Annotated in this window: 48 protein-coding genes, 1 tRNA gene and 2 pseudogenes (2 of these 51 running past the window's edge); 28 read left to right on the plus strand and 23 right to left on the minus strand. The window is 63.4% G+C overall.

The window, feature by feature from the left end; translation table 11 throughout:
* Positions 1-1,431, plus strand: the 3' end of a protein-coding gene (locus tag F6X40_RS14970; RefSeq protein ID WP_187628360.1) for an indolepyruvate ferredoxin oxidoreductase family protein. 2,157 nt of this gene lie to the left of the window's left edge; the window shows 1,431 of its 3,588 coding nt (coding positions 2,158-3,588); its start codon lies beyond the left edge, outside the window; it ends in the stop codon at positions 1,429-1,431.
* 17 nt (positions 1,432-1,448) lie between these two features.
* Here the strand turns inward: F6X40_RS14970 and F6X40_RS14975 are convergent, their stop codons facing one another.
* Both F6X40_RS14975 and F6X40_RS14980 read right to left on the minus strand, forming a co-directional pair.
* The gene (locus tag F6X40_RS14975) at positions 1,449-2,165 is read right to left on the minus strand and encodes a copper homeostasis protein CutC (RefSeq protein WP_184068743.1); all 717 of its coding nucleotides are present in this window, start codon (positions 2,163-2,165) and stop codon (positions 1,449-1,451) included.
* A 35-nt stretch (positions 2,166-2,200) separates the two neighbouring features.
* Positions 2,201-3,487, minus strand: coding sequence for an EAL domain-containing protein (locus F6X40_RS14980; RefSeq protein WP_187628361.1), 1,287 nt, complete (start codon positions 3,485-3,487; stop codon positions 2,201-2,203).
* A gap of 313 nt (positions 3,488-3,800) precedes the next feature.
* Between F6X40_RS14980 and F6X40_RS14985 the strand changes: the two genes are divergently transcribed.
* The gene (locus F6X40_RS14985; protein WP_187628362.1) at positions 3,801-5,456 is read left to right on the plus strand and encodes a Na+/H+ antiporter; all 1,656 of its coding nucleotides are present in this window, start codon (positions 3,801-3,803) and stop codon (positions 5,454-5,456) included.
* A 62-nt stretch (positions 5,457-5,518) separates the two neighbouring features.
* Here F6X40_RS14985 and F6X40_RS14990 read toward each other — a convergent pair whose 3' ends face one another.
* Together F6X40_RS14990 and F6X40_RS14995 are read right to left on the minus strand one after the other, a co-directional pair.
* On the minus strand, positions 5,519-6,826 hold the full coding sequence (locus F6X40_RS14990; RefSeq protein ID WP_187628363.1) for a solute carrier family 23 protein: 1,308 nt from the start codon (positions 6,824-6,826) through the stop codon (positions 5,519-5,521).
* A 149-nt stretch (positions 6,827-6,975) separates the two neighbouring features.
* Positions 6,976-8,508, minus strand: a complete 1,533-nt coding sequence (locus F6X40_RS14995) for a diguanylate cyclase (protein WP_187628364.1) — start codon at positions 8,506-8,508, stop codon at positions 6,976-6,978.
* Between the two features lie 336 nt (positions 8,509-8,844).
* Here F6X40_RS14995 and antA point away from each other — a divergent pair, with 336 nt between their 5' ends.
* From antA to antC, 3 genes are read left to right on the plus strand one after another with little or no spacing between them, the layout of a single operon-like run.
* Complete coding sequence (antA, locus tag F6X40_RS15000) at positions 8,845-10,236, plus strand: anthranilate 1,2-dioxygenase large subunit (RefSeq protein ID WP_187628365.1); 1,392 nt, start codon at positions 8,845-8,847, stop codon at positions 10,234-10,236.
* Positions 10,233-10,721, plus strand: coding sequence for an anthranilate 1,2-dioxygenase small subunit (gene antB / locus F6X40_RS15005; protein WP_090802720.1), 489 nt, complete (start codon positions 10,233-10,235; stop codon positions 10,719-10,721). Before antA ends, antB begins: the two co-directional genes overlap by 4 nt.
* A gap of 15 nt (positions 10,722-10,736) precedes the next feature.
* A complete protein-coding gene (gene antC / locus F6X40_RS15010) occupies positions 10,737-11,765 on the plus strand; it encodes an anthranilate 1,2-dioxygenase electron transfer component AntC (RefSeq protein ID WP_187628366.1) in 1,029 nt (342 codons plus the stop codon).
* A 6-nt stretch (positions 11,766-11,771) separates the two neighbouring features.
* Here antC and F6X40_RS15015 read toward each other — a convergent pair whose 3' ends face one another.
* Positions 11,772-12,767, minus strand: coding sequence for an AraC family transcriptional regulator (locus F6X40_RS15015; protein WP_184062711.1), 996 nt, complete (start codon positions 12,765-12,767; stop codon positions 11,772-11,774).
* 320 nt (positions 12,768-13,087) lie between these two features.
* Between F6X40_RS15015 and F6X40_RS43510 the strand changes: the two are divergent.
* Positions 13,088-13,597, plus strand: a pseudogene (locus F6X40_RS43510) (methyl-accepting chemotaxis protein); the annotation flags it as partial.
* A gap of 509 nt (positions 13,598-14,106) precedes the next feature.
* On the opposite strand, the gene F6X40_RS15025 reads toward F6X40_RS43510, so the two are convergent.
* Complete coding sequence (locus F6X40_RS15025) at positions 14,107-14,646, minus strand: hypothetical protein (RefSeq protein ID WP_187628367.1); 540 nt, start codon at positions 14,644-14,646, stop codon at positions 14,107-14,109.
* A gap of 181 nt (positions 14,647-14,827) precedes the next feature.
* Entirely contained in the window at positions 14,828-16,672 is a 1,845-nt protein-coding gene (locus tag F6X40_RS15030) for an ATP-binding protein (RefSeq protein WP_262421457.1), read from the minus strand.
* 295 nt (positions 16,673-16,967) lie between these two features.
* Between F6X40_RS15030 and F6X40_RS15035 the strand changes: the two genes are divergently transcribed.
* The 3 genes from F6X40_RS15035 (at position 16,968) to F6X40_RS15045 (ending at position 21,241) form a co-directional block, all read left to right on the plus strand.
* A complete protein-coding gene (locus tag F6X40_RS15035; RefSeq protein ID WP_187628368.1) occupies positions 16,968-17,543 on the plus strand; it encodes a recombinase family protein in 576 nt (191 codons plus the stop codon).
* Positions 17,544-17,981: 438 nt separating this feature from the next.
* Positions 17,982-20,123 carry a DNA methylase gene (locus F6X40_RS15040; RefSeq protein WP_187628369.1) on the plus strand — a complete coding sequence of 714 codons (2,142 nt, stop codon included), beginning with the start codon at positions 17,982-17,984 and terminating at the stop codon, positions 20,121-20,123.
* On the plus strand, positions 20,120-21,241 hold the full coding sequence (locus tag F6X40_RS15045; protein ID WP_187628370.1) for a hypothetical protein: 1,122 nt from the start codon (positions 20,120-20,122) through the stop codon (positions 21,239-21,241). Before F6X40_RS15040 ends, F6X40_RS15045 begins: the two co-directional genes overlap by 4 nt.
* Before the next feature lie 320 nt (positions 21,242-21,561).
* Here the strand turns inward: F6X40_RS15045 and F6X40_RS15050 are convergent.
* From F6X40_RS15050 to F6X40_RS15070, 5 genes are all read right to left on the minus strand, one after another.
* Positions 21,562-21,637: transfer RNA gene (locus tag F6X40_RS15050), tRNA-Ala, on the minus strand.
* 62 nt (positions 21,638-21,699) lie between these two features.
* Positions 21,700-22,053, minus strand: coding sequence for a c-type cytochrome (locus F6X40_RS15055; protein ID WP_187628371.1), 354 nt, complete (start codon positions 22,051-22,053; stop codon positions 21,700-21,702).
* Positions 22,053-22,844, minus strand: coding sequence for a BON domain-containing protein (locus F6X40_RS15060; RefSeq protein ID WP_187628372.1), 792 nt, complete (start codon positions 22,842-22,844; stop codon positions 22,053-22,055). The genes F6X40_RS15055 and F6X40_RS15060 overlap by 1 nt, the downstream gene beginning before the upstream one ends.
* A 26-nt stretch (positions 22,845-22,870) precedes the next feature.
* Positions 22,871-23,458, minus strand: coding sequence for a phosphoheptose isomerase (locus F6X40_RS15065; RefSeq protein WP_062125567.1), 588 nt, complete (start codon positions 23,456-23,458; stop codon positions 22,871-22,873).
* A 142-nt stretch (positions 23,459-23,600) separates the two neighbouring features.
* Positions 23,601-24,023 carry a YraN family protein gene (locus F6X40_RS15070; protein ID WP_260336494.1) on the minus strand — a complete coding sequence of 141 codons (423 nt, stop codon included), beginning with the start codon at positions 24,021-24,023 and terminating at the stop codon, positions 23,601-23,603.
* A gap of 88 nt (positions 24,024-24,111) precedes the next feature.
* Here F6X40_RS15070 and rsmI point away from each other — a divergent pair, with 88 nt between their 5' ends.
* On the plus strand, positions 24,112-24,996 hold the full coding sequence (rsmI, locus tag F6X40_RS15075) for a 16S rRNA (cytidine(1402)-2'-O)-methyltransferase (RefSeq protein WP_184002798.1): 885 nt from the start codon (positions 24,112-24,114) through the stop codon (positions 24,994-24,996).
* A gap of 120 nt (positions 24,997-25,116) precedes the next feature.
* On the opposite strand, the gene F6X40_RS15080 is transcribed toward rsmI, so the two are convergent.
* On the minus strand, positions 25,117-25,722 hold the full coding sequence (locus F6X40_RS15080) for a septal ring lytic transglycosylase RlpA family protein (RefSeq protein WP_187628373.1): 606 nt from the start codon (positions 25,720-25,722) through the stop codon (positions 25,117-25,119).
* 649 nt (positions 25,723-26,371) lie between these two features.
* On the opposite strand from F6X40_RS15080, the gene F6X40_RS15085 reads away from it, so the two are divergent.
* The 3 genes from F6X40_RS15085 to F6X40_RS15095 all read left to right on the plus strand — a co-directional run bounded on the left by F6X40_RS15085 (position 26,372) and on the right by F6X40_RS15095 (position 28,194).
* Positions 26,372-27,016, plus strand: a complete 645-nt coding sequence (locus F6X40_RS15085) for an MBL fold metallo-hydrolase (protein ID WP_184068797.1) — start codon at positions 26,372-26,374, stop codon at positions 27,014-27,016.
* On the plus strand, positions 27,013-27,645 hold the full coding sequence (locus F6X40_RS15090; protein ID WP_090802665.1) for an exonuclease: 633 nt from the start codon (positions 27,013-27,015) through the stop codon (positions 27,643-27,645). The genes F6X40_RS15085 and F6X40_RS15090 overlap by 4 nt, the downstream gene beginning before the upstream one ends.
* Before the next feature lie 90 nt (positions 27,646-27,735).
* Entirely contained in the window at positions 27,736-28,194 is a 459-nt protein-coding gene (locus F6X40_RS15095) for an Lrp/AsnC family transcriptional regulator (RefSeq protein ID WP_012431468.1), read from the plus strand.
* Between the two features lie 63 nt (positions 28,195-28,257).
* On the opposite strand, the gene F6X40_RS15100 is transcribed toward F6X40_RS15095, so the two are convergent.
* The 3 genes from F6X40_RS15100 to F6X40_RS15110 form a co-directional block, all read right to left on the minus strand.
* Entirely contained in the window at positions 28,258-29,541 is a 1,284-nt protein-coding gene (locus F6X40_RS15100) for a cation diffusion facilitator family transporter (RefSeq protein WP_187628374.1), read from the minus strand.
* Between the two features lie 285 nt (positions 29,542-29,826).
* Positions 29,827-30,129, minus strand: a complete 303-nt coding sequence (locus F6X40_RS15105) for an H-NS family nucleoid-associated regulatory protein (protein WP_008921239.1) — start codon at positions 30,127-30,129, stop codon at positions 29,827-29,829.
* A gap of 402 nt (positions 30,130-30,531) precedes the next feature.
* Positions 30,532-31,194, minus strand: a complete 663-nt coding sequence (locus tag F6X40_RS15110) for a HugZ family protein (protein ID WP_187628375.1) — start codon at positions 31,192-31,194, stop codon at positions 30,532-30,534.
* Positions 31,195-31,444: 250 nt separating this feature from the next.
* Here F6X40_RS15110 and F6X40_RS15115 point away from each other — a divergent pair, with 250 nt between their 5' ends.
* The gene (locus tag F6X40_RS15115; protein WP_184068803.1) at positions 31,445-32,659 is read left to right on the plus strand and encodes an MFS transporter; all 1,215 of its coding nucleotides are present in this window, start codon (positions 31,445-31,447) and stop codon (positions 32,657-32,659) included.
* Between the two features lie 106 nt (positions 32,660-32,765).
* Here the strand turns inward: F6X40_RS15115 and F6X40_RS15120 are convergent, their stop codons facing one another.
* Complete coding sequence (locus F6X40_RS15120; protein ID WP_184026037.1) at positions 32,766-33,911, minus strand: branched-chain amino acid ABC transporter substrate-binding protein; 1,146 nt, start codon at positions 33,909-33,911, stop codon at positions 32,766-32,768.
* Between the two features lie 451 nt (positions 33,912-34,362).
* Entirely contained in the window at positions 34,363-35,466 is a 1,104-nt protein-coding gene (locus tag F6X40_RS15125) for an NAD(P)H-dependent flavin oxidoreductase (RefSeq protein ID WP_187628376.1), read from the minus strand.
* A gap of 321 nt (positions 35,467-35,787) precedes the next feature.
* On the opposite strand from F6X40_RS15125, the gene F6X40_RS15130 reads away from it, so the two are divergent.
* Positions 35,788-36,486, plus strand: coding sequence for a dienelactone hydrolase family protein (locus tag F6X40_RS15130; protein WP_187628377.1), 699 nt, complete (start codon positions 35,788-35,790; stop codon positions 36,484-36,486).
* A 242-nt stretch (positions 36,487-36,728) separates the two neighbouring features.
* Positions 36,729-38,285 (plus strand): amidase, encoded by a 1,557-nt coding sequence (locus F6X40_RS15135; RefSeq protein ID WP_222946080.1) that lies wholly within the window; start codon positions 36,729-36,731, stop codon positions 38,283-38,285.
* A gap of 108 nt (positions 38,286-38,393) precedes the next feature.
* Here F6X40_RS15135 and F6X40_RS15140 read toward each other — a convergent pair whose 3' ends face one another.
* The 3 genes from F6X40_RS15140 to F6X40_RS15150 form a co-directional block, all read right to left on the minus strand.
* Complete coding sequence (locus F6X40_RS15140; protein WP_184026020.1) at positions 38,394-38,705, minus strand: high-potential iron-sulfur protein; 312 nt, start codon at positions 38,703-38,705, stop codon at positions 38,394-38,396.
* A gap of 133 nt (positions 38,706-38,838) precedes the next feature.
* Positions 38,839-39,945 carry an NAD(P)/FAD-dependent oxidoreductase gene (locus F6X40_RS15145; RefSeq protein ID WP_187628378.1) on the minus strand — a complete coding sequence of 369 codons (1,107 nt, stop codon included), beginning with the start codon at positions 39,943-39,945 and terminating at the stop codon, positions 38,839-38,841.
* 355 nt (positions 39,946-40,300) lie between these two features.
* Entirely contained in the window at positions 40,301-41,278 is a 978-nt protein-coding gene (locus tag F6X40_RS15150) for an AAA family ATPase (RefSeq protein ID WP_187628379.1), read from the minus strand.
* A gap of 270 nt (positions 41,279-41,548) precedes the next feature.
* Here F6X40_RS15150 and F6X40_RS15155 point away from each other — a divergent pair, with 270 nt between their 5' ends.
* Both F6X40_RS15155 and F6X40_RS15160 read left to right on the plus strand, forming a co-directional pair.
* Positions 41,549-42,109: a hypothetical protein gene (locus F6X40_RS15155; protein ID WP_184068812.1), complete on the plus strand. Its 561-nt coding sequence runs from the start codon at positions 41,549-41,551 to the stop codon at positions 42,107-42,109.
* Between the two features lie 54 nt (positions 42,110-42,163).
* Entirely contained in the window at positions 42,164-42,961 is a 798-nt protein-coding gene (locus F6X40_RS15160) for an endonuclease/exonuclease/phosphatase family protein (protein ID WP_090802649.1), read from the plus strand.
* Positions 42,962-43,006: 45 nt separating this feature from the next.
* Here F6X40_RS15160 and F6X40_RS15165 read toward each other — a convergent pair whose 3' ends face one another.
* The gene (locus tag F6X40_RS15165; RefSeq protein ID WP_222946081.1) at positions 43,007-44,011 is read right to left on the minus strand and encodes an aldose 1-epimerase; all 1,005 of its coding nucleotides are present in this window, start codon (positions 44,009-44,011) and stop codon (positions 43,007-43,009) included.
* A 340-nt stretch (positions 44,012-44,351) separates the two neighbouring features.
* Between F6X40_RS15165 and F6X40_RS15170 the strand changes: the two genes are divergently transcribed.
* From F6X40_RS15170 to F6X40_RS15190, 5 genes are all read left to right on the plus strand, one after another.
* Positions 44,352-45,404, plus strand: a complete 1,053-nt coding sequence (locus F6X40_RS15170) for a LacI family DNA-binding transcriptional regulator (RefSeq protein ID WP_187628380.1) — start codon at positions 44,352-44,354, stop codon at positions 45,402-45,404.
* A 175-nt stretch (positions 45,405-45,579) separates the two neighbouring features.
* Positions 45,580-46,599 (plus strand): ABC transporter substrate-binding protein, encoded by a 1,020-nt coding sequence (locus F6X40_RS15175; RefSeq protein ID WP_187628381.1) that lies wholly within the window; start codon positions 45,580-45,582, stop codon positions 46,597-46,599.
* Positions 46,600-46,748: 149 nt separating this feature from the next.
* Positions 46,749-48,314 carry a sugar ABC transporter ATP-binding protein gene (locus F6X40_RS15180; RefSeq protein ID WP_187628382.1) on the plus strand — a complete coding sequence of 522 codons (1,566 nt, stop codon included), beginning with the start codon at positions 46,749-46,751 and terminating at the stop codon, positions 48,312-48,314.
* 64 nt (positions 48,315-48,378) lie between these two features.
* The gene (locus F6X40_RS15185) at positions 48,379-49,359 is read left to right on the plus strand and encodes an ABC transporter permease (RefSeq protein ID WP_187628409.1); all 981 of its coding nucleotides are present in this window, start codon (positions 48,379-48,381) and stop codon (positions 49,357-49,359) included.
* 63 nt (positions 49,360-49,422) lie between these two features.
* Positions 49,423-50,379 carry an ABC transporter permease gene (locus F6X40_RS15190; RefSeq protein ID WP_187628383.1) on the plus strand — a complete coding sequence of 319 codons (957 nt, stop codon included), beginning with the start codon at positions 49,423-49,425 and terminating at the stop codon, positions 50,377-50,379.
* Positions 50,380-50,575: 196 nt separating this feature from the next.
* Here the strand turns inward: F6X40_RS15190 and F6X40_RS15195 are convergent.
* Positions 50,576-51,046: pseudogene (locus F6X40_RS15195) on the minus strand (hypothetical protein); the annotation flags it as partial.
* A 548-nt stretch (positions 51,047-51,594) separates the two neighbouring features.
* Between F6X40_RS15195 and F6X40_RS15200 the strand changes: the two are divergent.
* From F6X40_RS15200 to F6X40_RS15220, 5 genes are all read left to right on the plus strand, one after another.
* Positions 51,595-52,365, plus strand: a complete 771-nt coding sequence (locus F6X40_RS15200) for a ferredoxin--NADP reductase (protein ID WP_018419136.1) — start codon at positions 51,595-51,597, stop codon at positions 52,363-52,365.
* A gap of 407 nt (positions 52,366-52,772) precedes the next feature.
* On the plus strand, positions 52,773-53,660 hold the full coding sequence (locus tag F6X40_RS15205; protein WP_187628384.1) for a sensor histidine kinase: 888 nt from the start codon (positions 52,773-52,775) through the stop codon (positions 53,658-53,660).
* Between the two features lie 10 nt (positions 53,661-53,670).
* Entirely contained in the window at positions 53,671-54,327 is a 657-nt protein-coding gene (rqpR, locus tag F6X40_RS15210; RefSeq protein ID WP_187628385.1) for a response regulator transcription factor RqpR, read from the plus strand.
* A 298-nt stretch (positions 54,328-54,625) separates the two neighbouring features.
* On the plus strand, positions 54,626-56,017 hold the full coding sequence (locus F6X40_RS15215) for an amino acid permease (protein WP_187628386.1): 1,392 nt from the start codon (positions 54,626-54,628) through the stop codon (positions 56,015-56,017).
* Positions 56,018-56,485: 468 nt separating this feature from the next.
* Positions 56,486-56,892: the 5' portion of a (2Fe-2S)-binding protein gene (locus tag F6X40_RS15220; RefSeq protein ID WP_187628387.1), read on the plus strand. 115 nt of this gene lie beyond the right edge of the window; only the first 407 of its 522 coding nucleotides appear in the window; it begins with the start codon at positions 56,486-56,488; its stop codon lies beyond the right edge, outside the window.

Here is a 56,892-nt window from a genome sequence, read left to right on the forward strand (position 1 = left end):
CCGATTCCCGCGACGCAACTCGATGCCGCGCCGTACGACATCCTCATCACGGGTGTCGGCGGTACCGGCGTCGTGACGGTCGGCGCCTTGATCAGCATGGCCGCGCACCTCGAAGGCAAGAGCGCGTCGGTGCTCGACTTCATGGGCTTCGCGCAGAAGGGCGGCGCGGTGCTGTCGTTCGTGCGCTTTGCCGCCCGCGACGAATGGCTGAACCAGGTCCGCATCGACACGCAGCAGGCCGACGTGCTGCTCGCCTGTGACATGGTGGTCGGCGCGAGTGCCGATGCACTGCAGACGGTGCGACATGGCCGCACGCGCATCGTCGTCAACACGCATGCGATTCCGAACGCGAGCTTCGTGCAGAACCCGGATGCGACGCTGCATGCCGACGCCCTGATCGACAAGATGCGTCACGCGGCCGGGGAAGAGCGTATGTCGACGTGCGACGCGCAAGCGCTCGCAACGCGTTTTCTCGGCGATACGATCGGCGCGAACATTCTGATGCTCGGTTTCGCGTGGCAGCTCGGTCTCGTGCCGGTGTCGTTCGCCGCGATGATGCGCGCGATCGAACTGAACAACGTCGCCGTGCAGATGAACCAGCTCGCGTTCTCGATCGGGCGCATGGCCGCGGCTGATCCCGCCGCGCTCGAATCGCTGTGGCAGTCGCGTCATGCATCGAAGCCGAGCGTGCGGGTCGATACGCTCGACGAGCTGATCGCCCATCGCGAAGCACGGCTGCTCGCGTATGGCGGCGCGGCTTATGTGAAGCGGTATCGCTCGCTCGTCGATGCGGCACGGCGCGCGGAAACCGCCGTCGATGCGGCGAGCGAGCGCGTGACGCGCGCGGTCGCGACCACGTTCTACCGGCTGCTGGCGGTGAAGGATGAATACGAAGTTGCGCGTCTGCATACGGATGCCGCGTTCCGCGATGCGCTCGAAGCGCAGTTCGAGGGCGTCGCCGGCAAGGACTTCACGATCCGCTTCAACCTCGCGCCGCCGACGCTCACGCGCACGCAGCCCGGCGCCGCGCCGACGAAGAAAACCTATGGTCAGTGGATGTGGCCCGTGCTCGGCCTGCTCGCGAAATGGCGCGGTCTGCGCGGCTCTGCGCTCGATCCGTTCGGCCGCACGCTCGAGCGCAAGATGGAGCGCGAGCTCGCGGGCGATTACGAAGCCACGCTGCAACGTGCGCTAGCGAAACTCGACGCGAGCCATGTCGACGACGTCGCGAAACTCGCTGAACTGCATGCGCGCGTGCGCGGGTATGGGCACGTGAAGCTGGCAAATCTGGCGGGGGTCAAGCGTGGTGAGCATGACCTCGCCGCGCGCCTCGGCATCGATGCGGCGACGGGTGTCGCGGTGAAGAAGTCGCTCGAGGAGATGAAGGGCGCCGGGCAGTTGCGCGGCATTCCGGTGGTGGTCGCGAAGTAAGTGGTTCGTTGCGCTGCTCACCGTTGCATTGCGTCGAGCAGCGCCCTCACCTGCATCACCTTCGCCGGATCGACTGGCGCGAGCCCGTTGCCGTTCACGCGCACGCCGGAGCCGAAATGCACGGCCTCGACGTGCGTTTTGCTCACGAACTCCGCGACCGCATCGACCGTCAAGCCGGCACCGGCGAGCACCGTGCAATGCGAGCCGGCAGCCTGCCGCAGCAATTCGCCGATCGTCGCTTGCGCCCGCAGCACCGACGGCTGTCCGCCCGACGTCAGCACATTCGTCACCGCCTCGAAACCGAGCAATACGTCGAGCGCTTCGCGCAGATCGCGCGCCTCGTCGAACGCGCGATGGAACGTGATCGCGAGTCCATCGGCAGCTTCGCACGCGCGCGCGAGACCTTCGCGGTCGATCGCCCGCTGCGCATCGAGCATGCCGATCACGATGCCGTTCGCGCCGGCCGCCTTGACGGCCCGGATGTCGCGCAGCATCACCGCGTAGTCGTCGGCATCGTAGACGAACGCGCGGCTATGCGGCCGCACGATCACGTTCACGGGGACACCGGCTGCCCGGACGCCGACCGCTGAAACCACCGCCTCGATCAACCCCACACTCGGCGTCAGTCCGCCCTCGCCCATCGCGGTCACGAGTTCGAGACGGTCGGCACCGGCCTGCGCGGCAGCGCGCGCATCGGCGACGGTCGTGGCAATCACTTCGAGCAGCACGGACATGAGCGCAACCTGGTGTCGTTGAAAACGACATCATGTCAGATGCGCGCGTCGCGTTCGTCTTCGACCCAGTCGATATCGCCGCACAGCACGCAGGTCTCGCTGCCGACGCGCGTTGCCACCGACAGCGTCACGCACGGCAACGCCTCGTTGATCGACAGATACGGCCGCGTCACGTGCACCCGCTCCGGCGCATTGATCGCGACGCTGAAGTACGGCCGACGCAACCAGTTCGCGCCCTGCGCGTCGGCGAGCGGCAGAAAGCGCGTTTCGTGCGCCGCGCGATCGGCGCGCAGCACGACGTTGCGGCCGGCCTGGCGCCCCTTCGCGTCGAGCAGAAAACAGCGCGCCACGTGATCGAGCGCGAGGAAATTCCAGCACACCTCGTCGAGCGGCTCACCGGCGGCGAGACGCTCCGCGGCGCGCTCGAACGCGCGCAGATACGGCGCGAGCCGACTCGCGCTGCGCCGCTCGCGTGCCTCGGCCTGCTCACGATAACGCTCGGTGACATCACCGATGCAAACCGCCGCGTGGATCGGATCGGCAACACCCGGATTCGGCCGGCCAAAGAAAAAGCCCTGCACGAAGTCGGCATTGCAGGCGAGCGCCATCTGCGCTTCGTGCTCGGTTTCGATGCCCTCGATCAGCACGAGCTTGCCCGCTTCATGCAGCATCGCCACGAGCCCCGGCAGGATCGTCGCCATGTCGGCGCGATGCGCGGCATGCGACAGCATGACGCGGTCGAGCTTCACGATGTCGGGATTCAGTTGCCAGATCCGCTCGATGTTCGAATGGCCGGCGCCGAAATCATCGAGCGCGATCAGGAAGCCGCGCTCGCGAAACTCGCGCACCGCGTCGGCGAGTCGATCGAGATCTTCGGCGCTCTGCTCGAGCACTTCGAGCACGACGCGCCGCGGCGACAGATCGAGCCGCCGCAGATTGGCGAGCAAAGCGGCCGCGAGATACGGGTCGGTCAGCACGCCCGGGTGCACGTTCAGAAACAACCATTCGCGCTCGGCGCCGAGCACCTTGAAGTTCTCCAGATGCAGCGTCTGCGCCAGCCGGTCGATCTGCAGCGCGTCGCCGAGGCGCGCGGCCTCGCCGAACACATCGAGCGGCGACACCGGGCGATCGAGCGCGTCGTGCGCGCGCAGCAAGCCCTCATAGCCGACCGCGCGCAGGTGCGACAGACTGAAAATCGGCTGGAACACGCTGGTAAGCGTCAGTTCGCCGTGCTGCACCGAATAGCGTTGAAGGCCCGAGCTCACCTCGACCTCGAAGCCGTGCGGCATGCTCGCCGCCCTTTCCTGTTGCGCAATCGTCATGCAATCCTCTCACGCGAGAGCCGGCCGGTCCGAACGCGACCGGCAACGAGTTCTCAAAATGTGCGTCATCGTTACCGGTTAAGCAAGGTCCATGCGCACGCTGGCGCACACTGCGCTGTAACTCGGCCGAAACATTGCACCGGCGACAGCGCTCGTGCGCCGCCCGCGGGCGTCGCGCGCACCGTTTCGGTGCACCGATTCGCAGGCCGCGTCGCGGCGAAGCTCGCGGCAACTGCGCGCGCCGCCGGGCTACACTCGACCCTGCGCATCGCGCCCTCTCTCGGGACACCCCCTTCATCCCCCGAAACACACGATGGAAATTGTCTTTACCGTCCTGATCCTGCTACTCGCCGTCGCCGCGTCCGGCATGCTGACCCGCGCGCTGCCGTTCAAGCTGCCGCTGCCGCTCGTGCAGATCGCGATCGGCGCGATGCTCGCGTGGCCGCGCCTTGAATTGCACGTCGCGTTCGATCCGGAAATCTTCATGCTGCTGTTCATTCCGCCGCTGCTGTTCGCGGACGGCTGGCGCATCCCGAAGCGCGAGTTCTTCATGGCGCGCCGCGCGATCCTGATGCTCGCGCTAGGCCTCGTGTTCATGACGGTGCTGGTGGTCGGTCACTTCGTGCACGTGCTGGTGCCGCAGATCTCGCTGCCGGTCGCATTCGCGCTCGCCGCCGTGTTGTCGCCGACCGACGCGGTCGCGCTGTCCGGCATCGCCGGCAAGGGCAAGATTCCGGTGCAACTGATGCATATCCTTGAAGGCGAGGCGCTGATGAACGACGCGTCAGGCCTCGTCGCGCTGAAGTTCGCGATCGCCGCCGCGCTGACCGGCGCGTTCTCGCTGCGTGAAGCGTCGGTGAGCTTCGTGATCATCGCGGTGGGCGGCCTCGCGGTCGGCGCGGCGGTGAGCGCGGTGTTCAGCTTCGTGTCCGCGCGCTTCCTGAATCTCACCGAAGAAGGCGATCCCGCGCCGGGCGTCGTGATGACCCTGCTGATCCCGTTCGCCGCCTATCTGACCGCCGAGCGCTTCGAGTTGTCGGGCGTTCTCGCCGCGGTCTCCGCCGGCATGATGATGAACTACGCGAGCATCACGGAAAAATGGCAGGTCGCCTCGCGCGTGCGGGCCTCGAGCACGTGGACGATGATCGAGTTCGTGTTCAACGGCATGGTGTTCATCATGCTCGGCCTGCAGTTTCCGCACATCCTCGGCCGCGCGCTGCTCGTCGCGCACGAAACCAACGACGCGCAGGTCGCGCTGCTGATCGGCTATATCGTTGCGGTGGCGCTCGCGCTGTACGCGATGCGCTTCGCGTGGGTGTGGCTGCTGCGCTGGTTCGCGAGCCGCGGCGCGACGAAGCACGGCGTCGCGAACGCAGTGCCCGGGTTGCGCATGGTGTCGGTGACGACGGTGGCCGGCGTGCGCGGCGCGGTGACGCTCGCGGGCGTGCTGTCGCTGCCGGAGGTGCTGCCGAACGGCACGCCGCTGCCGGGACGCGATCTCGCGATCTTCATCGCGTCGGGGGTGATCCTGCTGTCGCTGCTGGTGGCGGTGGCCGCGTTGCCGCTGCTGCTGCGCGGCTGGCGGCGCGGCAAGGACCCGCATGCCGCCGAGGAAGCACTCGCGCGTACGCTCGCCGCGCAGTCGGCGATTCGCGCGGTCGATCATCTGCACGACACGGAATGCGCGGACCTCGAGGAATCGGCTCAGGCGTATGCGACCGATGTAACCGCACGGGTGATGGACCTGTACCGCCGCCGCCTCGCGACGCTCGACGACGAACAGGCGCCACGCGAACTCGCGCGCCGCGCCGACGCGCTCGAATTCCGCATGAAGCTCGCGGCGATGCGCGCCGAGCGCAAGACGCTGCTCGACCTGCGCGACACCCAGCGCATCAACGACGAGACGCTGTACAAGCTGATGCGCGAGGTGGATCTGTCGGAGACGGCGCTGACCGCGCGCAAAAGGTAGGAATTGGCTGCCGCATCGGCATCGGCACCGGCGCTTGACATGCCAGTGCCGATAAAAGACGCTCAGGCCACCGGCCCTTGCGTCGGCTTTCTTCTCAGCAGCGCGTACAGGATGATCGCGCCGAACGTCGCGGTGCCGATGCCGCCGAGCCCGAAGCTGCCGAGCTTCAGCGAGAAGTCGCCGGCGCCGAGCACGAGCGTGACGGCCGCGACGATCAGATTGCGGTTGTCGGAGAAGTCGACCTTGTTGACGACCCAGATGCGCGCGCCCGTCACCGCGATCAACCCGAATACGACGATCGACACACCGCCCAGCACCGGTCCCGGAATCGTCTGGATCACCGCGCCGAACTTCGGCGAGAAGCCGAGCACGAGGGCGATCAACGCGGCGATCACGAACACCAGCGTCGAATAGATCTTCGTGACCGCCATCACGCCGATGTTCTCCGCGTACGTGGTCACGCCGGTACCGCCCGCGAAGCCGGACACGATCGTCGCGAGCGCATCGCCGAGAAACGCGCGGCCGATATAGCGGTCGAGGTTCTGGCCCGTCATCGCGCTGACGGCCTTGATGTGGCCGAGGTTTTCGGCGACGAGGATCACCGCGATCGGCGCGAGCAGCGTCATCGCGTGCGGGTCGAACACCGGCGACTTGAAGTGCGGCATGCCGAACCACGCGGCGTTCGCGACGATCGAGAAATCGATCGGCTTGCCCATGCCGAGGCCGTTCGTGACGATCGCGTAAATGACGTAGGCGAGCAGCAGGCCGACCAGGATCAGCAGACGCTGGAGCATGCCGCGCGTGAACACCGCGACCGCGCCGACGCACAGCACCGTGACGAGCGCCATCCACGACTCGAAATTGCTGCCGCTCACGCCATGCACGGCGATCGGCGCGAGGTTCAGACCGATCACGCAGACGATCGCGCCGGTCACGACCGGCGGCATCAGCGTTTCGATCCAGCCCGTGCCGACCGCCGCCACGATCAGGCCGATCACCCCGTACGCGACGCCACACGCGATGATGCCGCCCAACGCGACCGCAATATTCGGGTTCGCGCCGTGTCCGCCGTAGCCGGTCACCGCGATCACGAGGCCGATGAACGCAAAGCTCGAACCGAGATAGCTCGGCACGCGCCCGCCGACGAGCACGAAGAACAGCAGCGTGCCGATCCCCGACATGAAGATGGCCAGGTTCGGATCGAAGCCCATCAGCAGCGGCGCGAGCACGGTCGAGCCGAACATCGCGACGACGTGCTGGACGCCCATCGCGAACATCTGCGGCCACCCGAGCCGTTCGTCGATGCCGACGATGCCGCCCTCGGCGGCGGCAGGCTGGCGGCGCCAGCGGGGGAAATAGGATGCGGCCATCGCGGGGATTCTCCTCTGGGTCGGCGTGGTGTGTGCCGATCACACGCTTTGGCGTGGGTCCGGCAAAAGTTACGCGCGAGTTTACGGAGAGCAATAAGGGCTGGCAAGCGGGCCGACAAGTGGCTCGGGAAACGAGCCCTGGAAGCGGGTCAATTCGCGCGGCGCGGGTCGATGTCCGGCGTCACCGCGGCGCCGTCCCGCGAGGAGTGGACCGTCGGCGCGCCGTACAGCATCACCCGATTGCGGCCGGCATCCTTCGCGCGATACAGCGCTTCGTCGGCGGCGTCGACGAGCGCGCGGCTCGTCGCGAGCGCCGCGCCCTGCGCGGTCGCAGCGCCTGCGCTCACCGTCAGCACGTGATGCGTGCTGGCCACATGGCGGCATTGCAGCGCCTGCACCGCCGCGCGGATCTGCTCGGCGATCCGCTGCGCGCCCGTCGCGTCGGTGTCCGGCAGCAGCACCGCGAACTCCTCGCCGCCGAAGCGCGCGGCCGTATCGCCCGGACGTCGCGCGTTCTGCGCGATACAGCGCGCGACGCCGATCAGCGCTTCGTCGCCGGCCGAATGGCCGTAAAGGTCGTTGAAGCCCTTGAAGTTGTCGACATCGATCAGTAGCAGCGACAGCGGCCGGCCGGTGCGCTGCGCGCGTCGCCATTCGTCGTTCGCGTGCTGCTCGAAGGTGCGGCGGTTGTTCAGGCCGGTCAGCCCGTCCGTGCGCGCCAGTTCGCGCAACTCTTCCTCGGCCGCGCGGCGCAGACGCAACTGGCGTGAGAACAGGATCGCGAGCGCGATGATCGTCACGTCGAGCGCGCCGATCAGCATGCCGATGATCCACGCGCGCCGCCGCCACTCGACGTAGATGTCGCGCGTCGAGAGCGCGACGTCGAGGACCAGCGGAAAGCCGTCGATATGGCGAAACGCATACCAGCGCTCGACGCGATCGATAGCCGCCGTGCCGAAGAAGTCGCCGCTCGGCCCCTTGATGAAGCGCGAGAAGTTGGCCGTGCCGGTCAGGTTGATGCCGATCGTTTTCGAATCGTAAGGACGGCGCATCAACATCGTGCCGTCGCTGAGCATCAATGCCATCGAGCCGCTCGGCCCGAGCTTCATGCCGTCGAACAGGCGATGGAAATACGTGAGGCGCAGCGTGCCGACCACCACGCCGCCGAAGCTGCCGTCCGGCCTCGCGATGCGCCGGCTCAGCGCGATGCGCAGGTCATCGTCGGTGCCGCTCGGGCTGAACGGATGGCTGATGTACAGGCCGACATCGGGTGAAGCGCGCTGCGCCTTGAAGTAGTCGCGGTCCGCATGGTTACTTGCGCGCGGCGGCCACGCGCGTGAATCGAAGCGCACGTTGCCGTTCTCGTCGAGCACGAATACCGAGCCCATGTCCTTTGCGCTGATCGAGCCGTCGAACAGCACCATCTGGCGGATCTCCGGCGGCAGATCGAGCACGCCCGGCTGCTTCAGTCCGTCGATCGCCGCGCGCAGCGACAGGTCGTAGATCTCGAGATTGCGCGACACGTCGCGCTGGACCAGCAGGGATATGTTGGCGACGGAGTCCTGCGCGCGCCGCAACGCATCTTCGCGCATCTGTGCGAGCAGCGACACGGCGATCGCGAGGATCGCGCCAGCCAGCAAGACACTGATCGCAATCACGTTGTTCGGTCGGCGCGTCACCATGCGTTTTTGGTTCTGACATGCGCTGAACGTCGCGCGTGAAGAAGCGGCCGCGTCTCGGCAATCACCGTCAAAAACGCGACCTACGAAAACGTTAGCGTAGCAGACATGGCGTACAGGCAAACGTTTGTGTAGCCGGGTTTTTTGCCCGCATGCACCAGAACGGCACGCCAGAAGTTCCGTCCGGCGGGGGGTTTGCGCCCGATCGCCAGATTATCCAGGCGCCGTCCAATTATTCGGATAGCAAATGCGAATTGGCTGGATAGTTGGCCTCGCCACTTGAGTATTCAATCGAGCCTGTCACGTTCAAACGATTGAACACAAGGAGAGCGACACATCATGAGCGAGAAGCGCAGCGCCTCGGAATGGCGCGAATTCGTCAGCGGCTGTCTGGACTTCCGCCCCGCGGAAGGCGTGTACCGGATTGCCCGCGAAATGTTCACGGAGCCCGAGCTGTTCTCGCTCGAGATGGAGCACATCTTCGAGAAGGCCTGGATCTATGCGTGCCACGAAAGCGAGATCCCCAACAAGAACGATTTCCTGACGATGCGCGCGGGGCGCCAGCCGCTGATCATCTCGCGCGACGGCGCCGGCAACCTGAACGCGATGATCAATGCGTGCCAGCACCGCGGTGCGACGCTCACGCGTATGACCAAGGGCAACCAGTCGACCTTCACGTGCCCGTTCCATGCATGGTGCTACAAGAACGACGGCCGCCTCGTGAAGGTGAAGGCGCCGGGCGAATACTGCGACGACTTCGACAAGTCGGTGCGCGGCCTGAAGAAAGCGCGCATCGCGAGCTACAAGGGCTTCGTGTTCGTGAGCCTCGACGTCGACGGCATCGACACGCTCGAAGACTATCTCGGCGACGCGCGCATCTTCTTCGACATGATGGTCGCGCAGTCGCCGACCGGCGAGCTCGAAGTGCTGCCCGGCAAGTCGACCTACACGTTCGACGGCAACTGGAAGCTGCAGAACGAGAACGGTCTCGACGGCTATCACGTGAGCACCGTGCACTACAACTACGTGGCGACCGTGCAGCACCGCATCGAGGCGAATGCGAAGAAAGGGGATAACCCAGGCGGCACGCTCGACTACAGCAAGCTCGGCGCCGGCGACAGCGAAACCGACGACGGCTGGTTCGCGTTCAGGAATGGCCACAGCGTCCTGTTCAGCGACATGCCGAATCCGCAAGTGCGTCCCGGCTACGAGAGCGTGATGCCGCGGCTCGTCGAAGCCTATGGCCAGGACAAGGCCGAATGGATGATGCACCGGCTGCGCAATCTGAATGTCTACCCGAGTCTGTTCTTCATGGACCAGATCAGTTCGCAGCTGCGCATCGTGCGGCCGGTCGCGTGGAACAAGACCGAGGTCATCAGCCAGTGCATCGGCGTGAAGGGCGAGTCGGCGACGGATCGCGAGAACCGCATCCGTCAGTTCGAAGACTTCTTCAACGTGTCCGGCATGGGCACGCCCGACGATCTCGTCGAGTTCCGCGAGCAGCAGCGCGGCTTCCAGGCGCGCCTCGAACGCTGGAGCGACATCTCGCGCGGGCATCACAAGTGGGCTCGCGGCGCGACCGCGAACACCACGCTGCTCGGCATCGAGCCGAATCTGACCGGCACCGAGCTGACCCACGAAGGGCTTTACGTGAACCAGCACGGCACCTGGCGCGACACGATCCTCAAGGGTCTCGACAAATCCATCGAATCGCAGGGAGAGCAGGCATGAGCCAACTCCAACACTCCGTCGAGCAGTTTCTGTATCTGAAGGCCGATCTGTGCGACAAACAGCAATGGGACGAATATGTCGACCTGTTCGATCCGCAGAGCGTGTTCCATGTGCCGCAGTGGGATTCCGAGCACGTGTACACGACCGATCCGAAGCAGGGCATGTCGCTGATTTACTACTCGGACCGCGCCGGTCTCGAAGACCGCGTGTTCCGGCTGCGCACCGGCAAGTCGGCCGCGTCGACGCCGCTGCCGCGCACGATGCATCAGATCAGCAACGTGCGACTGAGCGAGCGCGAAGATTCGAGCGTCGAAGCGAACGTGAACTGGTCGACGCTGTACACGCGTCACGGCTCGACCGACTACTTCTACGGCCGCGCGGTGTACGACCTGCAAGCGTCGGGCGATAGCTGGAAGATCAAGCGCAAGCACGTGCTGCTGCTGAACGACCACATCAACGCGGTGCTGGATTTCTACCATCTGTGAGCCGGGAGCACGACGATGAAACATAAGGTCGCGTTGAGCTTTGCCGATGGCAAAACCGCGTTCTTCGATGTGAGCCCGAACGAGCTGCTGCTCGACGCGGCGCTGAAGAACGGCGTGAACATTCCGCTCGACTGCCGCGAAGGCGTGTGCGGCACCTGCCTGGGGCGCTGCGAATCGGGCGACTACACGCTCGATTACGTCGACGAGGAAACGCTCAGCGAAGAGGACCTCGCGCAGCGCAAGATCCTCTCGTGCCAGACGCGCGTGAAGTCGGATGCGTCGTTCTATTTCGACTTCGACTCGACGCTGTGCGAAGGCGCCGGCACGAGCACCGTGTGCGCGAGCGTGGTCGGCGTCGAGCTGGTCTCGGCGACGACCGCGATTCTGCGAGTCGATGCGAGCGCGCATGAGCGTCAGCTCGATTTTCTGCCGGGCCAGTATGCGCGCGTGAAGGTGCCCGGCACCGAAGAATGGCGTTCGTACTCGTTCGCGAATCATCCGAACGCGCGCAATGAGTTGCAATTCCTGATCCGTCTGCTGCCCGACGGCATGATGAGCAACTATCTGCGCGAACGTTGCAAAGCCGGTGATACGGTCGAGTTCGAGGCGCCGCTCGGCGCGTTCTATCTGCGCCAGGTCGAGCGTCCGCTCGTGATGGTGGCGGGCGGCACGGGACTCTCCGCGTTCCTCGGCATGCTCGACGACATTTCGGCGAAACGCAATGTCGCGCATCCGGTGCATCTGTACTACGGCGTCACGAATGCAGCCGATCTGTGCGAGACCGGGCGCATCAACGGCTACAAGGCGAGCATCGAAGGATTCGCGGTCGAGACCGTCGTGATGAATCCGGCGCCGGAATGGTCGGGCAAGACCGGGCTGATTCCCGAGCATTTCGACCGCTCGTTCCTCGAATCGAATGGCTTCGACATGTACGTGTGCGGACCGCCGCCGATGGTCGAAGCGATCAAGACCTGGCTCACCGAACAGGGTATTCAGGACTACCGGCTGTTTTACGAGAAGTTCGGCGAAAGCAGCGCGCGATAGGACGTTCTAACGCCGCGCCGCGCGCTTCAGCGTCTCGGACGGCGACTCGCCGAACAACGCCTTGTACTCGGTCGAGAAACGGCCGAGATGCGACATCCCCCAGCCCAACGCCACCGACGAGATATTGCGCACCGAGCGGTCGTCGAGAATATCGCGCCGCGCCGATTCGAGCCGGTAGCGTTTCAGATACGCGATCGGCGCGCAGCCAAAATATTGACGGAAGCCGTCGAACAGCTTGAAGCGCGACACACCCGACGCGCGCTCGATGTCTTCGAGCGTGATCGGCTCGCGCGCGTTGTCGTGAATGAACTGACGCGCGCGGGTCAGATAATGCGGCGGAGTCGGCGCGGTCGCGTTGGCCAACTGTTCCGAATAGTTATGCGGCTGCGACAGCAGCAGTCCCTTCAGCAACGTCAGTTCGAATTCGCTGGACATGTAAAGCTGCCCCAGCGATGGTCCCGAGCGCTCCATCTCGCCGGCCAGGAACTTGACCATGCGCCACCACGATGCCTGATCGCCGGCGGCTGCATCCATGTCGGGCTGGAACACGAGCGGCGCTTCGACGGGGCGTTGCAGCATCGTCTGCAGCACCTGTTGGAGCGCGGAGCGCGGAATCGCGACGTGCAGCTTGCGGCAATTGCCGGTGATCGCGAGATCCTGCGATTCCTGCGGACTGACGATCAGACCGCAATCCTGATCTGACAACCACCTCTTGCCGTGTGCTGCGAGCTCCTGCTGACCGACCATCGGCAGGCTCACGCTGTAGCAGTTCAGCGGACTGCTCTCGCTCACCGCGACCGTCACGTCGGTGCCGTATTCGACGTAGCCTATCGTCGTCGCCATCGAACGAAGTACGGTGCCGGACTGGTGGAAGCGCAAGCGCTCTGGATGACTGACCTGGAGGCCGTGGGGGCCGCAGATGGACGCCATCCAGTTGCGTGCGCCGTCTAGGTCGCTTAAGGCGGCGCGGAGATCGCGGTTGTTGGGGTCCGGTGTTGACATACGTGGAGACGAGCTATTGAGGTGCGTGCCCCCGAGGGCAGACAGTCCATCAAGGCGCAAACGGGGACATGATGGGTTTGGCTAAGCCTACCTCAACCGTGACCGCTCCGGGTGGATGAATAAAACATTGTCCTCCGGTAAAGCACCGCTGTGCTGGCATGGAGAATCGCTGCCAAATGGAAAAGAGACCGAAATTCAAACGAAAGGCGATGCAATCATCACGCATTTTAAATATGCGCAGAACCGTGCAAGCTTCTAATTTTTCGGTCATTGCGTTGTCTGTTGCGCAGAAGGGCAGCGCGGTGGCCGGCCGGCCCTAGGTCGTCAACACGACGCAGCGCATCAGCGACAGATCGACGAAGATCGCGGACATCACAGCGATCATCGAGGCGTTGCGTTTCAGACCAACATTCTCGCGCTGAACGCGGTCGTCGAAACGGCGTGCGCCCGCGAGCAGGGACGCCGCTTCGCGGTGGTCGCGAGCGAGGTGCGCAGCCTCGCGCAACGCTCGTCGAGCGCCGCCAGGAGATCAAGGACCCGATCGCGACGTCGGTCGACCGGATCCGCGACGGCTCGGCGCTCGCTGGCGAAGCGGGGAGGACGATGAACGAGGTCATGCACGCCGTCGCACGCGCGACCGTCATCATGGCGGAGATGGCGGCGGCATTGAGCAGGTCAATCTCGCGATCACGCAGATGGGCAACGTCACGCAACAGAATGCGGCGCTGGTCGAACAGGCGGCGGCATCGCGCGCGATGGAGAATCAGGGGCAGCAGTTGAGCGAAGGGTGGCGTTCTTTCAGGTGGCGGGCGGGGATGCGGGGGCGGTGAGTGTGGGTTCTGGTTTTGCTGCTTCGGCTAGGGCTACGGCTACGGCTACGGCGGTGCCGGCTTTGGTTCAGGTTGTGCGCAAGCCGACGCCGCGGCGTGAGGTGGCGACGCAAGTTCAGCGGACATCGCGCGCGACGGTTGCTGCTGCGCCGGTGGCTGAGGTGGCCGGTGCGACCGCCGCGTCGAGTGTGGCAAGCGCTGTGGTCGGCACTGCGGAAGGCGGGTGGGATAAGTTCTGATCGGAGCTTTTTGGCGGCGCGTCGTACGGTTAACGCGTGCATCGAGGTCAATAACGAACGATGCGCGTTTGCCGACGCAGAAAAACAAAAACCGGCGCGAGGCCGGTTTTTGTTTTGAGGAATCTGTCGGGGGAGGACTATCGAACAAGCACGCCAGCTTGCCAAGCTGGCGCCGTAAGGCGTATGGGTTCGAATCCCATCTAAAGCCGGCAGATTAAACTCTGCGGGCTTTTTTCATTTCGACTGCCATGCCGCAATAACTCGCAGCCCTTATAACGTAACTGCGGGCACTGGGGCGGTGGCATGCGATCCGAGCGCAGTCTTGCCCGAAATCGCCTCGCGCAGTCGACACACTCGGGACCGAAGTGCGGCGGTAGTGCACGCATGCTCACGCGCCAGTTCGCTATAGGGAACGCCCGAAGCAACACCCCTGAGAAGCTCCCAGTCCGGCTCGCGCAACATCGCGGCAAGGCGCGCGAGCTCTTTCCGCGCGTGAACTGCGTCGTCCAACGATGAGGCAATGGAACGAGAATCCTCTTCGTCGTCTACGCTGTTCGGTGCAACGCTCCAAAACCCGGTCGTAGCCGCATGAGCACGGCGAAGGAGCACCACGCGGTGACGACCTTGACGTGCTGCGGATGCGGCGACTCGCAGAAAATCGGTTTCGTCGACCGCCCCAGGCAAAAAATCGGGCTGCAAAATCACATTAAGTGCTTCTTCAAGGCTCGACGCCTGAACCGAGCAGTCAGTGGAAGAAAGCTTACGCTGGAGACGCTCATACGCCTCCCATGAGGGCGGGATATACGCCATGGTCGAACCCCTTCTGTGCAAACAGTGTTGTCTGCGGTTGGGTTGAGGAAACACGCTGCCTATTCCGATTAGCGTTCTTACCGGGGGACACTTTGCCCCCGGTAAGCATTCAAACCAGTCAAGATCGGCGTTTAGAAACTATAGTGAGATTTAGTGCTTTTGAAAAGTGTCGCCGGATGGTTCAACCAACGAGTTGAATCCGATACGTCTCCGACCATTCTTTTCGCATTTGATCGAAGACGCGCTTTGCGTCCTCGTCACGGCCGAGCACTCCTTGTGCGCGCGCGAGCGAGAGCAGAAGTAGCTCCAAGGCGACCAGCGGACCTTCATCGATATGCATCGGCTCAGTCCCGGGCACCGTTTCGTCCTCCCCCGCCGGTTTTGTCGCCAAGTCGCGCAACGGGTTGTAAAGCTTCTCGAAAAACGGATGCGCAGTGTTGATGGTAAGGATAATCCGTCCGAACTTGTGATCGATATGATAGAAGGGCCAATACTCGTCATGCCTAAAAGCGATCAAGTATTTTGAGGACTTGACGCGTTCAAATGCTTGCTCGTCAGTTTCGCCATCACGCCGCAGCGTTACGGCTAGGCCCATGAGATTTGCATTGAGTTGTGCCTGTTCCTCGTCGGTGAGTTCAGTATCGACAGGTTTTGTGTGAAGATAATCGACTTCGTTTGCCCGTCGTTCACTTGCCGACGCCTTCGCCGGGTCCATCCGACTTGCCTTTTCCCCCTGAAAGCGCTTGATTTCATCGTTTAGCTTAGTGATGTCCCCTCCGACCTCATCTCGAATGGCGTCAAGGACGTAGTCCTTCATGCGCACACCTTGTTTATTGGAGGCAACGCCGAACGCTTCGTCCAAGACCCCCGGGAAGTCGATCTGGACCCGATACCAGTTCGTAACGCTGTGCCGCGTCGTCAGCTTGGGCAAACCGCCTGCAAATACCTCTCGGTCGTTGCGAAGAATCGATACCGTAAGCCCATCGAAGATACGAAGATCATTCCTCTGGACCTTTCTCTCCAAGTCGGACCATTCCTCGATCGGGAGCCGAAAGATTTTCACCAAGGCCTGAGCCGTCCGCGAGGGGTCCTTTTCGCTAATCGGAATGTCGACGGGGCGAGCAAGAACCAGACGACTAAGGGCGGGAACACCCTCAACCATCCGGGCGTGCCGGGCGTTCGGCATCGAGTAAGTTGGATCAAATGCTTCGACGCGGCGATTGTTCACGAACAGGCGCAGGCCGGACGAAATCGCGCGGCGATAAATGCGACTCATCTCGGCAACGGCATGCTCGGAGAGCGTTCTGGCTGTTCGCGAGGAGAGTCGGTCGCACGAGGGCATGTAGACAATAGTTCCACGCGGTCCGAGGTGCTCTGCTAGGTCCCCCGCGTCATCCGCCAAGAGTTCCTGCTCGTTGCGGTTCGACGGCCAAACCATTGGCGTAGAGAAAATCTCGGCCAGCTCGCCGGGAAGTTCTGTGTTCAACGTCGGGTCGGGCACGTACACGGCATTGGACCTATCCTTGCCGACCGCCTCGACGTCTAGCATCATGCTGTAGATTGCGCCGGTCTCCTGCCACGAATACAGCTCCATGACTGGGCTCATGCTTAACGCCGCTGTTTTCATTCCCATACCGAACCGGCCGATTCCGTTTCGGTCGTTGTAATTCATGGAGCCGCCGAACGAAGTTGCCACCTTGAGGACGTTGGGTTCCATTCCGCGACCATTGTCGTAGACGGCAGCGTCAATTGTGTAGTCGCCCTTCTTGCCCAATTGGCGATAGTAAATCCGCACCTCGGTTGCGCCAGCTTCGATCGCGTTGTCGACATGCTCGCAAATCGCCGACGTTGTGTGGTTGTAGCCGACGTCCCGCAACGAGGCGATCAGCGTCTGCGCAAAAAACAACGGCACGGCGGCGTTTTCTTTCAGGATGCGGTTCAACACTGTTCGCCCACCGCGGGGCGAATCGGGGGACCAGTTGACAACGCTCTCAGCAACGTCGGTTGCGATTTCGGGATTTTGCATTTTCGACTCCATGGTTTGTTGCGCCAGTGTTGGCGCGGGAGGTGAAAGCAGAGGCTTTCAATAATAAGGACCCGGCAGCGACCGCTTGTTGCATCTTTTTTTTGTGAGAGTTCGGTGATCTGCTCAATGTCTCAAGCAGCCCCGTCGAATAAGTCGATTGACAGCTCATGCAGCGGTAAAAAATCGTCCGTTTTTTGCCACTCGGAACGCGGGTTGGCGGGCGGTAAGACAGTCCTTCTAAACGAATTGATTTCCTGGCATCCTGGCTTCCACGTTTATTTACCGGGAGCAGTCGGTGTGTAGCACGTTCCTTTACGCACGCGTGTCCACAGCGGAGCAAACCACTGACAACCAATTGCTAGAAGTTCGCCGCGCCGGGTTTGCGGTTTTGCCGCGCCACACGATCACGGAAACCATATCGGGCAGCGTACCCGTCGCCGAGCGGCCCGGTTTCTCGAAGCTGTTGGATCGGCTAGATGAGGGTGATACGCTCGTCGTTACCAAGCTCGACCGGCGGGGACGGAACACGACCGTCGTACTGGGAACCGTCGAGAAGTTGGCCGCACAGGGCGTGCATGTGCATTGCCTAGCCCTCAAAGAAACCGACTTGACGAATGCGGCCGGGAAGCTGCATATGACTGTGCTCGCCGCGGTTTCGCAGTTCGAGCGGGATTTGCTCATCGAGCGAACACACGCAGGACTTGCGCGCGCCAAATCCCAAGGAACGAGGCTCGGCCGTAAAGATGCACTCACAACAGAGCAGAAGGCCGAAATTCGGACCAAGCTGGCCGAAGGAGCTTCGGCCCGTGGACTTGCGAAGGAATATGCCGTTTCGCATTCAACGATATTGAAGGCCGCGCGGCGTTGCTAGTTCTGCCAATGCATCGGCGCGAGCAGCGCTGCCGTGTTAAGACCTTGGCGCGACGTGCAGATGGACTCTCGTGGTCCGTTCGGGTTCAAGGTGGGGGAGGCAAGACCACTGACTTTATTTGGTCGGCCGCCAACGTCGGGGACAGAGCGAGGAAGCTTCTGACTTACCATCCTCCGGCGAAGGGCAGTCCAGTTGTTTGGCCCGTTCCCCCAGCGATTGGTCCATAATCTTTCCTTTCGGATTGGAAAAATGTTCGCCGTTCGTGGATGCGATCGCTTACTCGCCACCGCGACGTTTGCTGCGGATCGACGATACCCCAAACTCTCCACCGTTGAAACGGTAACCGCCGTAGGCAAGAGTAGCGCCGCCACGCGGTAAACAAGATTCTGAAGCTCATATGACTTGCGTGACTTCTAAGCGGATAATCAATATATCGATATGAGCAATACCTTCAAGTTGGAAAATAATTTCGATGTATCTTTTACTGCGCTGCTTGCGACGCGTGAGAAACAAATTCAGCAAAATTACCGCCCGATAATTGGCGTTCACAAGTGGTTTGCGCGACGCCCGGGAACCGTATTTCGAAACTTGCTTCTTGCTGAGTTTAATGGGGAGGAGCCCATTGAGGTCGAATACTGGAAAGCGCACTCCTTTCAAGGTGTCATCGCCGATCCCTTTATGGGTGGAGGAACTCCGATTTACGAGGCGAATCGCCTTGGGTTTAGTGTAATTGGCACGGACATCAATCCAATGGCATTCTGGATCGTTCGCCAGTCGCTTGCCGATTTTGACGAAAAAATGTTCCGCGACGCCTTGAGTTCGGTAGTAAGTGATGTTGAAGGTGAGATACAGGATTTTTACACTACGAGATGTACAGAGTGCAGCCGAGAAGCACCCGTGAAATATTTCATCTGGGTGAAGAGGCAGGAGTGCCCCTCTTGTGGAGAGCCTAACGATCTGTTCCCCGGACATCTTCTGGCAGAGGACGTCCGCCATCCCCATAATGTTCTCGTATGTGATTGCTGTGGTGCGCTCAACGGGTTCGAGCGGACGCCCACTAAAGACAACCCTGGCATCTGTCGCGAATGCAGGTCCGAGATTTCGGTCGAGGGGAATGCGAAGCGAAACAAGGTTTCATGTAGGCGCTGTTCGACTCAATTTGCGTATCCGCCTAAAAACGCCAACGTGCCACCGCAACATCGCATGTGGGCGATTGAATACTACTGCGACTGTGGCTCAGAAACACGGAAAGGGCGATTCTTTAAGTCACCAGACCAAGACGACTTGAACAGGTATCAACGTTCGGCTGAGTTGCTTGCCTGTCGATCGAGTGACCTTCCTATCCCGCGCGATGATATTCCGCATGGAGACGAGACAAAGCGTCTTCATCGATGGGGATACGGGAAATTTCGAGAGATGTTTAATGACAGACAACTACTGAGCCTAGGAATTCTCTTGCAACGAATCACGCACGTGAAACACGTCGCGACGCGCCATGCATTACTAACAGTGTTCTCAGATTTTATTCGTTACCAGAACATGTTGTGTCGATACGATACATATGCGTTGAAATGCCAAGACATATTCAGCGTTCACGGATTTCCGGTCGGGTTGGTGCAGTGCGAGAACAACGTTATTGGGATACCCAAGGTGGGTTCAGGGGCCTTTGTTCATTTTGCCGAGAAATTTATCCGGGCAAAGTTATATTGCAAGAATCCTTTTGAGACTCGCGTGGAGAACGGGAAAAAGCGTTTGGTCCCGATAGTTGGAGAAACGATAGCTGCGTCGTTCACGGAAGACACTCCGTCCCCAACCGGGCGTGAGGCACGTATTGCTGCGATGCCTGCCACGGAGATACGGTTGCCTCCGCAGTCGTTGGATGGCGTCTTCACAGACCCCCCATACTTCGACAACGTTCAATATGCTGAGTTGATGGATTTTTGCTACGCGTGGCTTCGTCAAGCGCTCGGGGACGAGCTTGAATGTTTCTGGCCTTCAACGACGCGAGCTCATGCTGAGTTAACCGGAAATGAGACAATGGGGCGCGGGCTCGCTCATTTCACTGAAGGTCTTTCGAAAGTATTTTGCCACTACGCGTCCGCGTTAAAACCCAATGCACCGTTTGTGTTTACCTACCATCATAACGATCCGCTGGCCTATCTTCCGCTTATTGTAGCAATGCTGGACGCAGGTCTAAATTGCACCGCTGCACTGCCTGCACCTGCCGAGATGGCGGCATCTTTACATATTGCGAGATCAAACTCGTCCGTCTTGGACACCGTATTCGTTTGTCGGGCGGTCGAGTCAGTGGTGGCGAGTTCGCTACGCGGTTGTTTGGCTAAAGATGTCGAGGGATTGCAAAATGCCGGGCTGTCTTTGACAGCTGGCGATCTTCGATGCTTGATCGCAGGACATGTCGCTCGGTTGGCGGTGAATGAACTTGTGCAGTCGTGGAACAAGCAAGAGTCACTGCAAGAAAAAACGCGGCTGGCGACAAACGCGATCAGTAGGCTTTCGGCGCATAATCCTGCGGCCGACCTGATCGCAGAGATATTGTCTCAAGCTACTTCTACAACATGACAGAAATCACACGCCCGTACGAGCTAAATGCAACAGAATTGGACAAGCACCTGGACGCTATGGTTAGCGCAACGTTCGCTGATATATCGTCGGAGTTCCTAATCTTACCAAAGGGTACTGGCTTTCTCCCCTACACCGACTTTAGGCAAGCGTTTGAGGTGTTGAAGCGACAAACGCGAGTTTTTGAGATGTTCGATCTAGAGTCTGTTTCTCGGGCAGTTGACGAAAATAGCAGAGTTTTCGGAGTGATTCGTTCGATTCTCGGCATGTCCCCACCGGAATGGGCAGAGTTGGCTAATGCGGAATCCGATATCGAAATAAGCCAGACTGCAGCTAGGCAATTGGATCGTGAATGTCGGCTCGACTCCGGTGCAGTGCGCAACGCACGGGAAAGGTATGCCAGCCGTGTGAGTACAGCGGAGGCTCGCCGTCGCGAGCCTCCGCCGCAATCGAAATTTATCGAACGCGTTGATGCGCTTTTGGCCGTAGCGATTAGGTACATTTCGGAGGGAGCACCTGAAGCGGGCGATGCCGTCGTGCATCGACTCGATAAATTCGATACAACGCAAGGGCTTGAGTCCGTGGAATATGCTGCACGCGAGAATGTTCCATACGCTGCCGTGTTGTATGAACGCTACCTTGGACGACCGTTTGCGACACACCGCGATGCCGTGTCGGAGCTGGTAGGCGAGGTGATGGAGAATGCCGTCGAAGAGGTTTTGCGTGGTGCAGGCGTAACGTACCGCAAGACAAAACGTGCAGAGCGAATCCCCGGTTTCGGGCAAGCACCGGACTTTTGTATTCCCGATGACGTTGATCCAGTAGTTGTAATTGAAGCAAAAATCACAAGCGACGACGGGACTGCGCGTGACAAGGTCGCACGCATCAAGGTGCTCGCTAATCAACGAGATGAACGTATCCGGAGAGGTGGCGCGCCTTACGAAGTGGTCGCGTGTATTGATGGTCGAGGTTTTCGCCAGCGTCGAGCGGATATGGGGCAAATGCTGACCGAACTGAACGGTAAGGTATTTACTACCGCTACCCTAGAACACTTGTTGACCCATACGCGAATAAGAGAATTCGTGGCAATCCCGCGTCCTGGTGACGAGGCCGTTTAGCCTGCGGAGCTGAATCGATTGAGCAATTCGCGCCAACAAGGACATGGCTTCTCTCACTAGCTGCTCGAACCCGCGAACGCAGATTGCGCAGCGAGCTAAGCCGGGGTAGGACCGCGTGTGGCAAACGCGAATCAGCCCGAAGGTCGCTGCGACGAAGAGGCGATGTTGGTGGCAACACTTTCGTCGACTGCTGAATTGCCCCCAATCCTGCCCCTGGATGTCAACGGAAGAGAACTCGGACGTCGACGCAATAAAAAACCCCGTAAGCCTTGATCTTACGGGGTTTCTTAGACTTTCTTGAACTACTTTGGATCGGTATTTGGTGGAGAGGAGGAGGATCGAACTCCCGACCTTCGCATTGCGAACGCGACGCTCTCCCAGCTGAGCTACCCCCCCAACAAAAATAATTCTAGCACAGCCATTTTCCCTTTTGCCAAGCCTCCAGCCCCGGGAAAACCTCATCTGGACGGCGCGCCCGCGAGCACCCAGTCGACCACCGCGCGGATATCCGCATCGCTCATCGATTGATGGGCCGGCATTGGAATCATGCCCCATACGCCGGAGCCGCCGTCCTTCACCTTGCGCGCGAGTTTGGCCGGCGCCTGCGCGTCGCCCTTGTACTTCGTGGCGATTTGCTGGAACGACGGACCAACCAGTTTGCGATCGACCGCGTGACAGCCCATGCACGCATTCGCGGCGGCGACCTGCTGGCCGCGCGGCGCCTCGGCCGCGCGAGCACCCGACGTCATCGTGCCGGCGAGCGCGCCCACCACCAACGCGAACACGACACCCCCACGCGTCATACCGCGCATCAAGGCACCGCCTTCGGATTACCCGGTCGCACCGACGTCGACGAGTTGACAGGCGCAGGCGCCTGCTGATCGAGCGGCCGCGCGCTCACCGACGAATCGGGAATCGCGCCGACCGTCGGCTCGCTGACCTCGGGCTGCGAGGCGGCCACCGGCGCCGTCGCACCGGCGGCCGCAGCAGCTTCGGCTTCCTGCGGCTGGATGTACTGGAACACCTTGACCACCTGCACGACCCCCGGCACGCGGCTCGTGACGTCGGCGCCGATATTGCCCTCATTCATCGTGACGAGGCCCATCAGATAGACGTTGCCGCGCTCGGCCACGACCTTGAAGTTGTTCGCCGAAATGTTCTTCTCGGCGATCAGAGCGGTCTTCACGCGCGTTTCGAGGTAGGTGTCGTTGGTGCGCGACGAGAACGAGCTCGCCGGCGCGATCGCCAGTTCATTGACGATCGTATTCACGTTGTTCATGTTCCGCACGATGCTCTCGGCACGCTGCTTCGACGCCTCGCCCGCGACCTCGCCGGTCAGCAGCACGCGGCGGTTGAACACCGTGACGTTGACGTGCGCGGAGTCCGGCAGATTCTGGCTGATCTGCGACAGCGCCTTCACCTGAATCTCGCGATCCTCGGTCTGCGCGCCGAGCGTGCGGCGGTCGGTTGCCATCAGCGCGCCGCCGCCCGCCGCGGCCCCGACAGCGAGAAAGCAGCCTTGCAGCGTGGCCGACAGGCCCGCCGCGAACCCGACCACGAGCACGGTTCTCACCAGTGTCTTCTTGATGCGGAAAACGCTCATCAACTAGCTCTCCTTCGAAATCAGTCTCAGTCTTCGCCGAGCAACATGGCATCGATGCCGTCGCACAGGCAATGGATGGTCAGCAGGTGCACTTCCTGGATGCGCGCCGTGCGGTCGGACGGCACGCACACGTGGATGTCGGTGTCACTCAGCACCTCCTGCGCGCGTCCGCCGCCCTTGCCGGTCAGCGCAACGACGATCATTTCGCGCTCATGCGCGGCTTCGATCGCGGCCAGCACGTTCGCGGAATTGCCGGATGTGGTGATCGCGAGCAACACGTCGCCGGGCTGACCGAGCGCCCAGACCTGTTTCGCGTAGATCTGTTCGAACGAATAGTCATTGGCGATCGCGGTGAGCACGGAGGTGTCGGTGCTGAGCGCAATGGCCGGCAGACCTGGCCGCTCACGCTCGAAGCGGCCGATCAGCTCGGCCGCGAAATGCTGCGCGTCGGCGGCCGAACCGCCGTTGCCGCACGCGAGGATGCGATTGCCGTTGGCGAGCGCGGCGAACATCGTGTCGATCGCGGCGGCGATCGGCATCGACAGGGTTTCGAGGGCTTCGAGTTTGACTGCCGCGCTGTCGCGGAAGTGTTGTTGGATGCGTTCGACTGACATCGAGTCTCTATCTTGTACCGCGAATGGACCGCACTGCGCGGCCGTGTTGTGAAGTCATACTGCCAGGCTGTGGCCGCCGATGAGTTCGCGCGGCACGCGAGCGCAAGTTTATCGCACTCACGCGCGTTGTCTGCGCTGTCGGTCAGACTTCGTCGGCGCGAAACGCATCGCGCAACCACACGAGCCTGCCGCTCTCGAACGCGACGACGTCGAAACGGCACGCGGGTTCGTCGCGCGGGCCGCGGTTCGTCGTGGCGCGCGTCGCGAGATAGTGCCGCGCCGCTCGCACGATGCGCTGTCTCTTCTGCCAACCGATGCTCGCAGCCGCACCGCCATAATGCCGCTGCGCACGCGCGCGAACTTCGACGAACACCAGCGCGCCGTCACGATCACTCATCACGAGGTCGATCTCGCCGCCCCGACAGGTGACGTTGCGCGCCACGAAGCGCAGACGCTGGCGCTGCAAAAATTCTCGCGCGCGTGCTTCGAAAGCCGCGCCGACGGATTTGGACTGGTGAGCGCAGGAAAAGTTGTGGGCGGTTTTTGGACCGGCGTTTATGGGCATCTTTTGCGCAGTGTTCGGCGCGGCCTGCTCGCGCAAGCCCACATGGCACAATGTCGGCCTCGTTCCGTCTGTTTGTGTCTTCCGTGTCATGACTCCTCTCTCCGAACTCGCGCAAGGGCAGCAGTACCCCGCCGCCGCGCTGTATGTGGTGGCCACGCCGATCGGCAACATCGCCGACATCACGCTGCGCGCGCTGCACGTGCTCGGACTCGCGGATCGCATCGCCGCCGAGGACACCCGCAACACCGGACAGCTGCTCGCGCGCTACGGCATCTCGAAGCCGCTCGTCGCCGTGCATCAGCACAACGAGCGCACCGCCGCGCAGCGCGTGATCGAGTATCTGCAGGCCGGCGAGCGCGTGGCCTACGTGTCCGACGCGGGCACGCCGGGCATCTCGGACCCCGGCGCCAAGCTCGTCGATGCCGTGCGCGAGGCCGGCTTCGTGGTGGTCCCGCTGCCCGGCGCGAGTGCGCTCGCCACCGCGCTCAGCGCGACCGGCGACTGGGTCGCGACGTTCTCGTTCCTCGGCTTCCTCCCGCCGAAGCCGAAGGCGCGCGCCGCCGCCTTGCAAGCGCTCGCGCAACATCCTCACGCGATGGTGTTCTACGAAGCGCCGCACCGGATCGTCGAGACGGTGCAGGCGCTCGCCGATGCGTTCGGCGGCACACGCCGTCTGCTGATCGCGCGGGAACTGACGAAGTTACACGAAGCCCTGCACCAGGGCACCCTGGCCGAAGGGCCAACGTGGCTCGCTGCCGACGCGAACCGGCAGCGTGGCGAATTCGTGTTGGTGGTCGAAGGTGCGGCGCCCGAAGCGGCCGGCGAGCACGATCACGACGCGCTACTCGGCATCCTGCTGGAAGAATTGACGGTGAGCAGCGCGGCCAAGGTCGCGGCGGCGCTCACGGGCGCATCGCGCAACGTGTTGTACGCGCGCGCGCTGGCGCTGAAGGAAGACAAGCCCGAAACGTGAGAGTCGAGCCCGGCGGGTAAAAGGCTGACGGCAACAGAAAAGGGCCGCATGTCGCGGCCCTTCGATTTTCTGCAGACGGTTGGTTCAGCCGACGCGGCATCATCGCCACGTAACGTCACATCACTTGTTCGAATCCGAGTTCGACGCGAGCGTCTCGTTCAGCTCGGCGCGCGCTTCCTGCTGCGTGAGCCCTTCGATCTTGACCCGCGCGGTGCCGGTGTGGCGCATGTCGAGCATGGCGGCGGCCGCCATCGACAGGTCGATCACGCGGCCGCGGGCGTACGGGCCGCGGTCGTTGATCCGTACGATCACCGAGCGCGAATTGGCCGGATTGGTCACGCGCACGTACGAGCCGAGCGGCAGGGTGCGATGCGCGGCCGTCAGGGCATGCATGTCGTAACGCTCGCCGTTGGCGGTGCGGCGGCCGTGGAAGAAGCGTCCGTACCACGACGCGCGTCCGATCTGATGGAAGTCCGCGACGTCGACGCCGTCGTCGGTGAGCGGCTGCGCGTCAGCCAGCGGCGACGCGGGCGCGTTCGACGCGCTCGGGCTCGAGGCCGGCGCGCTACCGAACGATTGCGGTCCGAAAGAGCTCAGGTGCATGTTCTTTGTACTTGGCGGCGTGTCGTTCGCGGACGTATCGCGCGCGCCCGGAGGCGTGGCACAGCCGGCCAGTACAAAAAAGGCAAAAAGAGTCCCTAGACCACGGGTTAGCCGAGTTTTCATAAGACGTGCAATCACATTGTCGAGCCGCGTCACCCGCAAACTGCTGGGTAGGTTGCTTGCGGCTCCGGCGGTAGGGACGACAACGCGCCGCGCGAAAAAGCGCAGTACGTCAAAGCCCGGATACGGCTCACTCAGCCGCTACCGCACGGTTAATTTTCACGTCTGGCGCAACCTGTCCCCGGCAGCCTGACCAGACCCCACATGCCGCCAACTGAACGTGGCAATGACACGTTCTTGCGCGCGCAACTCAGCGCGCAGGAACGGCGGCGTAGGCCCCACCCAGCGTCACGGAGATTAATTCCGTAGCAGGCGCGCGGCGCCTGGCTGGGCAAGACGTGTGCATCGAACGCATCGATACTGGATGGCCGTCGGCATTCCGACAGCCCTTACTTGAACGGCGAGCGGCATTCCCTTTTTGTGGGAACGCATCGCCTTGTGGCAGCACAATTCCTAGTGCATGGAGTCCATTATACCCAAAACTTTTTTTTGGGATGGCGGGCTGCTCAAAAACTTGATCAATCTTCACATTTATCGCAAAAATGGACATACGAAAGACTGAGACGGGCCGTGAGCCGGCCCCGTCGCATGGGCGGCGGAGGCTGTCGCGAGGCCCGGTACAATCAATGTTTTTCCAGCGCGTCGTCCAGCCATGAAAGTCACCCTGATCCCCGTCACGCCGTTCCAGCAGAACTGCTCGCTACTCGTTTGCGAGGCCACCGGGCGCGCTGCCGTCGTCGATCCGGGCGGCGACCTCGACACGATCCAGCGCGAGATCGCGCGGCAGAACGTGACCGTCGACAAGGTCTTGCTGACCCACGGCCACATCGATCATTGCGCCGGCGCGAAGACACTCGCCAGCCACCACGGCGTACCGATCGAAGGTCCGCATCCCGACGAGCGCTTCTGGCTCGACAAGTTGCCGGACCAGAGCACGCGCTTCGGCTTTCCGGCCGCCGACGCCTTCGAGCCGGACCGCTGGCTACAAGACGGCGACACCGTGCAATTCGGCGACGAAACCCTCGAGGTCTACCACTGCCCCGGCCACACGCCGGGCCACGTGGTCTTCTTCAGCCGCGCGCACCGGCTTGCACTAGTCGGTGACGTGCTGTTCGCCGGCTCGATCGGCCGCACGGATTTCCCGCGTGGCAATCATGCGGACCTGATCCGCTCGATCCGCGACAAACTCTGGCCGCTCGGCGACGACGTCACGTTCGTGCCCGGCCACGGCCCGACCTCGACGTTCGGCGCCGAGCGCCGCACGAATCCCTACGTCGCCGACGGAGTGGGCGCATGAGCAGCGAAATCTATGTCAGTACCGACGTCGAAGCGGACGGCCCGATCCCCGGCCCGCATTCGATGCTGAGCTTCGCATCCGCCGCATACACCGAAGACAAGCAGCTGATCGCGACGTTCTCGGCGAATCTCGAACTGCTCGAAGGTGCAGCGCCGCATCCGGTTCAGGAAGCGTGGTGGAAGACCCAGCCGGAAGCATGGGCGGCCTGCCGCCAGGACTTGCAGAAACCCGAAGCCGCCCTGACCGCCTATGTCGAATGGGTCGAGGCGCTGCCCGGCAAGCCGGTGTTCGTCGCGATGCCGGCCGGCTTCGACTTCACCTATATGTTCTGGTACATGATGCGCTTCGTCGGCCGCTGCCCGTTTTCGTGGTCGGCGCTCGACATCAAGACGCTCGCGTTCGCGATGACCGGCCTGCCGTACCGCAAGAACATCAAGCCGCGCTTTCCGAAGCACTGGTTCGACGAGCATCCGCACACGCACGTCGCGCTCGACGACGCGATCGAGCAGGGTGCCCTCTTTTGCAACATGCTGAAGGACTTGCGCGCGCGTCAGCCCGAGCTGCCGGGGGACGGCAAGGATGATGGGGACGGCTCAGGGCAAAACGCCGCTCCCGACCCGGTAAATTAGGCAATCTCGCTCGCGAGAGCCGTTTTACATTGCGTTTCGTTTTCGCGCCCTCTACCATGCGTTGATACGGCGACGCTAACGGAGGCGCAGTTGACACTCGATACGTTCTCACAGAAGATCCTGCGCCTACTGCAGCTCGACGCACGTCGTTCCGTGCAGGAAATCTCCGACCAGGTCGGGCTGTCGAGCACGCCGTGCTGGCGGCGCATCAAGGACATGGAACAGTCGGGCGTGATCCAGCGCTACACGGCGCTGCTCGATCGCGAAAAACTCGGCTTGCATGTGTGCGCGCTCGCGCATATCCATCTGACGCGCCACACCGAAGGCGGCGTCGAGCAGTTCGAGCGGGAAATCGCCACCTGCCCCGAAGTGACCGAGTGCTACAGCACGACCGGTGAATCCGATTACATCCTGAAGATCGTCGCGCCGGACATCAAGGCGTACGACAGCTTCCTGCACGAACGCATTTTCAAGATTCCAGCCGTCGCGCAGGTGCGGACGAGCGTCGTGCTGCGCGAAATCAAGTTCGATACGCAGTTGCCGTTGTGACGGATGCCGCCGCTGCGGGCGGCATGAAGGTTCGCGGCATCGGGTGTCCGAAACTCATCGGACTCAGGCGACGTTGTGAGGCTCCGTGGCGATTGACCGACCGCCGGGGGCGACGCCAGTCTTGAGTTCCGCCGCCGGACCGCCTTGCGCGGCCGAGATATCCCGTTGCAGCAGCACGTCTAGCTTGCGCGCGCCGAGACGACGCTTGAGCGCCTCCAGATCGACGCGCCCAAGCGACTGCGCCTCGCTTTCCAGCAGACGCGCGGCCTCGGGGCCGTCCGCAGCGCGCCCTTCAACGGACGCCGCCGCCGGTAACACCACCTCCACGTCGAGCCCGGTGCTCAGGTAGTGCAGATTTATCCCAGCGGCCTGCAAGCCCCAGGCCGCCAGCGCCGCGTCGACCTCGGCGGTCACGCGCTCCCGCGGCGGCAGATCGACCGGTGGATGCGCGAGCGCATCGTTTTCCGGATCGACGTGGATCAGCGCGTCGAGCACGCGCTTGTCGGTCAGCACACGCAGCCGCGCCGACTCCGCGATGTAATGCCCTTCCGATACCGAAATCATCGGATCGACCAGAATGTGCGCGTCGACGAGCGCGAAATCGCCCATCTTGCGCGTACGCATTTCGTGCACGTCACGCACGCCCGGGGTGGACATCAGCAATGCGCGCATGTCGGCCGCGGCGGTTTCGTCGAGCGCGCGGTCCGACAGATCCTGCAGCGCGTCCCAACCGAAGGTCCAGCCCATGCGCGCGACCATAAAACCGACGATGGCCGCTGCGATCGGGTCGAGCAACCGCAAGCCGGCGAGACTGCCGATCACGCCGATTCCCACCACCAGCGACGACGCCGCGTCCGAGCGCGCGTGCCATGCGTTCGCGATCAGCATCGCGGAACGCACGCGCTTCGCCTCGCGCAGCATGTAGCGAAACAGCGCTTCCTTGCAGACCAGCACGAGCGCCGCGACCGCGAGCGCGCTCATGTGGACGGCAGGAATATTTTGCATGTCGGCGAGCCGCGTACCGGCGCGCCACAACATGCCGACGCCGACCGAGATCAGCAGCGCGCCGAGAAATAACGACGCCACCGTCTCATAACGGCTATGCCCGTAATTGTGATCCGCGTCGGGCTTGGCCCCGCTGTGCCGATTGGCAATCAGCACGACAAAATCGGAAATAAGATCGGCAAGGGAATGGATACCGTCGGCAACTAGCGCCTGCGAGTGCGCGATCGTGCCGATGGCGATTTGCAGCGTCATCAACACGCTATTGAGCGCAATACTCGCAAAAGTACTTTTGCGCGCAACGCGTTGTTTCTCGGTGGTTTGGGCGATCGCGGCGGACTGCATGCTGAAGTGGCGGAAAGGTCAATTATCGTTATTGTAGCCGCCGCGAATCGCGCGCGCAGGGAAAAGCGGAAAAAACCTTTTTAAATCAATCGCTTATCTAAACGAAAAGCATTCGCGTTCCAGTTGCCTGAAGCGCATGCGACAAAAAACTCGGCGCCGCAAATGACGAAAACCGCGCCCTGAACGGTGCGCGGCTTTTTCAGATTCTGCAACAGGCTATAAACGCGGTGGATTGCCGCTATTCGTACTACGTGCGGCCAACCCTCACTGCCCGCCTGATCGTGATTACTTCTGGATCAGAAACTTTTCGCGATCAAGACCCGCAATCCAGCGCGGCGGCTTGCCGCGACCGGACCACGTGCTGCCGCTTTCCGGATCGCGATATTTAGGCGCGACGCCTGCGCGCGGCCGGCTCGCTTTAGCGCCTTTCGGTGCGCGGCCGCCGCCGAGTTCGCTCAGCGAAATGCCGTAATCCGCCATCTTCTGCTTGATTTCATTCAAGACTTCCGCGTATTCGCGCGACTTCGCTTCTTCAATCTGCTTTTCGAGCTTCTCGCGCTGTGCGAGCAGTTCCTTGTAAGAAGACATAGGTTCCCTTGTGGTATGGATAAATGACCGCCGGTCTTTTGCCGACTCGCCTTTGAAGGTTTCATGCCTCGGAATTTGACGGCGAGATTAACACAAAATAGAAAGGCTGGATAAGTAACCGGGAAAAATTAATTCAAATTCGTTTCAAAAAGTTTCCTGCGCTGCTTTTGGGTCGGACTACGGCCTTTCAAATCCTGATTTCGCATGTCGCTGAAAAAGTCCACTCATCTGCATATTTACACGATTTAACTATCAGGAAATGAGACTTGAGCGGTCCATTGCACATCGAACATTTCACGGCATGAAAGCTTTGACTTGGATAAGCCGCGCACTATTGAGACAAAGACCAGACCCGTTCGTCGCGACTGGCGCATGCGCGTTTTCTCGATAAACGATAAATACTTAATCCGCATGCCGCTCGATGCAGACTTCGAGCGCGGCGTGCAATGTCCCGGTATCGGACCGGGCGCCATCGAATGCGAAACGGTGGCGCACGCCGTTGCGTTTCAGATCGGCGCCATAACGGTCGACACCCAGCAATTCGACGCCGCCCGCGCCACTCAGCCGGTGACCGAATTCCGCGATCAGCGCGTCCTCCTCGCTGACTGCAAGCGGCGGCAGCGGATCGAGTTCGGCGCCACCGAGCCAGCCCATCGCGCCAAAGCCGCCGATGTAGCGCAGCCGCTGGACCTCCATGATCCAGAACGTGAAATCGCCCAGCATCAGGTAGCGCTCCGCGTCCGGGTGATAGCGCAGGTAGCGCCGCGCCAGTTCCGGGCTCGAGCCGACCGGCTCGAAGCGGCCAAGCAGCGTGACGCGCTGGCCGCCCAGCACGTCGCCGTCGGGTGCGTCGACGGCCAGAAAACCGGCGCGCGGATCGGTGTGCAGGTTGTGCGTGTGCTCCGCGAGCCGGCTCACGAGGATCGTCGGACGATGCCGCGCGTCCGGCGCGAACGGCAGCACCGACGGATACGGAAAGCCCTCGGGCTGGCGAGCATGCGTGGCGAGCGTGCCGACCGTGGCCGTGTGCAGCAGATGCAGCGGAGCGTGAGCCGGAATGTTCAACTGAGCGTTCCTCGGTGAATCAGGAATGAACGGAAAGCGGTGAGCGGCAGAACAGCCGCCGCGCACGGCAATGCAAAAACCAACTGCGGTGTGCCATGGCATGACAGCCGGCAATACCGCCAGGTTGCATCCCCAGCCTATCAATCGTATGCGCCCGATCCCACGGCTCCAAGCATTCGCCACCACGCTTCGATAGAATCGAAGATCCGCTTTCAATGCGCTTTCTCGCGCACTTCGCCTCGAGACCTCCGTGCCCGATCACCAATCCTCCGAATTCGCCGTCCTGCCCGCCGCGCATCGCAATCTGTCCGTCACCGCACGGCAACGCGCACGCATTGCCACGATGGCGGTATTTTTCATCGCCGGCATGATGTACGCGTCGTGGGGCGTGCACGTGCCGACGGTGCGCGACCGCTTCCATCTGAATCCGGCGATGCTGTCGTTCGCGTTGTTCGCGGTGGCGGGCGGATCGATCGGCGCGATGGTGACCAATGCGTCGTGGATCGCGCGGGTCGGCACGCGCCGCGCCTGCCTGACCGGCGGCCTCGCGATGGCCGCCTGCGCCGCGCTGATCCTCGTCGTGCCGGCGTATTGGATCCTGCTGATCGTGCTGGCCGTCTTCGGCGCCGGCATGGCCACGCTCGACGTCGCGATGAACGCCGAAGCGAGCGCCGTCGAAAAGGCGCTCGGCAAGCCGATCATGTCGTCGCTGCATGGGATGTTCAGCCTTGGCGGCATGTTCGGCGCGGCGGTGGGCGGGGCGCTGCTGTCGCGCGGCATGGCGCCGGCTGTGCATCTCGCGCTCGCCGCGGCGGCCAGCGCGCTCGTGCTGGTGCTCGCGTGCCCGTCGGTGCTGCCGCACGTGCCGCACGCCGAGCATCCCGATGCCGCGACGCCGCGCGCGAGCCGCTGGCGCTCGCCGGCGTTGTGGGCGCTCGGCACGATGGCGCTCGTCGCGCTGATCGCCGAAGGCGCGATGTACGACTGGGCCACGGTCTATATGCGCGATGTCGTGCTCTCGACGCCCGCGCTCGCCAGCGCCGCCTACGCGGCGTTTTCCGGCGGCATGGCGGCAGCGCGTTTTGCCGGCGACGCGGTGCGCGCCCGCTTCGGCGCGCCGCAACTCGTGATGATCAGTGCGGCGCTCGCCTGCGCCGGGATGGTCGACGCGCTGCTGCTGCCGAATCCGGTGGCCGCGCTCGCCGGCTTTGCGCTGATCGGCCTGGGCCTCGCGAACATGATGCCGGTGCTGTTCGCGGCGGCCGCGAGCGTGAAGGGCATCCACGCGGCCGAGGGGCTCGCGCACGTCGCGGGGCTGGCCTATTTCGGGTTGCTGCTCGGACCGGTGATCATCGGTGCGGTCGCGCAGGTGACCAATCTGACGATCGGGCTGTCGGTCGTCGCCGTGTGCGCCGCGATGATCGCGCTCGTCGGGCCGAAGGTGCTGCGGCGTTTGAAGATCTGACGCAAACGCAACGCCAAAAAGAAGAGGCACGCAAGCCTGACGGCCCACGTGCCTCTTTAGCAGTAAATCGAAGTGCGGCCCGACGCCGCCTTCGACCACACCGAATTTACATCTTCACGACGTCGAGCAGCGTCTTCTTGCCTTGCTTGTAGTTGTAGAGCGAGATCACGCCGTGCTGCAGGTCGCCCTTCGAGTCGAACGTCGTTTCGCCGATCACGCCCTTGTAGTCGGTCGTCGGCATCGCTGCCAGGATCTTCGCCGGATCGGTCGAGTTAGCGCGCTTCATCGCGTCGACGATGATGTACACCGCGTCATACGTGAACGGCGCGTAAATCTGGATCGGCTGGCCGAAGCGCTTCTCGTACTTCGTTTCGAACGCCTTGCCGCCCGCCATCTTTTCGAGCGCCATGCCGGCTTCCGAGCAGACGATGTTGTCGGTTGCGTCGCCGGCCAGGTCCGACAGCTTGTCGGTACACACGCCGTCACCTGCCAGCACCTTCGCGCGCAGGCCGAGCTGCTTCGCCTGCTTGGCGAACGGGCCGCCGGTCGCGTCCATGCCGCCGTACATGATCGCGTCGGGATTTTCACCCTTGATCTTCGTCAGAATCGCGCGGAAGTCGACGGCCTTGTCGTTCGTCGCGTCGTGCGACACGACGTTCATACCGAGCGACTTCGCCGTCTTCTCGAATTCGTTCGCGAGACCCTGGCCGTAAGCGGTCGAGTCGTCGACGATCGCGACGCTCTTCACCTTCATGCCCTTCGCCGCGTAGTTCGCGAGTGCCGGGCCTTGCTGCGCGTCGGTCGCGACGACGCGGTAGGTCGTCTTGAAGCCTTGCTGCGTGTAGGCCGGGTTCGTTGCCGACGGCGAGATCTGCACGATGCCCGCATCGCTATAGATCTTCGATGCCGGGATCGAGGTGCCCGAGTTCAGGTGGCCGACCACGGCGACGACCTTGTCGTCGACGAGCTTCTGCGCAACCTGCGTGGCCGTGCGGGGGTCGGCCGCGTCGTCCTGCGCGTCGAGTTGCAGCGTGATCTTCTGGCCGCCGATCGTCAGACCCTTCGCGTTGATTTCCTCAATGGCGAGGCGCGCGCCGTTTTCGTTGTCCTTACCCAGGTGAGCGATACCGCCAGTCAACGGCGCGACGTGACCGATCTTCACGACCGTGTCGGCCGCGGCCGATGTTGCCAACGTCGCGAACAGCACCGCCGCAGCGCTGATCGGCAACAGCTTTTGAATCTTGATGTTCATGTAAGTCTCCAGTTTCGGTCAAAACAACGTAATCGCCCTGTGCCCCGCTTCCCCTACACGTGTCGCTCAGTCCCGTGGACGACCACGCCGGTTGCATCGTTCATGCACTTGGCCAGTACGTTTACCGGACTGTTTGTGACAGTTGGCAAACCGTACTTGCGCGCAAGTGTAGGCCATCAAATTAATTTGCGGGAATTTTTTGAGAAAGTGGGAACAACACTAATAGCGCAGTTCCCGGGCGAACCGCTCGTGGCTTGGGCGAGCGGGCCGGAAAACCCCAGCCCATGCGGGTTTCCGCTAATTGGTAAGTTTCTCCGCGGGCGCGGATTTAGCCATTTTCCGGCTTCTGTCACATATGATTCGAAGGGTTTTTCAACTCAAAAATGTGGCGTGCCGCACAGGATTGTGAGTGCGGTAAAAAACTTAAATCAGCCTTAAATCGGCCATGCAATCAACGCAAGAACGCGGCGATTCGCACGGAGGCCGCCTGCCATTCCTGCTCGAGCTGCGCCATCAGTTCGATCGCGCCGATTGCTTCGTCGCGCGTGTGGCCAAGCGGCGCACCCTGCCCCGCCCACAACGACAGGTAATCGCCGTTCTGCGCACGCGCCGCGTTTTGCCGCAGCTCCTGCGTCAACGCGTTTTGCACCGGATACGGCGCGATGCTGTCCGCCGATTCGCGCAAACGTTGTATCAACGGATTGCGGATGCCGCGCGCGTGGCGGCCCGTGATCGCGCGCGTCACCGTGGTCGAGGTATCTGCCATGCCGCGCACGCGGGTTTTCCATACCTCGGGGATCGCGCTCTCGCGGGTGGTCAGAAACGCGGTGCCCATCACCGCGGCTTGCGCGCCCAGCGCGAGTGCCGCGACGATGCCACGACCGTCCATGATGCCGCCGGCCGCGAGCACCGGCAGCCCGGTCGCGTCGACCAGTTGCGGCACGAGCGCCATCGTGCCGACCAGCGCATCTTCGAAGGCGCCGATGAACGTGCCGCGATGCGCGCCCGCCTCCGCGCCTTGCGCGGCGACGGCATCGGCGCCCGCATCGCGCCACGCGATGCCTTCTTCAACATGCGTCGCAGTCCCAACTACATAGCTGCCGCTCGCGTGCAAACGCTCGACGTCGTCCGCTGCTAGCAGTCCGAACGTAAAGCCGGCGACCGGCACCCGCAATTCGATCAGCGTTTCCAGTTGCGCGCGAAAGTCAGGCGCATAGCGTGCGAGCGGCTGTCCCGGCGGCAAGCCGAGATCGGCTCGCAGCGGATCGATTGCGTCGAGCGCGCGGCGCACGGTGGCTTCATCGGGCGAGACCGGATCGAGCACGAACAGATTCACGCCGAACGGGCGATCGGTCAGCGCGCGAATCGCCGCGACCTCGCTCGCGATCTTCTCGGCTGCGAGCGCCGCCCCCGCGAGAAAACCAAGTCCGCCCGCATTGGATACCGCCGCGACGAGCGCCGGCGTCGTCGCGCCGCCGGCCATCGGCGCCTGCACGACGGGTACCCGCATCTGGAAGTGCTCGGCGAACGGCGTCACGAAACCGCCTTCATTCATGTTCGTTTCCTTCCGGCGCAAAGCCGTCGATGTGCTGATTCATGCGCTCGCCAACATGTTCGCGAGATGCGCTGACACGCGCGAGCCATCACGCGCTGACTGTACCGAGACGCGCCATCGCGGAGAAATGAATTATCGAGATCGTTTCAATCGCCTGACGAGAATCGAAGCACGCCGCAGCACCCGCGAGGCCTCGTCCCGCCTCGCTGCAAGGCGGTTCTTTTGATGGCAAACTAAGCGCCCGTTGCAGGGCCTCGTGGCCTTGAGCGTTTCGTACACACCGACCTCGCGCGGCGGTCGCGCGAGTCAATGGAGAACAGCATGAGCACGACTTCCCGATGGATCGACATCCCCGCCGGCAACGACAGTTTCGGCGGCTACCTCGCGCTGCCGAAGGGCGGCAAGGGACCGGCCGTCATCATCATTCAGGAAATCTTCGGCGTGAACGGCCATATCCGCTCGGTCGCGGATCAGTACGCGCAGGACGGCTATGTCGCGCTCGCCCCGGACGTGTTCTGGCGCGTGCAGCCGCGCGTCGAATTGACGTATGACGGCAAGGATCGCGAAAAGGGCATCGAGCTGATGCAGAAAACCAAGGTCGACGACGCGGTCGACGACCTCGGCGCCGCTGCGGCCGCCTTGCGCGCGCTGCCGGAAGTGACCGGCAAGATCGCCGCGATCGGCTACTGCTTCGGCGGCCGTCTCGCCTATCTGGCCGCGGCGGCCGGTTCGGTCGACGCCGCTGTCGCCTACTACGGCGGCGGCATCCATAACCATCTCGACAAAGCCGCGAACATCAAGGTGCCGATGCAGTTCCACTACGGCGAGCTCGACGCGCATATTCTGCCGTCGGACATCGGCCAGATTCAGGAGCGCTTCGCGGGTCGCGCCGACGTGCAATTCAACATCTACCCGAACGCCGATCACGGTTTCAACTGCTCGGAGCGTGCGTCGTACAACCAGCACGCGTCGGCATTGGCGCATGGCCGCACGCTGACGTTCCTCGGCGAGCGGATGTAATCCGCGGTTCCGGCATTCAGTCGGCCCTGCCGCGTTGCGCATGTGATCGCACGCTCGCGCATTTGAAGTGCGCACTCGAATTCACATGAGTCACGTCGGCGCTCAACTCGGGTACTCTGTGCAAGACGGCGTGTCGGCCGACACGCCGTCTTTTCACATGTGCGACGCCCGAGCGGGGCAACGCGATGCCGAGCGAAACGCCCCAGTCGCGCGTGCATGGCCGGCCACGAATTCGACGCAGCATGCCAACCGACCGCGAGGGCTCAACCAACGTGCAATCAGACTATCTCGCTCATGACGCCATCGGCCTCGCCGAACTCGTGCGCACGCGCCAGGTCAGCGCGCGCGAATTGATCGACGTCGCGATCTCGCGCACCGAGGCCGTCAATCCCGCGATCAACGCGATCGTTCTGAAGGACTACGTTGCGGCCCGCCAACGTGCGTCGCACGAAGACGCGAATCGCGCGAATCCCGTCGACGGCACAAACGGAACGGACAACTCCGCCGCCCACGCCGCGCTCGCCGGCGTGCCGTTCCTGATCAAGGATCTCGGCGCGCCCGTTGCGGGACTGCCCATGGCAATGGGCAGCCGACACTACCGCCACTTCATTCCGACTCAGGATGCGCCGGTCGTCGCGCTCGCGAAAGCGGCGGGTTTGAATATCTTCGCGAAGACCAGCACGTCCGAACTCGGCCAGATGCCTTATACGGAGCCCGAACTATTTGGCGCGTGCCGTAATCCGTGGAATATCGATCACACGCCGGGCGGTTCGAGCGGCGGCGCGGCGGCGGCGGTCGCTGCCGGCATCGTACCGCTCGCGCATGCGTCGGACGGCGGCGGCTCGATCCGGATTCCGGCGTCGTGCTGCGGACTGTTCGGCCTGAAACCCTCGCGCGGTCGCGTGCCGCGCGCGGCGCAGGCCGGCGTCGGCGAACTCGGCATCGATCACGCCGTGTCGCGCAGCGTGCGCGACAGCGCGTTGCTGCTCGATCTGCTGGCCGGCAACGCCGAGCGGCCGAGCGGCGCGCCCGGCACCTTTCTCGGCGCGACGCGCGAGCCGTGCAAACCGCTGACGATCGCCTACGTGACCGAGCCGATGCTCGCGCCGTCGTTATCGGCCGATGCACGCGCCGCGCTCGACGACGCCGCGCAACTCGCGAGCTCACTCGGTCATCGTCTGGAGCCGGTGTCGCTCGGCGTCGATTTCGCGGCGGTCCGTCATGCGTTCCTGACGCTGTGGTCGGTGACCGCCGAGGACCTCGTGCTAAACGCGGAGCGCATCACCGGCCACAAGCCAACGCGCGGCGAGTTCGAAATTTCGACATGGGCGATGGCGCACGTCGGCCGCAAGCTTGGCGAGCAGGGCTTGCCGGCCGCGCTCGACGAACAGCGCCGCATCACCGCGCGTCTGACCGACCTGCTGAACCGCTACGACGTGCTGTTGTGCGCGACGCTCGCGTCCGCGCCGATCAAGATCGGCGAGATGCGACCAAGCTCGGTCGAGCGCATGCAGATGCGCGCGATCACCACGATGCCGCTAGAACGATTGATGAAGAAACTGCTGTTCGAAGCGTCGAACAAGGCGTTCGCGTGGGCCGGATGCACGGAGCTGTTCAACCTGAGCGGCCAGCCGGCGATGTCAGTGCCTTTGTACTGGAATGCGCGCGGGCTGCCGATCGGCGTGCAGTTCGCGGCGCGTATCGGCGGCGAGGCGACTCTGTTCAGACTCGCCGCGCAACTCGAGGCGGCACGGCCGTGGTTCGACAGGCGGCCACCATTGATGAATGCGCGCCGCTAAAAGTCCAGCGGTCCACTGCAATGAAGCTTTGAAAAACCGGCCCGGCATGCGCCGCGGGATTGCGGCGCATCCCGTGCGCGCTTGCAAGCACCTCAAGCGCAGGCTTGATCAGGCCTTCTTGTTATAGGCGCTGCACCATCCCGTGGCCGCGACCTGCTTGCCCGCGAACATCGGGCAGAGGCCGTAGGCATCGCCCGCCTTGCCCTGGAAGAAGCTGCAGTTGCTGCATTGCTCGCCAGGCGTGTATTTGGCGAATTTCGCCTTGTCGACCTTGCTCGCGTCCGCCTTGTAGCCAAGCGCCTGCGCGGTCGGATCGGTTTCGGAGACTTTCGGCGCGTCGGCGAACGCCTGGCGCGACAGCGCGAACGTCGATGCCACACCGATGCTGGTGATCAAAAACGTACGACGGGAAGATCTCATGGGGAACGCACTCCATTTATATGGGAATCAACGCCGTTCTGATGACAGCGTTCGCCAAGCATAGCAACGTAGCCGTCGCCCGTGATATTCCAAATGCTAAAGATAAGCGGATCGGTACGGTCCAAACGCAGCCTCAAGGCCGCCCGCTCAGCTCGCAGACCCGCTGCGCAATCGCAAGCGATGCCGTCAACCCCGGCGACTCGATGCCGAACAGATTGACGAGCCCGCGCACGCCATGCGCGGCCGCCCCCTGGATCACGAAGTCCGCGGCGGGCTCGCCCGGGCCGGACAACTTCGGACGAATACCGGCGTACGCCGGCTGCAACGCGCCATCGGGCAAGGCCGGCCAGTACGCGCGAATCGCCGCATAAAACGACTCCGCGCGACGCGGATCGACGTCGTAATTGATCGCATCGACCCATTCGACGTCGGGGCCGAAGCGCACCTGGCCGCCCAGGTCGAGCGTCAGATGCACGCCGAGGCCGGCTTCGTTCGGCATCGGATAGATCAGGCGGCTGAACGGCGCGCGCCCCGAGATGCTGAAGTAATTGCCGCGCGCGAAGTAGAGCGGCGGCACGTGGCGCGAGTCGAGTCCGCGAATCTTGCGCGCGAGTGCGTTCGCATGCAGACCCGCGCTGTTGATCACGCAGGCAGCGCTGATCGTGGTGGGCGCCGCACCGCCGACCGCGATGGTGAAACGGCCGTTGTGAGCCTCGATCGCCTCGACCGGCGCATGGAACGCGTACACGGCGCCGTCGCGCTCGGCGTCGCCTTGCAGCGCGAGCATGTACTGATGACTATCGACGATCCCCGTCTGCGGCGAAAACACTGCCTCCACGCATTCGAGCGCCGGTTCGAGCGCCTGCGCCTGATCGCCGGTGACGCGCATCAGGTCGAGCACGCCGTTGTCGCGCCCTTTGGCCATGATGCTTTCGAGCTGCGGAATCTGGTTGCGCGACGTGGCGACGAGCAGCTTGCCGCAGCGCGAATGCGGCACGTTGCGCTCGGCGCAATAGTCATACAGCATTTCGCGGCCGCGCACGCACAGCGTGGCCTTCAGCGATCCGCGCGGGTAGTAGATGCCCGCGTGAATCACTTCGCTGTTGCGTGAACTCGTGCCCACGCCGATGGCGTCGGCGGCCTCCAGCACGATCACCTCGCGCCCGCGCGCCGCCAGCGCGCGCGCCGTCGCGAGGCCGATCACGCCGGCGCCGATCACTACACATTCAATCTGATCCATATCCGTTGACGCGGCGCATTGGGCCGCGCGCTGCCTCGTTCAGCCGATGGAAGGAAGACAGGTACGGCACCTCGCCGCCGCGTTCCGTTTGTTGTCGAACGCATCTGTCCGCTGGTCTGCTTATGTCTTTTTATCACCGCCAGGGAAAATTGTACGACTCGGTACAGACAGGAGTGACAAACGTTCGTGCGCGCCGACCAGACGATGGCGGTGCAAGCTGGCTCGATTCTGCGCTCCACATCGAAAATAGCAATAATTGCCGCGGTATTCACCACGCAGGCTGTCCGAATTTGTCGAGACAGCTCCCCAAATTCCAGAGAAGCGGGGTTTGGGTGCAAAAAACCGACCGAAAACCTCAAAATCCGATCGGTTTTCGCCGGTTTCCGTAATCGAGGCGGATATCGGCGGGCTCGATCTGGTCGCGTCCCGCGATGCGCGCCGCGCCGAAGCCGTTCAGGATCGCGCGGCGCATCTCGCGCGGCGACGCCCGCTTGAGCGCATCGAGGGTCGCTTCGCCAAGCGTCCCCGGAAAGCGCAGGCCCCAGTTGTGCGCGCCGCGGATCTCGTCGTAGATCGACTGCGCGATGCGTCGCGCGCCGGCGTGGTCCGGCGGCGAGATCTCGTAGACGTTCATGCGGTTCAGGATCGGCTCGGGGATCGCGCGTTCGTCGTTGGCGGTCGCGATCCAGATCACGTTGCCCGCGTTGATCGGTATCTCGGCGAACTCGTCGATGAAGCTCTGGGCGGTGTCGTGTTCGAGTAGCGCGTACAGCGCGCCGAGCGGATCGTATTGCGAATCGCCGCTCGCCTTGTCGATTTCGTCGACGGCGATCACCGGGTTCGCGTAGCTGCCGTTCACGAGTGCATCGAACACCTTGCCCGGCTTCGCGTTCTTCCATTGCGACGACGCGCCCGACAGAATCCAGCCCGCCGTCAGCGAACTCATCGCGACGTATTGGTACGCGGTGCCGAGCAGGCGCGCGAGCTGCTTCGCGAAATGCGTCTTGCCGATGCCGGGCTCGCCGAGCAACAGGATCGGCATCAGTTCGAGCCGGTCCTCGGTTTCGAGGCACAGCGCGACCTGCTTGCGGATGTCGTCGAGCGGTGCGGAGAAATTGGGCAGCGCGCTGATCAGATCGTCGATCGACGGCATCCGGTTCGGCTTCACGCAGAATCGCAGATTGCCGGTTTTCAGCATCTTTTCGTAGGTCGCGCGCAGCGCCTCGTTCGCGCCCTCGCCGAGACCGTTCAGCGCGCTTTCGACCTCGTCGAGGTCATACACCCGGCTGAACGAGGCCACGGCGATTTCCTGTTTGACCATTGCTGTCGTCATCGCTCACCCCGTTTGGCTGATTCTGCAGCGGCGGCGCCTTGTGAGCGCCGGTTCGAGTCCAGTGTAGCGAGGACACAAACGCGTGCAAGCCAGCAGTCATGTGGCTCTGCTGCTAACGATCGCTGGCATCCCATCCTTATCTGGAATGGAGTGTTGCTGAACCGGCCCTCGTCGACCGTGTCAGAAATCGTTGCGGCCATCGGGGGTAAGATGGCTCTCTAATTGCTACGAGGCACCCACGCAAGCGATGCGTGAGCGGAGATCCTTTTTATGTGGAAAACCAGTATCGTGGCCATGCTGCTTGGCGCTTCGTTGCTCGCCCACGCGCAACAACAGCCAGCGCAGCAGGTCGTGCAATGGCAGTTGCAGGTGGTGAAAGATGGCCAGCAGATCGATTCGTTCGACGGCACCACCACCGTCGGCCAGGCGCGCACGGATACGCATCACCAGGTCGTGCAACACGAGGTCGGCTGCAAGGACCAGCCGGCCGGCAGCATCGATCTGTCACGCACGATCACGGTGTCGCCGCTGCGCGTCGATCCCGAGGGCGTGATGTTTTCGATCGACACACAGGAAACGCTCGAGGACGACAATGCGGCGCGCACCGACATCGGCTGCAAGCTGCCGCCGCAGCCGCGCCAGGTGAGCGCGAGCCACCCGGGTCTCGTGGTGCCGCCGGATCAATGGGCGAGCTGGACGATCGTCGATCACAATCCGAACCTCGTGTACCGCGTGCATGCGAACGTCGTGAGCAACGGTGCGAACGGCAACGGCACGAACGGCGGCATGAGCGGCAATGGCGCCGCGACCGGCAGCAGCAATCCGAACTGACAGGAACCGCGCGCCTTACCGACGCGCTCAAACAGAACACGTGGATAACGCGGCATGCGAAACCCAGAAGAACTGATCCGCGAGAATCTCGCGCCGAACGATTTCGTCGCGGTGAGCTGGAACCTGCACAAGGGCCGCACACCGCTCGGTTTTCAGGCCTGGCAGGCGATGCAGCGCTGGGTTCAATCGACCCACGCGGACGCATACTTCCTGCAGGAAGCGATGGCGCGGCGTATGCCGTCGCCGGTATTGGCGAGCAGTTTCGGCACGCCGATGGGCGATCCACTGACCGACGTATGGCACTGTCAGGCAACCGAAATCGCGCGCGCGCTCGAACTCGAAGTCGCGCTCGGCCCGAACGTGTTCAAGCCGTCATGGCGGCACGGCAATGCGATCCTGTCGCCGCATCCGCTCGATCTCGGCGGCCGCTGGGACATCTCCGCGCACCGCTTCGAAAAGCGCGGCCTGCTGGTCGCGCGTGCGACGTTCGGCGGACGACTCGTCACGTTGCTCTGTGCGCATCTCGCGCTGACGCGTCCGGCGCGGTTGCGGCAGATGGACTGGATCGCGCACTGGATCGCGAAGGAAGCCCCCGACGGTCCGCTCGTGCTGGCCGGCGATTTCAACGATTGGCGCAACGACTCGGTGCCGCTCTTTCGCGAGCATGGCTTGCAGGAAGTCGCGACGCTGCTCGGCGAACCGGCGCGCACGTTCCCGGCGTTCTCGCCGGCGCTGTCGCTCGACAAGATGTTCGTGCGCGACATGCAGCCGGTCGAATGGATCCAGCCGACGCAGGAGACCGCGTGGCTGTCCGATCATTTACCGTATATGGCGAAGTTGCGGCTGGAGTGAGCGCTTCTGCTGGTTGAGCTTTCGCCAACGGAAAGCGCGTCCCCCTCACTCGCGATGCGGCGTCCAGCTCAACGCCGCTTCGATCTCCTCCCCCGGCTGCAATACGCAGCCACCGACGTGCTCTTGTGTACCAACCGCGTTGAAGCAATCGGTCGTATTCGTGACCGGTTCCACGCATAGGTGCGGATCGTTGGCCGGCGCGAACACGACCAGGTGATCGAACGGCGCGTCGGCACGCATCGTCAGATTGCGGCGCTCGTCAGGCCACGAGATCGTCGCCACGCGCGACCAGTTTGAAAAGTTGTTGTCGAGATCGAACGCATCGGGCGACATGCCCGCGCGCAATGCGTCGACGGCCGGATGCGGGCCAAGATGCGTCGGCAGCACGTCGGTGTCCGCGTGCCACATCGCCTGCACGTCGGCGTGGATGCGCGTCGACGCGGTGCGCGGATAGTACGGATGATGGCCCATGCCGAACGGCATCGGCCGGCCGGCGAGATTCCGCGCGGACATCGTGATGTGGAGCGCGCCACCGCGCAACTCGATACGCTGCCGCGCGCGATAGCGAAACGGCCAGTCGCCAGTCACGCTCGCATCCGGTTCGTGCTCGAAGTGCAAGTCCACCGCGCTTTCGCTGCGCGCGCCGACGCGCCACGGATGCCGCCACGCGTTGCCATGCAGCGCGTGGGCGAAACGCGGGTCGTTGCCGGCGAGATCGATCGTCGCGCCGTCGAACGCGAAGCGCGCATCGCGAATCCGGTTGCAGTATGGGAACAGCGGAAAGCTCGCCATGCGCAGCGGATCGCGCGCTTCGAACGCTTCCGGCAGCGCCGGCCGCAGCCAGTGCAACGGACCTTCCGGCGTGACTTCGTAGAACGCCGCGAGCGCGCCGCCAACGTCCGGCGCGAGCACCGCTCGCAACGCACCGGCCGACAACGTGACGAGGCGCGCCGCGATCACGGGATCGTCGAGCCATGAGCGTTGAGTCGCCGAACGGGTCACGGCATGTGCCTCGCGCGGCCGGGCAGGATTCAGGGAAACGTCGCGCATGGTCAGACGAGGCGAAACCGCGAGCGGAAAGCGGCATCAACGTGCATTCATATCTCCTTTGACGTGCCGCGCACCCCGCGGCCGGCGGACCACCTCAGTCCGCCCCGAGCGAGGATCGCACGACACCGCACCATTGGTCAATATTATTAGTAATAACTTCGTTCAAACAGGGCCGGTAGCGGACCGTAAGCTCCATCCCCACATGGCGGGTTAGCGCGCGTTGCTGCGCGCATATTATTAGTGGTACCGTCAGCAGCATGATGCCGCTGGCATTCCCTCGCTTCAGCGCCGCCTCGGCGCGGCCCGCACAATGAAAAAATCGACTCAACGCCGTCCCACCATGACCGACATCGCCAAGCTCACCGGCGTGTCGCAATCCACCGTTTCGCTCGTGCTCAACAACGCGGCCGGCGCGAAATTCTCCGATGCGACCCGCAACAAGGTGCTGAAGGCCGCGCACGACCTCGGCTACCGGCTGTCGCTGCGCGCGCCCGTAGCGGCATCGAGCGACGAGCGCAACCTGATCGTCTATCTGGCCGACGAAATCTCGACGAGCCCGCACCCGGTCGTCAACATCGACGGCGCGCGCGACGCCGCGTACGCGAGCGGCAAGATGCTCGCGGTCTACTCGACGCACGGCAACGCCGACATCGAAAAACAGGTACTCGACACGGTCCTCACCAATCCGCACGTGTTCGGTGTGATCTACGCGACCGTCTACACGCGCAAGGTAGCGCCGCCGACCGCGCTGTCGCAGGTGCCGACCGTGCTGCTGAACTGCTACACCGGCGACAGCACGTTCTCGTCCGTGGTGCCGGCCGAAGTCGCGGGCGGCCATCTGGCGACCGAGTACCTGCTGCAGGCCGGCCACCGGCGCATCGGCTACATCAACGGCGAGCCGTGGCAGGACGCCGCGAAAGACCGCCTGAAGGGCTATCGCACCGCGCTCGCGACCGCCGATCTGCCTTTCGCGGCCGAACTGGTGCGCGACGGCGACTGGAGCCCCGGCCTCGGCTTCGAGCTGACGCTGTCGCTGATGCGCGAGGCCAATCCGCCCACTGCGATCTTCTGCGCCAACGACCTGACCGCGATCGGCGCGATCGAGGCGCTCAAGCAGCTCGGCCTGCGCGTGCCCGAGGACGTGTCGGTGCTCGGCTACGACGACCAGGAAATCGCGCGCCACACGCATCCGCCGCTGTCGACGGTGGTGCTGCCCAACTACGAACTCGGCCGCTGGGCCGTCGAAACGCTGCTGCAGGAAGAGCACAACCGCGCGGCCGGCGCGCCGGTGCGCCATCGCACGGTCAAGCTCGACGGACCGCTGGTGGAACGCACCTCGGTCAGGGCAATTACCGAGGAAAAACCGGCGACAGTTAATATTATTAGTGATTGACCGATAATAATTTTGAGTGGAATAATCGGCACGTCGGGTCGGGAAGACAGCGCGCCGGTGGGCCATCGCCAATCGCGCGCTCGCCGGCGAACCAACGTCGGCCCCCCGGCTGGACAGAGGCAATCCCGAGCAGCACGAAAAGCAAATAAACCGTCACCGGTTACTGGAGGAAGACGTGGCGTCGCTCAATACGCAGTCGCGCATGCACGCGCGCAAGCAGCAGATTCGTCTGCTGGCAGCTTCGCTGCTGGCTCTGGCAATCGGTGTCGGCGCGGCGGCCGCGCACGCGGACGACGCATTGCCGAAGTTGCCGACCAAGACCCCGTTGAAGGTCGGCTTCGCGCAGACCGAAAGCAACAACCCATGGCGTCTCGCGGAAACCAGGAGCTTCAAGGACATCGCCGCGAAATGCGGCTGGCAGATCGTGATGACCGACGCCAACGGCTCCAACTCCAAACAGGTCTCCGACATTCAAAGCATGATCGCCCAGCACGTCGATCTGCTGGTGTTCCCGCCGCGTGAAGAGAAGCCGCTCGCGCCGGTCGTGCTGCAGGCGAAGAAGGCCGGCATTCCGGTGATCCTCGTCGACCGCGACGTCGACCAATCGGTGGCGAAGGCTGGCCGCGACTACATCACGTTCATCGGCTCGGACTTCATCGATCAGGGTCACCGCGCCGCCGACTGGCTCGTCAAGGCGACGGGCGGCAAGGCGAAGATCATCGAGCTCGAAGGCACGACGGGTGCGTCGGCCGCGAACGATCGCAAGAAGGGTTTCGATGAAGTCATCGCGAAGCACCCCGGCATGACGATCATCGCGTCGCAAAGCGGCGACTTTGCGCGCGACACCGGCCGCAAGGTGATGGAAACACTGTTGCAGGCGCATCCCGACGTGACCGCCGTGTACGCGCACAACGACGAAATGGCGCTCGGCGCGATTGCCGCGATCAAGGCGGCCGGCAAGCAGCCGGGCAAGGACATTCAGATCGTCACGATCGACGGCACCAAGGGCGGCATGGACGCGATCGCGGCCGGCGAACTCGGCGCGAGCGTGCAGTCGAGCCCGTTCTTCGGCCCGCTCGCCTGCGACGTCGCGCAGCGCTATGCGAAGGGTGAAAAGATCCCCACCTGGATCAAGGTGTCCGACCGCTTCTACGACAAGGAAAACGTGCAGCAGAACATGCAGTACGGCTACTGATCGCAATTATCGGGAAGCGCCCCGGGCGCATCATTTTCCCGGGGACTCCCTTCCGCGTTGTAGCAGGGCATCCGCATCAGGAGAACGCCCGTGACGGAATCTGGCAAAGAGACGCCACACTCCCCCTTACCCGTTCGCCGCTGCTCGAGATGCAGGACATCGGCATCAGCTTCGGCGGCGTGCCCGCGTTGCGCGGCGCGAACCTGAGCCTCGCCGCGGGCGAAGTGCACGCGCTGATCGGCCAGAACGGCGCCGGCAAATCGACACTGATCAAGATCCTGACCGGCGCCTATCGGCGCGGCTCGGGCAGCGTGAGATTCGAAGGCCGCGAGGTCGATTTCCGCACGCCCAAGCAGGCGCGCGAAGCGGGCATCAGCACGATCTACCAGGAGATCAACCTGGTGCCGTTCCGCTCGGTAGCGGAAAACATCTTTCTCGGCCGCGAGCCGCGCCGCTTCGGTCTGATCGACTGGCGAACGGTGCAGCAGCGCGCGGCCGCGCTGCTCGATTCGTTCGGTTTGCAGATCGACGTGAAAAAGCCGGTCGGTCGTTACTCGACCGCGATCCAGCAAATGGTGGCGCTTGCGCGCGCGGTGTCGTCGGACGCGAAGATGGTGATCATGGACGAATCGACGTCGTCGCTCGACGAGCGCGAAGTCGAACTGCTGTTCACCGTCGTGCGCAAGCTGCGCGACGACGGCCGCGCGGTGATTTTCGTCTCGCACCGGCTCGACGAGCTGTACGCGCTGTGCGATCGCGTGACCGTCATGCGCGACGGCCAGACGGTCGTGCAAAGCACGATGGCCGAGATGGACAAGCTGCAGCTCGTCACGACGATGCTCGGCCGCTCGCTCGCCGCCGTCGTGCAAGACGACACGGCCGCGCGCGAAGCGAATCTCGCGAGGCGCGGCAAGCAGGTGATCGGCGCGACGCAGCTCGGCGCGCCGCCGAAGGTCAACGGCGTGTCGCTCGGCGTGCACGCTGGCGAGGCGGTCGGCCTGGCCGGACTGCTCGGCTCGGGCCGCACCGAAACGATGCGGCTGATGTTCGGCGCCGATCCGCTGGCACAAGGCGCGCTGTCGATCGGCGGCGAGAAAGTCGCGCTGAAGTCGCCGCAGGACGCGATCGCGCGCGGCCTCGCGTACCTGACCGAAGACCGCAAGGGCGAAGGCATCGTCCCCGAGCTGTCGGTGCGCGACAACCTGACACTCGTCTGTCTGCGCACGCTCGCGAAAAACGGCATCGTCGACGTGAAGAAGCAGCAGGCGATCGTCGATCGCTTCATCGCGTCGCTCGGCATCAAGCTGCGATCGGCCGATCAGCCGATCCGCGAGCTATCGGGCGGCAACCAGCAGAAAGTGCTGCTCGCGCGCTGGCTCGCGGCCGAGCCAGCGCTGCTGCTGCTCGACGAGCCGACGCGCGGCATCGACGTCGGCGCGAAAGCCGACGTCGCGAAGATCGTGCGCGAGTTGCGCGATGCGGGGCTCGCGGTACTGCTGTCCGCGTCCGAGCTCGAAGAGTTGACCGCGGTCGCCGATCGCGCGGTCGTGATCCGCGACGGCCGCACGGTCGCCGAACTGAACGGCGCCGACATGAGCGAGACCGCGATCATGGATGCGATCGCCTACGGCAGCGAGGGCCAATCGGCGCTCGCGCAAGCCGCGCTATCGGCACACATCGAAGACGCATTGGAGGGCGACCGTCATGGCGCTTAAGCTGCGTTCGAATTCGCTGCGCAGCGATGCGGCGGGCGCCGCTGCGGCGGGCGCCGACACCACCATGATGCAATCGACCAATACCCCGCCCGCACGGTCCGCGAGCACCGTGCACAAGTGGCGCCATCTCGCGATGCAGTGCGAAGTGATCGTGCTGCTCGCGATGGTGCTGTTCAACCTGATCTTCACGCCGCACTTCTGGTCGTTGCAGACGTTCAACGTGAACATGACGCAGGTCGTGACGATCGTGATCGTCGGCATCGGCATGACGCTGGTCGTCGCGACGGGCGGCATCGATCTGTCGGTGGGCGCGTCGATGGCGATTTCGGGCGCGCTCGCGCCGATGCTGTTCCTCAACATAGCGGGGCCGCTCGGCATCGGGCTTGCGTTCGTGCTGCCGGTAGTCGCGGCGGCCGCATGCGGCGTGTTCAACGGCCTGCTCGTCACTCGTTTATCGGTGCAGCCGATCGTCGCGACGCTCGTGCTGTTCATCGCCGGACGCGGCATCGCGCAGGTCGTCACCGACGGCAGCCTGCAGGCGTTCGACACGCCAGCGTTTCAGTGGATCGCGCTCGGCAAGGTCGCGGGCGTGCCGTTCCAGGTGCTGCTGATGCTCGCGCTGGTCGGCGTGTTCGCGTGGGTCGTGCGCAAGACGTTGTTCGGCCAGTATCTGCTGATCACCGGCGGCAACGAAAAAGCCGCGTATCTGTGCGGCGTGCCGACCGCTACCGTCAAGATGATCGCGTACACGCTGTGCGCGGCGCTCGCGGGCCTCGCGGGGCTGATCTCGATCTCGGTGAATTCGTCGTCGGATGCGAACGTCGTGGGGCTGGGCGTCGAACTCGATGCGATCGCGGCGGTCGCGGTCGGCGGCACCGCGCTGACGGGCGGCAAGGCGTATATCGGCGGCACGCTGATCGGCGCGCTGATCATCCAGTTGCTGCGCTATACGCTGCTCGCGCACGGCATTCCCGATGCCGCCGCGCTCGTCGTGAAGGCCGGCATCATCGTCGCGGCGGTTTACGTGCAGCGGCGCTCGCGCTGATTCTGGCGCTGGCGCTCACGCTCGTTTTCACGATCTGCGGGCAACCTTTCCGGATTCGATGCGATGAAAAAGAATCTTCCCATCCTGCTTGCGCTCGCGGGGCTCGTCGTCTTTGGCCTCGTGCGCTACGACCACTTCGGCTCGGCGTACAACATCACGTCGTTCTGGCGCTACAACTCGATGTTCGCGCTGATCTCCATCGGCATGGCCTTCGTGATCATCACGGGCGGCATCGATCTGTCGGTCGGCACGGTCGCGGCGCTCGCGAGCGTGGTCGCCGCGTTGACGAGCGTCTTCGGCGGCTGGGTCGCGGTGCTGGCCGGTTGCGCGGCCGGGCTCGCGGTCGGTGTGCTGAACGGCGTCATCGTCACGCGGCTCAAGATCCTGCCGTTCATCGTCACGCTCGCGACGAGCCTCGGCGCCCACGGCGTCGCGCTGTTGCTCGGCAAGAACGACGCGGTATCGATCGCGGCCGATTCGAACTTCGGCAACTTCGGTCAGGGCGACCTGTTCGGGCTGCCGATTCCGGGACTCGTCGCGCTCGTCGCCGCGGTCGCCGGCTGGCTCGCGCTGCGCAGCACGCGCTTCGGGCGGCACTCGCTCGCGATCGGCGGCAGCGAAGAGGCCGCGCGGCTGATGGGGCTGAATGTCGACCGCACGCTGGTGATGGCCTATGCGGTCAGCGGGCTGCTCGCCGGCATGGCGGGCGTGATTCTCGCCGCGCAGTTCGGCGCTGGGCAGCCTAACGAAGGCGTCGGTTGGGAGCTGTTCGCGATTTCGGCGGTCGTGCTTGGCGGCACGCTGCTGACGGGCGGCGAGGGTTCCGTTGCGATGACGATTGCCGGCGTGCTGCTGCTCGGGCTCGTGTTCAATCTGCTGAACTTCGAGAACGGGCTGGGGTTCATCAGTCTGTCCGCGTACTGGCAATCGGTGATTCGCGGCGTGTTCCTGCTACTCGTGATCGTGCTGCAGGCGCGCGTGTTGAAACAGCGCGGAAAAAAGCGGGTGCCGGCGGTGTGAGCAAGCGGCACCCGCGAATTGGCGTCATCAATTCCATCGGACAGAATTTCCTTACTTGGCCGAGGCTTGCCGCCACAATCGCCGCCCCCGGCCCATCTCTGTGTACCGTTAGACTCGCCGCGAAACCGTGTGACCGTGACGCGTCCCCGACGCGTCACGACGTCCCCGATCGTCGTCCCCGGTTTCCTTATTGACTGTCGGTGCGCAACGTCCAGACGGTCGCCGTATTCGTGGAGCCAAGCAGCATCTGAACGCCATCCTCGCCGATGGCAAGATCGATCCGCGCGACCTTTCCGTTCAACACATCCGAGACGAAGACCCGGACGAATCGCCCCCCGTCGATCACGGTGAGATCCCAGGGGCCGTCCAGCAGGTTGGGATCTTTCAGTTCCTTGACGAGCCCGCCCTGAAGATTGGTGACGAGCAGCGAGCCCGGCGCGACGACGTTCTTGCCATCCGTGGTCGGCACATTGCCCACCAGCACGAAGCCGCTTCCCAGCACGGCGAGCGCCGTCGTGAGACCGAGATTGCTTCCCTGGAAGAACGTCACCGGATCGCTGTTGGACACGAGCTTGACGATCGTCGTACCGGTTCCCTGCAGATTCGACTTCGCATTGAAATTCGACACCACCACATCGCCGGGTTTGAGCGTGCTCCAGGACGGCACGCCGGCCGGCCACCCACCGCACCGCCTGGCTTCGCGCGACTCGCGTCCTGCGTAAACGAGGCAACGTCGGGCGTATTCCCCAAAAAATCGCGGCGCGCAAACGATAGTCGAAAGCGAGGCGATCTCGATGGCGCCGGCAGGGTTCCGCCCCATTTGCCAGTTTTATCAGCAGGGTCAATGCTGCGGCGCACGCCGCCTTTCGGTATCATCCTGACAATGTTGCCCTTGCGGCGCGTCGCTTTCGCGCCTGCCGGGCAACCAATGGCAGCCGCCCTTCGCGGCGTTCGCCGAATCGCCGTACCCCGCTGAAGCACGGCCGCACTCACGCCAACGTACTTCGCGGCGCCAGCATGCCGGCGCCGCCGCTTCCCGGTTTGGCAACCCGCTTTACCACGCTCGACCGCCGCGCCGCGGCCCCGCCCCGGCGGGCACGGTAAAATGACGGATTGCGCGGGAGTCCCGACCACGGGTCAGCGCAGCATCGCCCCTTGCCGTGCCGGCCGGCTCAGACGACTGGCCGCCTTTGTTTTCGCACTATCCAAGAAGCCATGAGCAACCTGAATTCACAAACCGTCCTGAGCGTCCATCACTGGACCGATACGCTTTTCAGCTTCACCTGCACGCGCGATCCGTCGTTCCGTTTCGAAAACGGCCAGTTCACGATGGTGGGCCTGCAGGTCGAGGGCAAGCCGCTGCTGCGCGCATACAGCCTCGCCAGTGCGAACTACGAAGAACATCTCGAATTCCTCAGCATCAAGGTGCAGGACGGCCCGCTCACATCGCGTCTGCAGCACCTGAAGGTCGGCGACGAAGTGCTGATCGGCAAGAAGCCGGTCGGCACGCTGGTGGCCGACAACCTGCTGCCGGGCAAGACGCTGTGGCTGTTGTCCACCGGCACGGGCCTCGCGCCGTTCATGTCGATCATCAAGGATCCGGACATTTACGACCGCTACGAGCGCGTGGTCCTCACGCATACCTGCCGTTTCGTCGACGAACTCGCGTACAAGGAATACATCACCGAGCACCTGCCGGCGCATGAACACCTCGGCGAGTTCGTACAGGAAAAGCTGCTGTACTACCCGACCGTCACGCGCGAAGCGTTCCAGAACCGCGGCCGCATCACCGAGCTGATCGAAACCGAAAAGCTGTTCGCCGACCTCGGCGTGCCGGGTTTCTCGCTCGAGGACGACCGCGTCATGCTGTGCGGAAGCCCGCACATGCTGCGCGACACGCGCAAGCTGCTCGAAGACGCGGGCTTCAAGGAAGGCAGCAACAACGAGCCGGGCCATTACGTGGTCGAAAAGGCCTTCGTCGGCTAAGCCGGCCGGCATTCTTCTTCGCGGCCCGCGTGCCGCGAATTCCAAAAAAGGAGCCTCCGGGCTCCTTTTTTTTTGTTGCTCCGTTACAAATTGGAGCGCGTTGCGTCACCTTCGCTGTCAGAATTCCTCTGACAGCACGAGTCCGCTGTAAACATCATGTAATCCCTGAAGACTCTGCGCTAAGCCTTGGTGCGACTGCTTTTTTAATCTTTTTGAGATATCATCGCGCCGCGAGATCAGACGAATTCATGCACCGATCGTCGTCCACCAGAGTTGTTACTGAATGTAAATTTCGTTACGTTGGGCCATCGTGTTTCGTCCGACGCGAAACCTCGTGATTCGCAGGCTTTGATTCCGTCTGCGCGTGCCCGCTTCGCCGTCCACTCCGCCTCCTGAGAGGGAAATTCATGGATACGTCGACTGCCGTCCCGTTCAACGCTGCGCTGGCTTCGTCCGCGCAGCGTGATGGCTTCGACATGCCATCGCTCGCCGCGCGCGAGATCGAGCGGCTGCGCGCGCGGGTACGCGAGCTGTCGGCCGAATTGGTCGACGCGCAGGAAAGCGTGCGCCGTCACGTCGCGCGCGAGCTGCACGACGGCGTCGGCGCCGAGCTGACTGCGACGCGCTTCGCGCTCGCCGGCATCGAAACCTGGCTGCCCGCCGACGCGCCGCCGCAATGCGCGGCCGCGCTCGCGGTCGCGAATCGTTCGCTCGACGCCGTGCAGGCGGCAAATCGCGACGCCATCGCGCAACTGCACGCGCCGTCGTTCGAGACAGGCCTCGCCGGCGCGCTGCAGTGCTGGGCCCGCGACTTCTCCATGCGCACCGGCTTGCGCACCACCTTCACCTGCAGCGGCGACGCGCGGCTCGCGCGCCTGCCCGCCGATGCCGCGCTCGCCGTGTTCCGCGTCGCGCAGGAAGCGCTGAACAACGTCGCGAAGCACGCACGCGCGACCTGCGCCGACCTGCGCGTCGAAACCGGTGCGCGTCATCTGAGGCTCCTCGTCAGCGACGATGGCATCGGCCTGCCGCGCGGCGCGCGCGAACGCCGTGGCCAGAAAAAAACCGACGGTCATTTCGGCCTCGCCGGCATGCAGGCGCGCTGCGCCGCATTCGACGGCACGCTGCGAATCAGCGCGAGGCGCACGAGCATCGGTCGTGGCGAGGACAGCGGCACTGGCAGCAACGCCGCCATCACCCCGCGCGGGACCCTGATCCAGGCCCGCTTCGCGTGGCACGCGCTGCTCGCGGCCGCCCCAACGCCGCGCGCCGCCCGGCGCGCGCTGCAATCGTGAGCCCGCGACCATGAGCCTGCGCATCCTGATCGTCGAAGATCACGCGGTGGTCCGCCAGGGCGTTCGCCATCTGCTGGTCGATCGCGGCGTCGCGCGCGAGGTAGCCGAGGCGCAAAGCGGCTCCGAAGCGCTCGACCGGGTCGTCCACCAGAGCTTCGACGTCGTGCTGCTCGACATTTCGCTGCCCGACATGAATGGCGTCGAGGTGCTCAAGCGTCTGAAGCGCAAGGCGCCGCGCGTCGCGGTGCTGATGTTCTCGATGTACCGCGAGGACCAGTACGCGGTGCGCGCGCTCAAAGCCGGCGCGTCCGGCTATCTGTCGAAGACGGTCGATGCCGCGCAGATGATCGGCGCGATCCAGCAGGTCGCGGCGGGCCGCAAGTACGTGAGCCCCGAGATGGCCGAGGCGCTCGCCGACTACGTGTCGTTCGACGGCGAGCAGTTGCCGCACGAAAAGCTGTCCGATCGGGAGTACCAGACGCTGTGCATGCTCGCGTCCGGCAAACGTCTCACCGATATCGCGGCCGCGCTGTCGCTGTCGGTGAAGACGGTCAGCGTGTACCGCACGCGGCTGCTCGACAAGATGAAGCTGCGCAACAACGCCGAGCTGACCTTCTATGTAATGAGCAACCGCCTCGTCGATCTGAATCCCGCGATGGCGGGCTAGCCCAGCAGGCGCCGCCAGCCGTGCCTGCGGCGTTGCGCCGCGGTCGTCCGATCGTGGCGCCGGCGCAATCGGAGAGATTGCATCCTCATCAATTGACTATTCAGTAAATAGCTTCACCGCCGCCCCGCTTCCGGCACCGCAAGACCTCCTCGAAATCACCTCCTGGCAGAAGTTTCCGCCCATCGCCTTGGCCCGGAAAGGGCCGCGCGAACCAGCCCGGCGACACGCATCCGCTAGAATCGCGGGTTTTCCCGACATTCGGCGCGCAACAAGCGTGCACCACTGGAGATCCACTCCAATGTCCCTGTTTCGCAAAAAGAGCGTCGAGCACATGCTTGCGACGAGCGCTCAGACCGCCGGCCTGAAAAAGGCGCTGGGCGCGCTCGACCTGACTTTCCTCGGCGTCGGCGCCATCATCGGCACCGGCATCTTCGTGCTGACCGGCACGGGCGCCTTACAGGCCGGTCCCGCGCTGATGATCTCGTTCCTGATCGCGGCGATCGCCTGCGGCTTCGCCGCGCTCGCCTACGCTGAATTCGCATCGACGATTCCGGTCGCCGGTTCGATCTACACGTACTCGTATGCGACGCTCGGCGAGCTGGCCGCGTGGATCATCGGCTGGGACCTGATGCTCGAGTACGGGCTCGCGACCTCGGCGGTGTCGGTCGGCTGGTCCGGCTATCTGCAGTCGTTGCTGTCGGGCTTCGGCGTATCGCTGCCGATGGCGCTGAGCGCAGCCCCCGGCGCCGTGCCCGGACACGAAACGCTGTTCAACCTGCCCGCCTTCCTCGTGATGATGGCGATCACCACGCTGCTGTCGCTCGGCGTGCGCGAATCCGCGCGAATCAACAACATCATGGTTGCGATCAAGGTCGTCGTCGTGCTGCTCGTGATCGGCGTCGGCGTGTTTCATGTCACGCCGGCCAACTGGCACCCGTTCATGCCTCACGGCTGGAGCGGCGTGTTCGGCGCGGCCGCGGTGATGTTCTTCGCGTTCATCGGCTTCGACTCGGTGTCGTCGGCGGCCGAAGAAGTGAAGAATCCGAAGCGCGACCTCCCGATCGGCATCATCGCGTCGCTCGGCGTGTGCGCGGTGCTGTATGTGGCCGTGGCCGCGGTCGTCACCGGCATCGTGCCGTCCGGGAAGTTCATGGGCATTTCGCACCCGGTGTCGTACGCGCTGCAACTCGCGGGGCAGAACTGGGTCGCGGGCTTCATCGACCTCGGCGCCGTGCTCGGCATGCTGACCGTGATTCTCGTGATGGCCTACGGTCAGACGCGGGTGATCTTCGCGATGTCGCGCGACGGCCTGCTGCCCGCGAAGCTGTCGAAAGTGCATCCGCGTTTCGCGACGCCGTTCTTCACGACGTGGCTCGTCGGCATCTTCTTCGGCCTGATCGGCGCGTTGGTGCCGCTCAATGTGTTGGCTGAGCTGATCAATATCGGCACGCTCGCGGCGTTCTCGATGGTGTCGATCGCGGTGCTCGTGCTGCGCAAGACGCACCCAGAGCTGCCGCGCGCGTTCCGTTGCCCTGGCGTGCCGGTCGTGCCGGTGCTCGCGGTCGCATCGTGCCTGTTCCTGATGCTGAATCTGCAAGGCATCACGTGGGGCGCGTTCGTGATCTGGCTGCTGATCGGCATGGTTATCTATTTCGGCTACTCGCGCCGTCATTCGAAACTGGCAAAGTAATGCGCCGTTTCGATGAAGCCACGCCAATGAGCTGAATGCTCGCGAGCGTGGCCTCGCTTTCCGCTGATCTATCGATGCGCCCCGTCATGCTCCGCAGACGGGGCGCTTGCCTTTGCGGCGTCCCATTCCGTGGCCGCCATGTTCTCTTCGTGCTCTCGCGCGCGCCGACACACTTCCCCTCATAGCGCGCCCGCGCGATTTGTGCTTTACTTTTCGGCAGATTTGTAAAACCCGTAGTACCCTCATCGGACCTGGCGAATCGAAGTCAGCACGCAGTCGAAGCAAAGCAGGGGGTAATAACAATCACAGGTCCGGTCTCACCCACAGCAACTATCTTGCATGGGATCGTGGTCTGCGCCGAGGCACGGATCGATACCCCAACGCGCTCGCTCCGATCGACCGCGATAAACGCATGGGACCGCAGTAAGCGCTGAAGCGCTAACTGCGGTCGACAAAGGAGACAGCTTCATGGCGATCAGCATCAGTCTGACGGTCAATGGCGCGCCCGTGAGCGCCTCAGTCGACCCTGGCACCCTGCTTGTCCAGTTCCTGCGCGATCAACTCCGTCTGACCGGCACCCATGTCGGCTGCGATACGGCGCAATGCGGCGCCTGCACCGTGCATCTGAACGGCCGCGCGATCAAGTCCTGCAACATCCTCGCCGTGCAAGCCGATGGCGCGGAAGTCACGACCATCGAAGGGCTCGCGCACAACGGCGCGCTGCATCCGATGCAGGCCGCGTTCAAGCACTGCCACGGTCTGCAATGCGGCTTCTGCACGCCGGGCATTGTGATGAACGCGGTGTCGCTGGTGCAGCGTCAACCCGATCTGACGGGCGACGAGGTGCGCGAGCAGCTCGACGGCAATCTATGCCG

It is taken from the genome of Paraburkholderia sp. UCT31, from assembly GCF_014397655.1.
Taxonomy (GTDB): domain Bacteria; phylum Pseudomonadota; class Gammaproteobacteria; order Burkholderiales; family Burkholderiaceae; genus Paraburkholderia; species Paraburkholderia tuberum.

What these genes read in the sequence shown, in the direction of transcription:
- F6X40_RS14975 (WP_184068743.1), bottom strand. Translation starts at nt 2,165, where the DNA reads ATGTCCGTGCTGCTCGAAGTGATTGCCACGACCGTCGCCGATGCGCGC.
- F6X40_RS14980 (WP_187628361.1), bottom strand. Translation starts at nt 3,487, where the DNA reads ATGACGATTGCGCAACAGGAAAGGGCGGCGAGCATGCCGCACGGCTTC.
- F6X40_RS14985 (WP_187628362.1), top strand. Translation starts at nt 3,801, where the DNA reads ATGGAAATTGTCTTTACCGTCCTGATCCTGCTACTCGCCGTCGCCGCG.
- F6X40_RS14990 (WP_187628363.1), bottom strand. Translation starts at nt 6,826, where the DNA reads ATGGCCGCATCCTATTTCCCCCGCTGGCGCCGCCAGCCTGCCGCCGCC.
- F6X40_RS14995 (WP_187628364.1), bottom strand. Translation starts at nt 8,508, where the DNA reads ATGGTGACGCGCCGACCGAACAACGTGATTGCGATCAGTGTCTTGCTG.
- antA (WP_187628365.1), top strand. Translation starts at nt 8,845, where the DNA reads ATGAGCGAGAAGCGCAGCGCCTCGGAATGGCGCGAATTCGTCAGCGGC.
- antB (WP_090802720.1), top strand. Translation starts at nt 10,233, where the DNA reads ATGAGCCAACTCCAACACTCCGTCGAGCAGTTTCTGTATCTGAAGGCC.
- antC (WP_187628366.1), top strand. Translation starts at nt 10,737, where the DNA reads ATGAAACATAAGGTCGCGTTGAGCTTTGCCGATGGCAAAACCGCGTTC.
- F6X40_RS15015 (WP_184062711.1), bottom strand. Translation starts at nt 12,767, where the DNA reads ATGTCAACACCGGACCCCAACAACCGCGATCTCCGCGCCGCCTTAAGC.
- F6X40_RS15025 (WP_187628367.1), bottom strand. Translation starts at nt 14,646, where the DNA reads ATGGCGTATATCCCGCCCTCATGGGAGGCGTATGAGCGTCTCCAGCGT.
- F6X40_RS15030 (WP_262421457.1), bottom strand. Translation starts at nt 16,672, where the DNA reads ATGCAAAATCCCGAAATCGCAACCGACGTTGCTGAGAGCGTTGTCAAC.
- F6X40_RS15040 (WP_187628369.1), top strand. Translation starts at nt 17,982, where the DNA reads ATGAGCAATACCTTCAAGTTGGAAAATAATTTCGATGTATCTTTTACT.
- F6X40_RS15045 (WP_187628370.1), top strand. Translation starts at nt 20,120, where the DNA reads ATGACAGAAATCACACGCCCGTACGAGCTAAATGCAACAGAATTGGAC.
- F6X40_RS15055 (WP_187628371.1), bottom strand. Translation starts at nt 22,053, where the DNA reads ATGCGCGGTATGACGCGTGGGGGTGTCGTGTTCGCGTTGGTGGTGGGC.
- F6X40_RS15060 (WP_187628372.1), bottom strand. Translation starts at nt 22,844, where the DNA reads ATGAGCGTTTTCCGCATCAAGAAGACACTGGTGAGAACCGTGCTCGTG.
- F6X40_RS15065 (WP_062125567.1), bottom strand. Translation starts at nt 23,458, where the DNA reads ATGTCAGTCGAACGCATCCAACAACACTTCCGCGACAGCGCGGCAGTC.
- F6X40_RS15070 (WP_260336494.1), bottom strand. Translation starts at nt 24,023, where the DNA reads ATGCCCATAAACGCCGGTCCAAAAACCGCCCACAACTTTTCCTGCGCT.
- rsmI (WP_184002798.1), top strand. Translation starts at nt 24,112, where the DNA reads ATGACTCCTCTCTCCGAACTCGCGCAAGGGCAGCAGTACCCCGCCGCC.
- F6X40_RS15080 (WP_187628373.1), bottom strand. Translation starts at nt 25,722, where the DNA reads ATGAAAACTCGGCTAACCCGTGGTCTAGGGACTCTTTTTGCCTTTTTT.
- F6X40_RS15085 (WP_184068797.1), top strand. Translation starts at nt 26,372, where the DNA reads ATGAAAGTCACCCTGATCCCCGTCACGCCGTTCCAGCAGAACTGCTCG.
- F6X40_RS15090 (WP_090802665.1), top strand. Translation starts at nt 27,013, where the DNA reads ATGAGCAGCGAAATCTATGTCAGTACCGACGTCGAAGCGGACGGCCCG.
- F6X40_RS15100 (WP_187628374.1), bottom strand. Translation starts at nt 29,541, where the DNA reads ATGCAGTCCGCCGCGATCGCCCAAACCACCGAGAAACAACGCGTTGCG.
- F6X40_RS15105 (WP_008921239.1), bottom strand. Translation starts at nt 30,129, where the DNA reads ATGTCTTCTTACAAGGAACTGCTCGCACAGCGCGAGAAGCTCGAAAAG.
- F6X40_RS15120 (WP_184026037.1), bottom strand. Translation starts at nt 33,911, where the DNA reads ATGAACATCAAGATTCAAAAGCTGTTGCCGATCAGCGCTGCGGCGGTG.
- F6X40_RS15125 (WP_187628376.1), bottom strand. Translation starts at nt 35,466, where the DNA reads ATGAATGAAGGCGGTTTCGTGACGCCGTTCGCCGAGCACTTCCAGATG.
- F6X40_RS15130 (WP_187628377.1), top strand. Translation starts at nt 35,788, where the DNA reads ATGAGCACGACTTCCCGATGGATCGACATCCCCGCCGGCAACGACAGT.
- F6X40_RS15135 (WP_222946080.1), top strand. Translation starts at nt 36,729, where the DNA reads ATGCCAACCGACCGCGAGGGCTCAACCAACGTGCAATCAGACTATCTC.
- F6X40_RS15140 (WP_184026020.1), bottom strand. Translation starts at nt 38,705, where the DNA reads ATGAGATCTTCCCGTCGTACGTTTTTGATCACCAGCATCGGTGTGGCA.
- F6X40_RS15145 (WP_187628378.1), bottom strand. Translation starts at nt 39,945, where the DNA reads ATGGATCAGATTGAATGTGTAGTGATCGGCGCCGGCGTGATCGGCCTC.
- F6X40_RS15150 (WP_187628379.1), bottom strand. Translation starts at nt 41,278, where the DNA reads ATGACGACAGCAATGGTCAAACAGGAAATCGCCGTGGCCTCGTTCAGC.
- F6X40_RS15155 (WP_184068812.1), top strand. Translation starts at nt 41,549, where the DNA reads ATGTGGAAAACCAGTATCGTGGCCATGCTGCTTGGCGCTTCGTTGCTC.
- F6X40_RS15160 (WP_090802649.1), top strand. Translation starts at nt 42,164, where the DNA reads ATGCGAAACCCAGAAGAACTGATCCGCGAGAATCTCGCGCCGAACGAT.
- F6X40_RS15165 (WP_222946081.1), bottom strand. Translation starts at nt 44,011, where the DNA reads ATGCGCGACGTTTCCCTGAATCCTGCCCGGCCGCGCGAGGCACATGCC.
- F6X40_RS15170 (WP_187628380.1), top strand. Translation starts at nt 44,352, where the DNA reads ATGACCGACATCGCCAAGCTCACCGGCGTGTCGCAATCCACCGTTTCG.
- F6X40_RS15180 (WP_187628382.1), top strand. Translation starts at nt 46,749, where the DNA reads ATGCAGGACATCGGCATCAGCTTCGGCGGCGTGCCCGCGTTGCGCGGC.
- F6X40_RS15185 (WP_187628409.1), top strand. Translation starts at nt 48,379, where the DNA reads ATGATGCAATCGACCAATACCCCGCCCGCACGGTCCGCGAGCACCGTG.
- F6X40_RS15190 (WP_187628383.1), top strand. Translation starts at nt 49,423, where the DNA reads ATGAAAAAGAATCTTCCCATCCTGCTTGCGCTCGCGGGGCTCGTCGTC.
- F6X40_RS15200 (WP_018419136.1), top strand. Translation starts at nt 51,595, where the DNA reads ATGAGCAACCTGAATTCACAAACCGTCCTGAGCGTCCATCACTGGACC.
- F6X40_RS15205 (WP_187628384.1), top strand. Translation starts at nt 52,773, where the DNA reads ATGGATACGTCGACTGCCGTCCCGTTCAACGCTGCGCTGGCTTCGTCC.
- rqpR (WP_187628385.1), top strand. Translation starts at nt 53,671, where the DNA reads ATGAGCCTGCGCATCCTGATCGTCGAAGATCACGCGGTGGTCCGCCAG.
- F6X40_RS15215 (WP_187628386.1), top strand. Translation starts at nt 54,626, where the DNA reads ATGTCCCTGTTTCGCAAAAAGAGCGTCGAGCACATGCTTGCGACGAGC.